The organism is Salinispora pacifica CNR114 (assembly GCF_000514775.1).
Taxonomy (GTDB): Bacteria; Actinomycetota; Actinomycetes; order Mycobacteriales; family Micromonosporaceae; genus Micromonospora; species Micromonospora pacifica.
The window spans coordinates 1-48,650 of record NZ_AZWO01000039.1 but is presented as its reverse complement, the minus strand read 5'-3'; the positions used below and the strand labels follow the sequence as shown (position 1 = coordinate 48,650).

Below are 48,650 nucleotides of genomic sequence, written 5' to 3'. Positions count from 1 at the left end.
CCCTGCCCGACGCGGTGCAGGTCGCGGACAGGTGGCACCTGTGGCACAACCTGTGCGAAGCCGCTCTGAGCGAGGTGAAGGCGCACAGCGCCTGCTGGGCAGGTGTGCTGGACGCACCCATCTACGACGGCCCCCGCGNGCAGACGACCCAGCAACGCTGGCACCAGGTCCATGACCTGCTCGACCAAGGCGTGGGCCTGCTGGAATGCGCCCGCCGCCTGCAGCTATCCCTGAACACCGTCAAACGCTACGCGCGAGCCGACCGGCCCGAGCGGATGCTCCGCGTACCTAAATACCGTGCCAGCCTCGTCGACCCCTACCGTGAGCACCTACGCAAACGTCGGGCCGAGGACCCCGGCGTCGGCGTCAAGCATCTCTTCGAAGAGATCAAGGCCCTCGGCTTCACCGGCTGCCTCAACCTCCTGCACAAGTACATCAACCAAGGCCGCGCGGACGCCGACCGCAGCCACATCTCCCCACGCCGCCTCGCCCGGATGATCCTCACCAGACCCGACAACCTCAAGCCCGAGCATCGAGATCTACTGGCACGGCTCACCGCCGCCTGCCCAGAGATGACGCAACTCGCCGCCGCTGTCGGACGCTTCGCCGAGCTCCTGACGCCTCAGCCCGCAAACACCGACCGGCTCTCGCACTGGATCCTGCAGGTTCGCGCGGTCGATCTACCTCACCTGCACGCCTTGACCAGGGGCCTGGAACGCGACCGCGACGCCGTGAACGCCGCGCTCACGCTCCCCTACAGCAACGGCCCCACCGAAGGCGTCAACACCAAGACCAAACGAATCGCACGTCAAATGCACGGACGAGCAGGCTTCACCCTGCTCCGCCACCGCATCCTCCTCGGATAACAGCACCCACCGTCACCACCGAAAGTGAGACAGGGCCGTTAGATATCCACACTCCCAACCTCGGTAGGTAGAGCAGGGCCACGGTCTGCACGAGCTGCAGGATCACCAGGGTGACCAGGGCCGGCCGGGCTCGGCGCAGGTGATCCGGTAGCAGCGCTCGCAGGGCGCCGGCGAACCGGCCGTCACCGGAGAAGACGACGTCGCCTGCCTGGGCTGCGCGGGCGCCCATCACACCACCGCCCGCGGGCCGGGGACGGTGCTGTGGGCGGTCAGCGACCGCCACCGCCCGGAGTCGAAGAAGCGCTCGGCGAAGCTCCGCTCCCACCGCCGCGCGTCGTTGTCCAGCACGCCGTAAACCTCGATCACCTCCGGGTCGACCCAGGCGAACGTCTCGACCCAGCCAGCCGGCACGTCCGCGGGGTAGAGCAGTCGGGCGTGGTACAGCGCGTAGTACGCGCTCTCCGCGCACCCGTACCGTCGGGTCCGTTCAACCAGGGTGCGCAGGTCCTGTGCGCTCAGCCGCCGCGCCAGCTCGACCAAGTCGAGGAACTTGAGCAGCATGAGGTCCTTTCCCAGCTCGATGTACATGAGCGTGGTGGCCTCGACGTGCAGTTGGACACCGGCGTCGATGATCTGGTCCGCGCGTCGGCGCACCGCGCCGGGTCGTTGCCCTCCAGGATGCGGCCGCCGGCGGCACCGGAGATCCTGCTTGCTGGCCCTGGGCCAGCGGGCTCTCCGGTCCGGCGGAAGGTCGATGAACTGACCATCGGTCAAGGCCCACGCACACACACCCGGCCCGGGCGTCCAGCTCAGGTGGCAGGCAGCCAGGACTGCCAGACGTCAGGGTTCGCGTCCAGCCATTTCTTGGCGGCCTCGTCTCGGGACAGCTTGTCCTGCCGGATGTAGCGAGCGACCGTGTTCTGATCGGCGTTAGTCCACTGGAAGTTCTTGATCAAACCCGCGGCCGGGCTACCGGATTCGGCGAACTCCCGGTTGGCGATCTTGTCGAGATCGTACGGCTGGTAGTCACAGGCCACCGTCGCCGGATCGGCGTCGCACCCGGGGGTGTACTCAGGGAGTCTGATGTGCACCAGATCGACCTCGGAGAGGAACCACTGGGGTGCGTAGAAGTACCCGATGACGGCCCGCCGTTCCTCCTCCGCCGCACGGAACGCCTCGATCAACTTGTCCTCACTACCGGTGAAGGTGACCGTGTAGTTCAGCTTCAGGTTTCGGATCAGGGCCTCGTCGTTGGTGACGTAGCTGGGGTCGCCACCGAGCAACTCTCCTTTGCCGCCGGAGCCGGGGGTCCGGAACAGAAAGGCGTAGTCGTTGAGCTTCCGCCAGTCGGTGATGCCCGGGTACCTCTCGGCCAGCCATGGCGGGACATACCAGCCGATGATGCCCTTGTTACCGGTGAGGCCGTGCTCCACGGCGACCCGCTCGTCATCGATGTACTGCTTTTTCAAGTCGTCGTGACCCCAGTTCTCCAGGATCGCGTCGACCTCGCCGGCGGCGAGCAGCTTCCAGGAGTCTTCCTCACTCAGGTCCTTCTCGACCACGGTGCAGTTGAGCCGGTTCTTGGCCAGGTAGCTGATGACGGCGAGGTTTGCCTCGTACCCGACCCACGGGTTTACCGCCAGGGTCAAGGTGCCGCAGTCGGTCGCCGTGGGTGGGCCGGGGGCCGCGACTTTGGGCTGAATATCGGACGCACACCCAGCCAGAGCCAGTACGGCCGAGCCGACGAGGGACGTTGCCCTGATCCAAGCTGGTATCCGCATCGCGCGTGTTCCCCTTCTCGTTAGGCTCTGCCGGCGACATCACCGACGGTTGACCGAGCTAGGTGTTGGGTCAGGACCACCTCGGTGAGCGCGGTCAACACCTGCTTGACCGACCCCCGGTCGCGGGCGTCGCAATCCACGATCAGCACGTCGTCCGCCACCCCCAGGGCCTCTCGTACCTCGGTGAGCTCGAACCGGTAGGCCACGTCGAAGTTGTTGATCGCCAACAGGAAAGGAACGTTATGATCCTCGAAGTAGTCGATGGCGGGAAAGCAGTCCTCGATGCGACGGGTGTCGACCAGGACAACCGCTCCCAACGCACCGTCCACGAGGTCGTCCCACAGAAAAGCGAAGCGGTCCTGACCCGGCGTGCCAAACAGGTACATCAGCAGGGACTCATCGAGACTGATTCGGCCGAAGTCCAGGGCCACTGTGGTGGTGGTCTTGGCCGCGACCCCGGTGACGTCGTCGACGCCCACCGACACTTCGGTCATTTCGGCCTCAGTGACCAGGGGTTCGATCTCCGAGATGGCCCCGACGAAGGTGGTCTTGCCGACCCCGAATCCGCCACTGACCACGATCTTCACGGACGTGGGCGCGGACCGATAGCTAGAGGGCGCGGACACGGTCTCTGATCCTCTCAAGCATGGCGAGGGAGAACTCGCCCTCTTCCTCGCGACGCAGGTGGCCCTCGGTGAGGAGGTCGGCGACGAGCACCCGGACCACGCCGAGCGGTACCCGCATCGCCACCGCTAGATCTGCGACACTGGTGGGTCGCTGGCACAGCGTCACGATTCGGTTGGCCTCGAAACGCAGCGGTGCGGAGAGCGCTGCGGGCCGGGCGGAGAGCAGGGTCTCCACCCGCAGCCCGTCCTGCACCGGCCGGGTACGCCCGCCGGTGAGCAGGAACGGACGCACCGCCGCCTCGTCCGCCGGTTCCGCGGCGGGCGGCTGCGGTTCCACGGGAGCTGGCGGCCGCGTGGAGGTCCAGTGTGGGATCATCCGCGGGTCGGGCAGCCGGGGTCCGCTGTCGTTCACCGGGGTAGGACCCGTCTCGACTCGGAGATCAGGGCGGGGGTCAGCATGGCGCCGAACCGCTCAGCGAGGAGCGAGATTTCGTAGCCGACCAGTCCCAGGTCGCATCCGCCTTCGGCGAGCACACCCAGGCAGCTACCGTCACCGATCGTCGATATCAGGAGGAACCCTCGCCTCATCTCGATCATGATCAGCTTCAGTCCATCGAAGTCGTACTTCCGAGAGGCTGTTCGTGCCAGGCTCGACATACTGGACACGATCGCCGCCAACTGGTCCGCGGCCCCCCGGTCCAGTCCCGCCGATGCGGCTATCAACAGGCCGTCGGTGGAAACGGCGACAGCATCCCGGGCCCCGTCGGTATGCCGGACGAACTTAGCCAGCAACCAGTTCAACTGGTGCGGATCGGTCTGGGTGTCAACCGTCACGTGTCCTCCAAGGCTCGGTCGGGGCATCAGTGTCGGAGTCAGTCCCGTGCGCCGGCGGCTCGATCTGACCGCGAAACATTCCAGCGCGCAGTGCGGTTAACCGGTCCCGAATGTTCGTTGGTGAGTCGTCAAGAGCTGGCGGACGTTGTCCCGACTCGGGTGCGGTGACCGCAGGCACCGCTGTGGTCGTCCGCCGCTCCCGCGGCAGGCGTTTGCGCAACCCGTTGGCGGTCCGATCCCCGCTCAGGCCCGCCGGGGATACCTGGATGGGGGAGCCGGTCGGCTGGTCGATCACCGGCGGGGCCGCGGCGTCGGGCTGAGAACCACCAGTGTCTGGGGCGGTGCCGGCGGATGCCCCCTCGGCGGCGGGACGACTGGCGACCTGAAGGGGTTGGTAGGACGGGCCCGCGGACACCGCCGCGACCTGTTCGGACGCGATAGCGATCGGCAAGGCCTCCCCGGCCACCGAGCTGTCCTCGCCCCGGTCCGTGCCCGGAGTTGTCAGCACGGCGAGCGGTAGGAGCACCCTGGCGGTTACCCCGGTTACCGGCGAGGGGACCAGTTGGACATCGACCTCAAGGTCCCGGGCGAGTTGGCCCACCACATAATGCCCGAGATACCGGGTGGGGGCCACGAGGAAGTCGCCCTCCCCACGAAGCCGGGCATTCGCCTGAGCTAGCTCCTCGGACGACATCCCAACACCGTGGTCGGTAATGGCGATGAGATACCCCTCGCCGCTGCGGCGACCCTGGATTTCCACGTCGGATTCGGGTGGTGAGAAGGTCAGCCCGTTCTCCACCAACTCGGCGAGTATGTGCGCCACCGCGCTGACATCGGCTCCGACGACCCAGGAATCGTCGATGCGTCGCAACTGCACGCGCCGGTACTCCTCGACCTCGGAGATTGCCGCGCGAATCACATCGGCGACCGGCAGTGGTGCCAGCCCCTGGCGCGGCTTAGGCTTACCCGCACCCACCAGTACCAGCAGGCTTTCCGCGTTGCGGCGCATACGGGTGGCGAGATGATCCAGCTCGAAGAGGTTGGCGAGCCCGGCGGGATCACTCTCCTCCCGTTCCAACGTGGTGATGAACCCGAGCTGGCGCCGCAGCAGATTCTGGTTACGCCGCCCCAGGTTCGCCAGCGATTCGGTGGTACTGCGACGGAGCAGGGCCTGCTCGGCGGCGAGTCGGAAGGCCACAGCCTGCACTTGGTCGAGGGCGCCAGCCACCGATCGGATTTCCGAAGTGGATCCGGCCGGTACCCGGACCGAGTCCGGGGCCACCAGATCACCGTCCTCGTGCCCATCCTGGAGCCGGCTCACCGCGGCTGGCAGCCGGGTTGTCGCCAGGTCGTTGGCCTCGGCGACAAGCGTCGCCAGCGGGCGGGTGATCGACCGCGCGGCCAACACCAGCAAGGCGATCGCGCTGACCAGGAAGAGCAGCACACCGGTGGCGACCACGAGGATGCGCTGGGTCGACTCGTTCTGGCGCTCCGCGGCCCGAGCCTCGATCTCCGCGCCGACGTGCTGCTGAATTCCGCGCATGCCGTCCAGCACGGTGGTGAGGGCCGACCACCATGACTGGGGGTTGACCTGTAACCGACGGCCATCCGCGGAGGTGAGGGCGACCTGCTCGAAGTGGGCAGCCACCCGGGCGGCACCCGTGTCCAGCACCCAATCGCTGGCGGCCTTCTGACTCGGCGTCGCCTGTCCCGTGAAGTCGACGAGGGCGACGTCCCGAGCAGCACGCATCGCGGCGAACTGGAGGAACTCACCCTTTTCGAATCCACCGGCGGAGAACACCCCGTTGAGGAAGGCCCGCTGTTGGGCGGTGCTCTCCTTGATCCTGTTTAGTGCGGTGAAGGTGGCGACGTGCCGCCGCAGCTCCGGATCGGTGACCTGTTCGAGTCCGAGGTCGACGCGATTCAATGTGGCGATGCGTTCGGTGAAGAACTCGAACGTGGCTGCCCGCCCGGCGCTGCCGTTGTCGGCACCGGAGCGGACCACGGAAAGCCCGTCGAGCTCCCGCAGCGCCAGGTCCACGCGGTCGGCAACATCCCCACCGTCGGCGATCGCGGTTTCGACCACCGCCCGCCGCTGGTCCACCCGCTGCCGGGCTGGGCCAATCTCGGAACGAAACCCCACGTTGCCGCCGAGCAGACCGGCGGTGAGACCGCGCTCAGTCTGCAGTTCCTGGGTCAGATCCTGCACGGCGAGGGCGAGCGACACCGAGTCACTGGCCGCCGTGACGGCGCGGTAGCTGGAAGTCTCCACGACCGTTATGTAGCCGAGCAGTAAGACGACTGCCACTACCGGCAGGGCGATGATGCCGACCAACCGGCCACGGATGGTTCCTCCCTGACTCGGGACCACCTGGGCCGAGGAGGATCCGACCGAGGGCTCCGGACTCGGCGAAGCCAACGTGGAGCTCGTCTGCCTGCTGCGCCGATGCCGCACCACCGTCACTACCTGCTCCTTGTCACGCCAGCCGGGCGGCGGCGGGTGAAGACCGTTTCAAACCTATGTGGACATGCGTTTTGGTCGCCGACAACGCCTCCCCGCCCGGTGGTATCGGATCACAGGAAATATGGCGGTACATTCGTCGTCCCGCAACCCTTGGACGGCGGTGACTTGGGCCAGAACCCTACTTCATAGCCCTTTGACCGATCTGGCTCCCGGCTGGATCGCCGATTTCGCGTCCGATCGCACCATCTACCGACGAAGTCTCAAGACCCGCTTCGCCGTCGCCAGACCACACGGAGCGCTGTTCTCAGGTCACGCTGCGCATCCGGGTTGTCGCGGGATGGCCGCCACCATGCTGGGCACCGACAAACACCGAGATGTATCCGCGGTGGCTACGGAAGGGTCCGTCCCACGGCCACGCCCTGGACCGGGATCCCTCGTGGATAGTCATCGCGGTGCGACAGGTACGTCGCCGGAGCATATGTTCGGCCGGTTCTTGGCCACAATGGTGCCGGTGCCGGTGCCGGTGATCAACACGACAGTGCCGCCTCCTTCGATGAAGATGCCCCGCCATCGGTGACAGCGATGTTCTCGATAATCTTCGTCGAAAAGAGAATGAGTGTTTCGTTACTGTCGTTGTAGACGCCAGTGCCCTGATCGGCTTGGATGCCGACGATCTTTATGCTCTGTACCGTCGTTTGCGCCGAGTTGTATATTCCTCCGCCGAGGGACGTTGGGGTGGTGTTGTTCTTGATGAGACTGTCCTCGACGACAACGAAGCTTGGGTCCCTTTTACCTTCGACGAACAGGCCACCTCCCAGGCTCACAGAGGTGTTCTCAATGAGGTTGACATGCCGCACCGTCAACTGTCCTCCAATGCCGACCCGGGCGCCGCCACCGCCACCACTCGCGGTATTACCCGCGAGACGGGTACCGGTGCCGTCCCGCCGGAAATAGACAGCCCCCTGATCCTGACGTTTGGTGCGCGCTGACCTCGACGCCGAGGACGACGGTGGTGAACGGCACCGTCTGTTCGCGGAAGACGTGCGCAAGGCCTTCGACTGGTATCGGGCGCACCGCGACCCACTGGACTGGCGCAGAATCTTGACGCACTGCTGACCGAGCGTGGCGTCACTGCTCGGTGGCGCGTCCGGTTTCTCGCCGACGCCGGACGTGATTACCGCCGGAGTGACCCGACTCCCGACCGACAGAGGGTGGACGACAGCGCTGCCTCTGACCTTCACCGACGGCTACAGCGACGCCGGTAGCACCAGACGCATGGTCGGAGAATGCGTCGGCGCGAAGCCCAACGCCCGGTAGTGCGACTCACCATCTCGGGAAGCCTGCAGATACGCTCTCGTAACTCCCCGCTGCTGATACCAACCGAGGAGCGCCTGCATGCAGGACCGCGAGTAGCCACGCCTACGGCAGTCGCGATCCGTGGCTACATTGAAGACGTGTCCCACATCGCCGCCGGGGTTGTCCGGACCACCCAGACGATGAGGGGACATTCAGTGCGTACCAACGGGAGGTCTGCACGGCGTTCGCTGACGCTGACGCGGAGGTGGCGGAGGCCCGCGAGCGCAACCCGGGTTTGTGCTGCCTGAGTTCCTGACCACCCTGCCCTGGCTGGTCGGTGCGTCCGCCGCCTGCCTGGACGAGGCCCACCGCGATCCGCCGCGGGCGGAGGGCCATCGTCCAGGTAGCGGTGCGTCGTTGCGCTCAGCTTTCGGCGTTGCGCCGGCGCCGGTGCGTGAGACCGATTGTGAGCAGGAGGGCGGTGCCGGTTAGCACGGCCAGGCTGCCGGCGAGGAGCATCGACCCGCTGGACGATCCGGTGATTGGTAGGTCGGTCCCGGTCGGGCTTGGCGTGACGGTCGGGGTCGCCGTCGGATCGGCGGTGGGGCTGGTAGTTGGCGTCGCCGTCGGGCTGGCCGTCGGGGAACCGCTGTCGCAGGCGAGCGTCGTGCTGAAGGGGGAGTCGTGGATTTCCCCGCCGCGATGCTCCAGGGTGCGCGCGATGATGCTGCCTTCGGTGTTGCTCTGGTCAAGATCGGTGTAGTCGGCGCGCGGCGCGTAGATCGTTCCTTCGACCGTGGCGCCGCCGGGCGCGAGGGTGAGGGTGGTGGCGGTGGGGAAGTTGAACAGGATGAAGCGGGCTTCGGGCCCACCGATGCCGGCGAAGTTCGGTGCGGTCCAGGCGAAGGTGTCCCCCACATCGGTGGTGTCGACGTTAACCAACAATGGGCTGCTCGCGGTCGGCTGGTCGGCGAAGGTCAGGATGCCGATGTTGTCCAGATCGGTCGAGTTGATGTTGAGCACGTTGGTGGTGTTCGGGCTCAGGTTGATGACGGCGTTGGTCCCGGGCGGGATGGGGGAGGAGATCGGGTCGCCGTTCGGGTCCCGCAGCACGACGGTGTTCTGGCACGTCGCGAGCTCGGTGGAGTTTGACCGGAAGGTCTGGAACGCCTCCGCGAAGTCGATCACCGAGACCGGGCCGACACTCGGTACCGACTGGTTGGTGACGAGTTCGATCCGGGGTGAGGCGTCGTAGTCGTCGGCCGGCAGGATCCGTGTGTTGGACGGCGCGTTGTTGTTGTCGACATTCCGCACGAAGGTGCCGTTCAGGTTTCCGATCTTGGCGTATCCGCCCTGCAGGACTTGGAGGCGGGTGCCGGGCTGACTGTTCACGAAGTCCACCTGCCCGTCCACCACGAGAGCCGTGGGGATGCTCTCGCCGGGGGCGAAGAAGTTTCCGGCGCTCACCACGGCCAACTGGTACTGCGAGAATGCGAGGTTCCCGCCGACGGCCAGCGTCCCCTCGTTCTCCGTGCCGATCAAGGTCGCGTTTCCCTCCGTCATGACCAGGAATCCTTGGGTGGCCTCGACGGGGTCGATCGGGCCGACGGGTGCGGCGCTGACCACGTTGCCCATCATCACGAATGCGGTGGTGGCGGCTACCGCAGCGGTCGCGGTGGCGCGGGTGGTAGTCACCTTCGCGTTCTTGTTCATGGCTTCCCATCACATAGACGACTTTTTGCCCTCCTTGCTGATGATAGGTACGAAATGGGTGATTCATGGGTCTTGACCTGCCCGGGCCTGTCGAGTCGAGACCGCGTAGCGCCAGATCGGGGCCAGTGCGCCCGACCGCGTCCCCACGGGACTGCCTGCCGGGGTGGAAGTGCGTCGGCTCCGACTAGGTGCTAACCGGGCCTGATGCCGGCGACGGAAAGTGCCGTCGGGCCGAATTGGTCCTCGACATGGCGTGGGCGAGGACCACGTAGGCCACGGTGGGGCTGAGCACAGCGACCATGCTGCTCAGGCACGCCAGCGTTGTGCCGGCAGCTGACGCGTCGGTTGCTACCGCCACGACGACAACATAGATCGTGGCCAGCGCGGCGGCCACGGCGAACGTAGTCACTAGCCTCAGAAAGAGGCGCCCATGTTTCGTGGCCGCCTCGCCGACCAGGCCGGCTGGCAAGAACAGCAGCGGCACCAAGATGGCGCCCAGCACGGCAGCAAGCAGCACCGTCATCGGCCCGGCTAGCGGACTACCTAGCGGTGCATTGGTCAACAGCGCAAGTCCGAACAGCACTGTGTAGGCGGCGGCCGCCTGCGCGACGAACACCCACCAGGCCGCGACCGCACCTAGAAGGTGCCGGACAGTCTGTTTGAGCATGGCGTCTCCCCTTACCACGGCTTCAGCAGTCGCCGAGACCAGCATGTAGACGCTGACCACACTGCCATGACCACAGTGTGGGCTCCGGATCTTCTGGACCTTCCCAGGTCTCCGGCTCCCAGGCCCAGCTGGCGCCGTCGTCGGCCTCTCCGCGGTCGGCGCGGAGCCGGATGCCCGACGACGTTACGACGTGGCGCTCCCACCCGGCCGGTACACCACGTGGTCGGTTCGGACGCGGCCGGCGTCAGGACGGTTCATAGGCCAGATTGGGTCGCAGCCACCGCTCGGCCTCGGCGACGCTGATGGCGCGGCGGGCGGCGTAGTCTTCGATCTGGTCCTTGCCGATCCGGCCCACGGTGAAGTATTTCGCCGCCGGGTTGGCAAAGATCAGCCCACTGACGCTGGCTGCCGGCGTCATCGCGCAGGTCTCCGTCAGACCGATGCCGAGCTCGGCGGTCTCCAGCAGGTCGAACAGGTCCCGCTTCTCGCTGTGATCCGGGCTGGCGGGATAGCCGAGCGCCGGTCGGATGCCCCGGAAGCGTTCGGCGTGCAGGTCGGCGAGGTCCGGCGTGGCGTCTGGCTCGAACCAGTCGCGGCGGGCCTTCAGGTGGATGTACTCGGCGAAGGCTTCGGCAAGGCGGTCGGCCAGCGCCTTGACCATGATCGCGCGGTAGTCGTCGTGCTGGGCCTCGTAGTGCGCGGCCAGGGAGTCGGCGCCGTGGATGGTCACGGCGAAGCCACCGAGGTGGTCACCGTCGGGGGCGACGTAGTCGGCCAGGCAGCGGTTGTTTCGGCCGGCCGGTTTCACCGTCTGCTGGCGTAGCATCGGCAGGCGCACCCCGTTGCCGAGGACGATGTCGTCGCCCTCGGAGTGTGCGGGCCAGAAGCCGTAGACGCCTCGGGCCTGGAAGGAGCCGTCCTTCGTGATCTTGTCCAACAGAGTGTTGGCGTCGTCGTAGAGCTCGCGGGCGACCGGCTGATCCAGGATCGCCGGGAACTTGCCCTTGAGCTCCCAGGCCAAGAACAGGAACTGCCAGTCGATCATCTCGCGCAGCTCGGGCAGGGTGGGCTGGACCGTCCGCCAGCCGGTGAAGTTTGGGGTCGGTAGGTCGCTGAAGTCGACCTGCTCGCGGTTGGCGCGGGCCTCAGCCAGGCCGAGCATCGGCTGGGAGCGCCGGTTGGCGTGCGCCTCGCGCAGTTGCTCCTGCTCGACGCGGTTGGTGCGGTCCAACTCGCGGGCCCGACCGTCGTCGAGCAGGTCGGAGACCACGCCGACGACCCGGGACGCGTCGAGCACGTGCACGGTTGTGCCGTCGTACGAGGGGGCGATGCGCACGGCGGTGTGTTGACGCGATGTCGTGGCCCCGCCGATCAGCAGGGGCACCTTGAGACCGCGGCGCTGCATCTCGGCGCCGACGGCGACCATCTCGTCCAGTGATGGCGTGATCAAGCCGGACAGGCCGATGGCGTCGGCGCCCTCGGCGACGGCGGTGTCCAGAATCCGGCCGGCCGGAACCATCACGCCCAGGTCGATGACCTCGTAGTTGTTGCAACCCAGGACCACGCCGACGATGTTCTTGCCGATGTCGTGCACATCGCCCTTCACGGTCGCCAGTACGACCTTGCCCTGCCCGCGGCCGGGGTCGATCCGGCCCTCCAGGCGAGCCTGCTCCTTCTCGGCTTCCATGAACGGTTCGAGGTAGGCGACCGAGCGCTTCATGACCCGGGCACTCTTGACCACCTGCGGCAGGAACATCTTGCCGGCGCCGAACAGGTCGCCGACGATCTTCATTCCGTCCATCAGCGGACCCTCGATGACATTGAGGGGCCGGTCGAGGCCCTGCCGGGCCTCCTCCGTGTCCTCTTCGATGAAGTCGACGATGCCGTGCACGAGCGCGTACGACAGCCGCTCGTGCACCGGCGCCTCGCGCCAGGAGAGGTCGACCGCACGCTTCGTGCCGGAACCGGTGACGGTCGACGCGAAGGTGACCAGGCGGTCGGTGGCGTCCGGGCGCCGGTCGAAAATCACGTCCTCGACGAGTTCGATGAGGTCGGCGGGGATGTCGGCGTATACGGCGAGCTGGCCGGCGTTGACGATGCCCATGTCCAACCCGGCACGGACAGCGTGCAACAGGAACGCCGAATGCATCGCCTCGCGAACCACGTCGTTACCCCGGAAGGAGAATGACAGGTTGGAGATGCCGCCGCTGGTGCGGGCACCCGGGCAGCGCGCCTTGATCAGCGGGAGGGCGTCGATGAACGCCTTCGCGTACCCGTTGTGCTCGGCGATGCCGGTGGCGACCGCGAGCACGTTCGGGTCGAAGATAATGTCCTCCGGCGCGAACCCGACCTGCTCGACGAGCAGATCGTAGGCCCGGGCGCAGATGGACACCTTTCGTTCGGTGGTGTCGGCCTGGCCGTCCTCGTCGAAGGCCATCACCACCACGCCGGCACCATAGTCGTGGATCCGGCGGGCCTGCGCCAGGAACGACTCCGTGCCTTCCTTGAGGCTGATGGAGTTGACCACGGCCTTGCCCTGCACACACTTGAGGCCGGCTTCGAGCACCGTCCACTTCGAGCTGTCAATCACCACCGGGATCCGGGCAACCTCGGGCTCGGTGGCGATAAGATTGAGGAAGGTCGTCATGGCGCGCTCGCTGTCGAGCAGGTCCGCGTCCATGTTGACGTCGAGCAGGTTGGCGCCGCCGCGGACCTGCTCCAGGGCCACGTCGACCGCGCCCTGATAGTTGTCCGACTCGATGAGCCGACGGAACTTGGCCGAGCCGGTGACGTTGGTGCGCTCACCGATCATCACGAACCCGGTGTCCGGTCCGATCGCGAACGGCTCCAGCCCACTGAACCGGGTGGCTTCAGGCTGGGCGGCAACCGTCCGTGGCGGGATGCCGGCCACGGCGGCGGCGATCCGGGCGATGTGCTCCGGTGAGGTGCCGCAGCAGCCACCGGCGATGTTGAGCAAGCCGGATGCGGCAAACTCGCCGAGCAGGCCGGCGGTTTCCTCCGGCGTTTGGTCGTAGCCGCCGAAAGCGTTCGGCAGACCGGCGTTGGGGTGACACGCCACGTAGCTCTTGGCGATCTTGGAAAGCTCCTCGATATGCGGGCGCATCTCGGCCGCGCCCAGCGAGCAGTTCACGCCGACGACCAGCGGATCGGCCCGCTCTATCGAGCGCCAGAATGCCTCCACGGTCTGCCCCGACAGCGTCCGGCCGCTGAGGTCGACGATGGTCACGGAAATCCACAGCGGCAGCTGCGGCGCGACCTCACGAGCTGCGGCGATCGCCGCTTTCGCGTTCAACGTGTCGAAGATCGTCTCGATCAGCAGGAGGTCGACACCGCCCTCGGCCAGGGCCGAGATCTGCTCCGCGTACGCCGCGCGCACCTCGTCGAAGTCGACGGCGCGATACGCCGGGTCCTCGACCCGCGGCGACAGCGACAGCGTCACGTTCAGCGGCCCGATCGAGCCGGCCACGAATCGGCCACCGAACTCGTCCGCCGCCTGCCGGGCCAGCCGCGCACCCTGAACGTTCATCTCACGAACCAGTGACTGGAGCCCGTAGTCGGCCTGGCCGATGCTCGTCGCCGTGAAGGTATTGGTCGTGGTGATATCGGCGCCGGCGGCCAGATACTGCCGGTGTACGTCCAGAATGACGTCGGGCCGGGTGAGGTTGAGCAGGTCGGGATCGCCATTGACGTCCTGCGGATGGTCGACGATCAGGTCGCCTCGATAGTCCGCGGCGGTGAGCTTCGCGGCCTGCAGCATCGTGCCCCAGGCGCCGTCTAGTACCAGAACCCGCTGCGACATCAGCTGCCGTAGCGACGATGCCGTGCTCTTCTGGCTCAGTAACGCGCTCAAGCAGCCGCCTCCAAAGCTCGGAGGCGCCCTTGTTTTAACAAATCAGGGCCGAGCGTGGCGGGCTCTGCCCGTCGCAGCGCCTCTCGACCCGAGCCAGATAGTACCCGATCCGCGTGCCTGGGCGTCCCCCATGAAGCGTCGGCATCTGACTGCTGCGGTCACGAGCCAAGCCCGATCGGTGACGAGCACCGCCCTTCACGGGCGAGGCGGCGGAGCGAGTCGACGCCGATGGTGAGCACGTAGCTGGACTCCGTCACGGGTAGGGGAGCCAGCGCGGCAGCGCCAGCGCAGCCGACACCCCCGCCGGCTCGCGCCCGCACCTGGGTCCGGGTCGGGAAGCTACGGCTCCCGTGAAGCCCGGGGGGCATCAATGGCCCCATCAAACCCGGTGCGGGACAGGACGGCACCGCCGTCGAAAAGGCGTACCTCGCCGAGCTGACCGGAAGCGCCATAGGCGGATAAAACGGGCAATCGGAATCGGTTAGACCGGGAGTGGATCCGTCTGACTCGAGGCTGAACCCGTCCAGCTCTTGACCGCTGGACAACTTGGGAACTAATGTTCCGGAACATGTCTTCCACAATTCGAGCGGTAGCCACGCTGGAGGGCCTGCGGGCGTTGGCCCATCCGACCCGCCTGGCTCTCCTCGACCTGCTTCGGGTACGGGACACGCTGACGGCGAGTGAAGGTGCCACGCTGCTCGGCCTCACCCCGAAGACCTGCTCCTACCACCTGCGCATCCTCGCCGCGCAGGGCCTGGTCGAGCCGGCCGTGGTGGAGGGGGCCAGCCTTCGGGAGCGCCACTGGCGACGGGCGACCCCGGATACCGACGTGCCCTTGGCGGACGTGCCGACGGATGACCCAGAAACGGGAAAGGCGCAGGAGCAGTTCATGCGCGTCCGGCTGCACCGGGACCAGGCCCTGTTGCAGGAGTTCGTGGCCACGCACGACGAGCGCCACGCCGGGTGGAACACGTCGGTGACGATGCACAGCCGCACCGCGCTGATGTCGCCCGCCGAACTGTCCGCCTGGGGGCGGGAAGTGGAGTCGATCACCCGGGAGCATGTGCGCCGCGCCGAACTGGCGTCCTCGGAGGCACAGGAGCCCGTCCGACTGATCCTCTACGGGTTCCCGCAAACCATGCCCGGGGGAAGGCAGTCGTGAGCACCGCCCCGGACCAGACCTCCGCGCCGCCGGTGGCCGACCCCGTCGGAGTGCGTCGGTACCTCGTGGTGGTCTCGCACCCGACGATTCGGTGGGCGTTCCCCGGCTCGCTGATCGCACGGCTCACCCAGACCATGGTCCCGCTCGCGTTGCTCCTGTTCGCCCAAGAACACCTCGGTGGGTTAGGGGCAGGGGGCGCGGTCGTAGCCGTCTATGCGGTTACCGCGAGCTTCGGCTTCGTCGTCATCGGCCGAATGGTCGACCGCCGGGGACCGTACGTGCTGGTCATCGCGGCGGTGATCAATGCGGCGGGCATCATCGCCCTCGTCGTGGTGCCCGCGCCGTTCATCTGGCCGCTCGCAGCGGTCGCTGGCGTGTCGACCCCGCCGCTGGGTGCGGCTATCCGCTCCGTGTTCATCCGCAGCTTCGGCAAGCCGAGCGAGCGGGCCAGCGCCCTGAGCCTGGACACGATCGGCACGGAGGTCATGTTCATCGGGGGTCCCGCGCTCGTCGCCGCACTGGTGGTAGTGGCTTCGCCCATGACGGCGTTGCTTATCGCTGTCGTCGTGGGTCTGGTGGGCGCCGGGCTGTTCGCCGCCACGGCGGGTTGGTCGAAGGGTGAGCAGATTCGGGCGACCACCCGACACCGCAGGTTGTTGGACCGCGGGTTGTTGTCCCTCGCTCCCCTACTGCTCATCGTGGCGCTGCAGATGGCGGCGGTCGGGTTCATCGAGGTCGGGATCATCGCCCGGGCCATCGAACTCGGGTCGACGTCCGCAGCGGGAGTGTTGTTGGCGGTCTGGGCAGCCGGGAGCGTGGCGGGAGGGCTCGCGTTCGGCACTCGGGACTGGCCCGGAGGTATCCGGCGGCAGTGCGGAGTCCTACTGGGCCTGACCGGCCTCGGATTCTGCACCCTGTTGACGGGTCAGAACCTCGTGGTCCTCTATCCCCTGATGTTCCTGGCCGGACTCGCGATCTCACCGGCGGCGGCGACACTGGCCACGATCTGCGGTCTTCTCGCGCCCGCGCACTGCCGGACCGAGGCGTTCACGTGGCTCGCTTCCGCGACCGGTCTCGGCGGCGCCGGCGGCTACGCTCTCGGCGGCGTGCTGGTCAGCCAGACCAACGCCGGCACGGCCTTTCTCGTCGCTGCGGCGATTCCGGTGCTCGCGGTCGTGCTGGTCCTGACCCTGCCGGCCCGGCGCCTGTCGGGTGTGACCGGCGGTGGTGCCGAAGACGGCGCGCTTCTACATCGATAGTTCGGCCCGGTGCCGGAAACAGCAACGCTCCGTTGAGCCGGCGGTCGAGGCGCGCTGGCGGAGCGGTCGGCAGCGGTTGCTTCACCTCGGTCACCGGGGTCACCTTTGGTTGTGGGGATGGCATCGACGAAAGCTCTCAGCTCCGGGCGGCTACCGGTCGTGGTCGAGACGGGAGTGGAGGTGCATGTCGTGCCAGCCATCGGTGTGGCGAGCCTCGCCCCGTTTCGTGCCTTCCATCGTGAAGCCGGCGTACTGCGCGACCCGGCAGGACGCGGTGTTCACCGTCGAGTGGCAGAGTTCGACGCGGTGGAGCCGGAGGGTGGTGAAGGACCAGGCGGTGACCGCGGACAACGCGCGGGGGGCGACCCGGCGGCCGCGCGCCTCCGGCAGCACCCAGTACGACACCTCCGCCAAGCCCTCGGCCAGGTCCACCCGGCGCAGGCTGATCTGCCCTACGACGTGTCCCGCAGCCAGCACGGCCCAACCGGCGCCGGTCTCCCCGCTCCACCGGCCGGGCCAGGCGGCTATCCAGTCATCAGCTTCATCGTCGGTCATCGAGCGGCAGTGCCAGCGTTGGATGGCCGGGTCGGCGTAGCCAGCCACGACGGTACGCCGATCTGACGGCTGCCAGGGGCGAAGCAGTAGGTCCTGCGTGGTGAGCTCGGGTTGCGTCAGCGCCGCCATCGAGCCGCGCGGCAGTGCGGGTGAGGCAAGGATCGGCACAGATCGACTGTAGAGGCACAGCGCCCGCCCGGGCTTGGCACCACCGGTGCGGCGGTCGGAGAGCCCGGTCAGCTGTCGCTAACTTCTGGCCCAGCCGGGCATCTCATCGCCAGTCAAGCGCTAGACGCCGGGCCGCGGCACCCACCAGTCGCCGAGGGCTTTATGCAGGATCGAGACGACGGCGATGTGCAAGATTGCCAGGATTAGGCCGATCGCGAAGCCGAGAGCGCCGCGGTCTCGCCGTTCGCCGCTGCCGGAGGGGGCGGCATGAGGGGCCGAACGTGCCCACGGATGCTCCCGGACCAACCAGAACAACAAGCCGAGACCCAGCGGTGTTAGGTAGATCAGCCAAAACCAGAACCATCGAGTGCCCCGGCGTGGCGGTGGACCGGCGATCACGACGCCAAGAATGACCACGGCGAGAAGGAAGGTTATCCCGGCCGTGATGGATGCCCCCTGGGGCAGGATGCCGCCTCGCTGCTCGATCCCGGCGGCGCGTAGCTGCCGCGCGATGCCGGCGGCTCCAGGCCCGGAGTAGCCGTCATCGTCGATGGGTACCTCCACCTGCGTGAAAGTGGTGGTGTCGGTCCAGTACCACCGACCATCGGAGGTTTTCCACGCGAAGTATGACCCGCGCTGGCTGGAGCTCTGTCGCAGACCGGGAGTTTCGAACCAACGTCCCGCGTCGGTGCTGTTCCAGTGGTCGCCCCACTGAAAGGCCGTCACGCGGCCGGCAGCGGCATCGGCATACGCCTTTTCGTAGCTCTGCTCTCGGGGAGTCGTCCACCAGGCGGCGACCGCCGCCACCAGCCACAGTAGGACCAGGGCGAGTCGCAGCGCACTCCACCATCGGAGGCTCCGGTCCACCGTACTGATGACAGGTGATTCCATGAGCGCATTGTCGCAGGATGTAGCCAGTTGCTGTTGCCGGTGGATAGTCGTCACCACCTGAACTCGGTGGTCAGTGTGGTGACATCCGGCCTCGTCGGATCGGCACTGGTCGCCAGACAGGTTGAGCCCCAATAATCCGGTGATCTCGACGGTCGTCTTCGCGATACTGGGCTGACGAGGTCGAGACCGTTGTGGCCGAGCACGAGGGCGCACCCCGGTGTTCGGTAGACCTGTGCAACGCAAACCATCAGGAAGTGCAGATCATGACGTACGCCGTGCTGCCCGCCACCCGGGCTCCGGTTCGGGTGTGGACCGACCCGTACAGCATCGAACCGCAGGCCGCTCAGCAGCTCCGCAACATCGGCACCCTGCCCTGGGTGCAGGGCGTCGCCGTGATGCCCGACGTGCATTTCGGTAAGGGCGCCACCGTCGGCTCGGTCATCGCGATGCGGCAGGCCGTCTCGCCGGCCGCGGTTGGCGTCGACATCGGCTGCGGCATGTCGGCGGTTCGGACCTCGCTGACCGCGGCTGACCTGCCGGACGACCTCGCGGGGCTGCGGCACGCCATCGAGGACGCGATTCCGGTCGGCTTCGCCCAGCGCAAGAAGGCGGTGAACCCGCGTCGGATCTGGGGGCTGGCGCAGGCGGGATGGGACGACTTCTGGCGGCGCTTCACCGACCTGCACGCCGGGGTCGCCCGGCTGGAAGGCCGAGCGATGAACCAGATGGGAACCCTCGGCGGCGGAAACCACTTCATCGAGGTCTGCCTGGAGCAGGGTGGTGTCGATGCGGGCCGGGTGTGGTTGATGCTGCACTCCGGCTCCCGGAACATCGGCAAGGAGCTGGCGGAGCGGCACATGGCCATCGCCCGGAGGCTGCCGCACAACGCCGCCCTGCCCGACCGTGATCTGGCGGTCTTCCTCGCCGGGACGGCGGAGATGGACGCCTACCGGCGGGACCTGTGGTGGGCGCAGGAGTACGCGCGGCGTAACCGTGCGGTCATGCTCGCGCTGCTCTGCACCGTGGTCCGGGACCGGTTCCCGCAGGTGAGCTACGACGAGCCGATCAGCTGCCACCACAACTATGTCGCCGAGGAGACCTACGACGGTGTGGAGGTGTTGGTGACCCGCAAGGGCGCCATCCGGGCCGGGGCGGGAGAGCTGGGCATCATCCCCGGATCGATGGGGACCGGTTCCTACATCGTGCGGGGTAAGGGCAACGAGGCGGCGTACTGCTCCGCGTCGCACGGCGCGGGCCGGCGGATGTCCCGGGGGCAGGCCAAGCGGAGCTTCACCACCGATGATCTGGCGGCGCAGACCGCCGGGGTGGAGTGCCGCAAGGACGCTGGGGTCGTGGACGAGATTCCCGGCGCGTACAAGGACATCGAGGCCGTGCTGGAGCAGCAGACCGATCTGGTCGAGGTGGTCGCGCACCTCAAGCAGGTGGTGTGCGTAAAGGGGTAGGCCGCACCAGCGACCAACCGGACAATGGACGGGTGGATGAAAGGGTGTTTTCGGAAGCTAACCTGCACTCTGCCTGTTCGCAGGCTTTGCGCTACGTGGCAACCCGGTCCGCGGGGCCCCCGGTCGACGCGTCTCTGCGGATCACGCTGAACTTTCATCCTGACCGGATGGTCGCTGACAGCCCTATCCTCGGCAGGATGGTGGCGGACGGGGTTTACCTATCTCAGTTTGTCACCGGCACCAGCAACGGTGGGCTCACCGCCCATCCCGGTGGTGACCGGTGGCGCTGGGAACAGCGGATGTTCGGCGGCGCCTACGACGCTATACCCGTCCAGCATCGGCCGGTTTACGGTGGGCTGAACTCCCGCCGTAAACCGGTCGGTGCCGCACCCCGATTCGGCTCAGCTCACCTGCGGCTGACGGCGTCCACGCTCAACCGGGCGACCTTCTGCTACCCGGACAGCCACCTCGAGCCAACCATGTTCGGCGTGGCCGAACGCATGTCGCTGGTCGACCTGGCTCACGCCGACCAGCGGGACGAACTGGACGACTACGTCGAGGCGCAGGTGCACGGTGCGGTCCGGCTGGACCGTGATGTCGAGGCCCTCGTACTGGATTCCTGCTATCGCGGCACCGACGTCGAGAGTGCAGCCCGTCGCCTGCCCTGCCGGCTGGAGTGGCATCCGGGATTCCGGCTCTCCGTAGCCGAGCTCCGTCGGCATCCGGAGTACCGTGGCCCGCGCTACGTGGAACTCGGTGCCGCTCTCGCCGTCCAGGGGTACCTCACCCCACGCATCATCGGGGACGCCGTTCGTACCGGTTGCTACCACCCGCAGGATCTCAAGCGCGTCTGGCACTACCTCGCCCGTTTCGGCAGCCCCGCCACGCCGTCCCGCGTCCCTGACTGAGGTTTGCGCCGGGGCAGCCCGCCTACCGGGGCGGGCGGGCCGTGCCACCGAAACCGCGGGGGAGGCCGGCCCGTTACCGCCCGGGCTGGTGGTAGCGGCGCTCAAGAAGTGCGATGAGGGTGGCTCGTTCGGCCGCGACGCCTTCCGCGAGGCGAGCCGCGGCCTGTACCGCCAGCCAGGATCCCGACTGCGGTGGCGGCCGCACCGAGCCGGCCCGGTAGGCGCGGGTGTAGCGGCGGGCGAACACGGACCGGCTGCTGCTGATCAGCGTACGAGCCACCCGCGATGTCTCCGGTAGCGGAGCGGAGTAGCGCAGAAGCAGCTTCGTCCGGGCATGGTCGGCTGCTGGGGCGCCGCGCGTCGCGTTGGGCCAGTCGATGACCGCGGCTCGACCATCGGTGAGCATCAGGTTGCCGGGGTGGTAGTCCCCGTGGCAGAGACGGTCCCCGTCGGGTAGGTCTTCGAGTAGCCGCAGCGTGTGGTCCCGGAGCCGCGTCGGCATGGTGGCGTCGGTGATGCGGGCGGCCAGGACCGAGCGGAGTTCGGGGAGGTCGGCGGGGGCCGACACCTGGTGTACGGCGAGGTGGGTGGCGGCCAGCGTACGGGCCAAACCGGGCATCCGCCACGGCTGTCGCTGCAACTGGGTGAGCATGTCCACCCCGTCCAGGCGTTCCAGCACCAGGCCGACGCGTCCGTTCCACTCCACCGTGTGGGCAAGTTTCGGAGCGATGCCGGGCCCGGCCAGCGCGGTCAGTGCTCTCGCCTCGGCGCGGTGTCCGAGCAGCCCGGGCCGGTACAGCTTGATGACCGCGTCGTCGCACCACCTGTGTACGTCCGCCTCCCGTCCGGCGCCGATCTTGGCTCCGATCATTTTTGGGCCCTTCGGCGGGGTGCGCGGCTGGCCTCGATCAGGGTCCTGGTGGAGCGCGCGACGAATGCGCCGTGGGCGCGGATGTGGGCGTCGAGCCGTTCGAGTCGGGCGCGGTGCCGCTCCACGGTGAAGTCGGGCACCCACCAGGCGCACTTGCGCAGGGTGTAGACGACCGCGCCGATGTCGAAGAACTCCATCCGGCAGCGGGCGGTGCGCAGCTCCACGATCTCCAGCCCGGCGCGCCGCGCGGCGGCGACCTCCCGGTGTGGGTCACGAGCGAAACGCTCGTGGGGCACGGGGCCGCGAAAGTACTCGATGAGTTCGAACGCGGAGGCGGGCCCGACATGCTGGGCGAGGTAGCTGCCGCCGTCCTGGAGCACCCGGGCGATCTCGGACCAGTCGGGGCGGACGGGGTGGCGGCTGGTCACCAGCGGGAAGCTGGCATCGGCAAAGGGCAACGATCGTCCCGGTCCTACCGCGACGACCGCGACGCCGCGGGGCTGTAGCAGTGCTCGGGCGCGTTCCACGTTCGGTGGCCAGCCCTCGGTGACCACCATTCGGGGCGCCAGCCGGGGCAGCTCGGCGAGGACCTCACCACCGCCGGTGTCGATATCCAGTGCCGCGGGGGAGTGGGGTAGCCGGGACGCGAGCAGACGTGAGTAGCGCCAGGGCGGTCGCTGCTCGGTCGCCCGGCCGTCAAGCCAGTCGAAGCTCCACCCGGACACGTCCGCCGCTGCTGCCTCGTCAACCAGTTCCTGGAAGGCACGCACCTCCGAATTTTGACCGTGCCGTCAACCGGTTTGACCTTTCAGGGTCGACCGAGGCCGATGACCGTGCTCACGAACGGGTGTTCGCGGCCCGCTCACCAGCCGAGCACGGCCGGGTTCGAAGCCGTTATCGGCTGTCTGGAGGTGATACCTGACGTCGAGGACCGGGCATGCTCAAGCCCCCCCAGCGCGCCAGCACCGGGGGGCTCAAGTGCTTGTCAGCGCCGGGCGTGCGTAACGAACGCCTGCCACGCCTCCGGATCGAACACCAGCGCGACCAGGTCTATACGCCTACCGGTGCACATTCTCCATCGTTGATCCCTGCGCGGAACGCGGTCCACTCGGCCGGGGTGAACCGCAGCTCCTGCCCGTCCTTGCAGACCTGGACGCCGCTGGGTAGTTGGATGACCCATGGGTGCTCGTGGCCTGTCCCCACCGCCCGGATGAGGTCTTCCCACTCGGAGTAGGTGGCGGCCAGCTCCGGCCCAGCCGGGTCTTTGCTATCCCGAATGTAGACCGTATGGGCAGTGTGCGCCCATTCGACACAATTGCCACCGGAGCCCCCAGATCGGGTGCTTTTACGGTATTCGCGGAGCTGAGTCATGGCTGATACTCCAGGATCGGAACGGCTTGGCAGCAGACAAGCCTGAATATCGTTTCGTACCGGGCAATCTCGACGCCCTTTTGCAGGTACGCGGCGGAGCTGGGCGAGTCGAGATATACAACTGACGGGTCCTCCGCAGGGTCCGGAAAGTCTAGGATCACGAACGCGGACTCCATCGCGGCGTGCGCGCCACCTGCGAGCGGTAGGACCGAGACGGTGGTGTTGGGCCGGGTTGCCACCTGACGCAGCCTGGTGATTTGCTCAGCCATCACATCCGACCCGCCGACCTCGCGCCGCACCGCCGCCTCGTTGAGTACGACATGCAAGGCTGGTGGTTGAGGGTCGGCCCGCGTGAGGATCGCCTGGCGATTGATCCTTAGCGCGACACGACTTTCGATTTCGTAGTCGCTGTCATCGGGGTTGCGCGCCTGGTAGACGGCGCGCGCGTACTCGGGTGTCTGCAACAGGCCCGGGATCAGTTCGGACTCGTAGGTCCGGATCATGGCCGCAGCGGGCTCGATCTCCAAGTAGAGGCTGAACCACTCCGGGACATCGTCGCCGTAGACGTGCCACCAGCTCTGACCGCCCGTCGCCAATGCGAGCGCGGTCAGCTGCTCGGTTTCGTCCGCCGATGCCTGGTAGTGCGCACACAGCACCGCGACATCTTGGGGTTTGACCGGGTGTCGTCCGGCCTCCATCTTGAACAACTTCGCTCGACTGATGCCGAGTCGCCGATGCGCGACTACCTCGTCAACCGATGCGCGGGTGGTGTCGCGTAGCCGGCGCAGTTGCCGGCCGAGTTGGCGGCGGACCACGGTCGGGCCAGCTGCTGGGGCTGGAGTGGGCATGTTCCTCTCCTCGTAATCCCTGGCCACACCCACAGTGTCTCAGCCTGAGACCGCACCGTCGGCGCTGGGGGCCAGCAGAGCAGCAGCGCGGGGCCAGTGGAACAAAAAGCGGTCGTGATACTTGTGTGGCGAGAGTATCACTGCGATAGTCGAGTGAAGTTCGGTCACCATGCGCAATCGAACCGAACCCCTCGGGAGCTAGTGCGATACCTCGTACTCCCGGTCTTTGCCTGATCTGAGAGGGGAACAGACCATGGTTCGCTGGCTATTTCGCCGCTGCCGCCGCCCCGCACCGTTGGACGCCACCGGTCCCACCACCCCGTACGCGGCGTGCGCTAGTGCCTTCCACCCGAAACGACCAGCCAACCTGCCCGCGTGGATGACTCAGCCCACCGTCGCCAACCCGCAGGTAGGCCGCGTCGGTTGGCTCACCCCGGCGCAGCAGTGGCGAGCCAACGGAGGCCGCTGGTGACCGCGCACCAGCCGCCTGCCCGAAGCGCCGACAGGCGAGACTGAGATGGCATCGATGGTTGTCGCTGCTATTGCCGTCGTCGTTGGGCTCGCCGTTGGCGTGGTCCTGGGCCTGGTGACCAAGAGCCGTTCGGGTAGTTGGTGCCCCCGGTGTGGTGACCTCAAGCGCTGCCTACGTGACCACGACACGCGTGGGAGCCGGTCGTGGTGAGAAAGGCACACGACCCCATGCGCCCGCTCTGGCGGTGCCGGGCCTGCGGCGCCGACTGGCCCTGCCAGCCCGCCCGGCTCGCGTTGTTGGATGAGTATCGCGGCAGGAGGTCCGCCCTGCTGGCCCACCAGGGCAAGCTTTTGGCCGAGGCATCTGATCAGCTATCCCGGCTCAACGGCACCAGGCCGGACCTCAGGGAGAGGTTTGTCGACTGGTGCTGGCGGGCGGAACCCGACCACCCCACATCCAGCGCCTTCGAGTCGGGAGACCTGGACCTGGACCTGGTGTTTCGCGGAATCGAAATGATCATCCGTAGCCACTGGGGAGGGCGGACCTGCCCCCGGTGCGCGAACAAGGGTTGCCCGCATCTCGACTGGGCCGACGGCTGGCTGGCCCGCCTACGACGATCACCGCAAGGCCGCCCAGACGAAAGCCGTGCTCCGTTCCGAAGCGGGTAGCGGGGTCCGAAGCGGGTATCGGAACGCCGTGGCAGGTGGCGTCGTGGCAGGTGGCGTCCGGGTCGGGGGGCCCGAACTTCGGCGTTGGTTGGCGGGGACGGCCGCCGTCGCCGCGGGCGGGGCGGTGGTGCACGCGCTGCCGGTGGTCACCGCCAGCGGAGCGCTGCGGCGCCGGTATTGGCCCCGGCTGGCGGGGGTGGGTGCGGCCAGCCGGATCGCGTTGACCTTCGACGACGGGCCACGCCGTGCCTCCACCACCCGGTTTCTGCGGGCGTTGGAGCATGCCGAGCTGCGGGCGACGTTCTTTCTGCTCGGCACGCTGCTCGACCGTGATCCGGGACTCGGTCGGGAAATGGCGGCGGCCGGGCATGAGCTCGCGGTGCACGGATGGGAGCACCGGAACCTGCTGTGCCGATCACCTGCCGCGACCTACGCTGATATTGCCCGCGCTCGGGATACCGTCGCGGCGGTCACCGGAGCCGAGCCGTTGTGGTACCGGCCGCCATACGGGGTACTGACGCTGCCGGCGCTGCTGGCTTGCCGGCGGCTGGGCCTGACCCCCCGCCTCTGGACCGCCTGGGGACGCGACTGGGACGTGACACGGTCTCCGGCGTCGATCTGGGCAACCATCGTGAAGGATCTCGACGGTGGCGGCACGCTGTTGCTACATGATTCGGATCATGCGTCCAGCCCGGGTGCCTGGCGAGGTGCCCTGGCTGTCCTGCCTCGCCTCGTGAGCTGGGCCCAGGAGCGGGAGCTGACCATCGGGACGCTCGGCGCACACGAGGAGACCGAGGCGGCCCGGGAGCCCGGGGCGTGGCGCACACCGGTCCGGGCACGACCGGGGCATGGCGACGTACCGGGTGGGTAACCGCAGCCGGTGAAGCCACGGCCGGGCGGGAGAGGTCCGCGCGGCGGTACGTCCCCGATTGGTGCCGGTCGCGACGACCTCGACGGCCGCCAGGGCCAGCTGCGGATCCTGGTCGTCTCCGCCGACATCGGCGCGGGCCACGACGCCGCCGCGGCCGAACTCGCCGCCCGGCTCGCCGGCGATGGAGTCGTCGTGGAGCAGCTCAACTTCTTCGCGGCCCTGCCCCGGCCGCTGCACCGGCTCGTCCGGGAGGGCTACCGCACCATGCTCCAGCGGTTTCCCTGGAGCTACGACGCGCTCTTCCGGTTCACCGACCGGTCGTCGTCGATGGTCCGGGCGTTCCGGGCCGCGCTGCGGGCGGCCGTACCGCGGATGCTGTCGCGGATATCGGCGGACACCTGCCTGGTGGTGACGACACACCCATTCGCCAACCAGCTACTCGGCCCGATGCGCGGCACGGGGCAGCTCACCGTGCCGGTGCTCAGCTACGTCACGGATTTCGTCGTCCACCCGATCTGGATCTCGCCGGGGGTCGACACCTACTGCGTCGTTCACGACGGGACACAGCGGCAGGCGGCGGCGCGTGGGGCCGCTGACGTCCGGGTGGTCGATCCGCTGATCTCCGCCGAGTTCGCCGCGTCGGCGACGGCCTGCCAGCGTACGGCTCGGGCCCGTTTCGGCCTGCCCGAGCAGGAGCGGCTGGCCTTGATCGTCGCCGGCTCCTGGGGGGTGGGCGACGTGGCCCGTACCGCTCGGGATGTGCTCGCCGCCGGCTGCGTCACCCCCGTCGTAGCGTGTGGGCGCAACGTCCGGCTGCGCCAGCGCCTGAGTGCCTTTCCCGGACACGTCCTGGGCTGGGTCGAGGACATGCCCACCCTGATGCGGGCGGTTGATGTGGTGGTGGAGAACGCCGGCGGGCTCACCTTTCAGCAGTCGCTGGCCGGTGGGCTACCCACCGTCACCTATCGGCCGATTTCTGGGCATGGTCGGGCCAACGCGGAGCTGCTCGCCGAGGCGGGGCTCACCACCTATGTCACGACCGCTGCCGAGCTGGCGCCGGTGCTGACGGAGCTGACCGGCGCGGCGGCCAGCCCGGCTCTTCCCGTTGGCAGCGCCACCGACATGGCCAGTTTGATTTCGGAGGTGGTCCGGAGCGGCGACCGGCTTGACCGGAAGCGGGCAGCATGAGCGCGCATTCCTCCTAGGCTGAGGGCGAGTCCGCCTTGGGAGTGACCTAGGAGTCCTGGCTATGCCGCAGTCACACGATTTGGATCATCGGTACGTGGTGCCGCCCTACCTGCGGATCGTCAACGAGCAGACGGTGCCCGGCACGAGCCAGCCGGTCGCGCTCTGGGACTTCCGGGTGGCGCAGCCGAACGCGTCCCAGGTGCCGGGCCCGGTCATGCACACACTTGAACACTTTCTCGGCACCTACGTACGGCAACATCACCCTACGATCATGAACGTCGCGCCGATGGGCTGCATGACCGGCTTGTACGTCTGGACGGTGGGCCCGTGGAGCTTCGACGACCTGGCTGAGGTCATCGCCGCCGGCCTGCGCTCCATCGAGGACGCCACCGAGGTGCCGCTCGCGAACGCTATCCAATGTGGCTCGGCGGAGTACCACGCCTTGGTGGGCGCGCAGGAACTCGCCGCACAACTGCTCGCGAAGCGGGATCAGTGGGGGGATCCGGGTCCGGACGCCCATGAGGTGAGCGCGGCAGACCTGCGGGAACTCGCAGCGGGCCAGTGAGCCGACACCTTGGTGGTAACGGGGGAGGAACGGCCCGCAAGAAGGCGAGAATGATTCTACTTTTGTCCCTGGCGGGTCCGGCGGTCGTGCCCGCCGCTTGAGGGGGACGAATGATTCGCCGTCGGTTCATCGCCTGCGGGCTGCTGCCGGTCGCCACCGGACTGAGCCTGCTCGCGCCCGCCACACCGAGTCTGGCGCAGCGCCAACCCGGGGCGGACAGCCCACCGGCCCGGGAGGCGGTTGACGCTTCCTCGACCGAGCGGCTCGAGATCCGGGCACCCCGCGAGTTCAGCGGCATCGCCTGGCTCACCACCGAGGAGAGCGACGGGGTGGTGCAGGAGGTCTTCCTGGTCTGCCACGACACCCGGGACAACGATGCGGAGCGCGACCTGCCGCGACTCTCGATCGTGCGGACGCCCGTCGACCCGAACGGCATCATCGTTGACGAACTCGATGTCGACTTCCCCGGTCGTGGGGTGCCGAATGATCTCGAAAGCATCGCCCGCCTGCCCGGCCGGAACGCGGCCCTGCTGGCGGAGAGCAACGCCGACGGTGTCGACCCCAACCCCACGATCTATCTCGCCCGGTGGGACCGGGACCTCAACGTCGAGATCGTGAGCGCGGTGCCGTGGCCCGAGACGCCCGAGCCGCTGGTGAACGTCGAGGCGACGGCCGTGGCGACGATCCGCGGAGAGGACTACTTCGTCTACGCCGAGCGGGCGGAGGGTCGGGACACCACCTTCATCCACATGACTCGCCTGAAGGTGTCCGAGGACGGCGAGATCCAGTTCGGTCGGCGGTGGACCTCGGTTCCCTTCACGGCACCCGAACCACCGGATGGACGACCCGCCTCGGGCATGGACATCGACCGGTGGGGCAACGTCTACGTCTCGTCCGCGTACGACCCGGGTGACCTCGGCCCCTTTGACAGCGCGGTGTATCGCGCGGCGACGGTCCGGGAGGAGGGACGCAGCGGCGTGCGGCTGCGTCCGGTCGAGCCACCCCAGCAACTGGCGCGCAGCTCGGGCCTCAAAATCGAAGGCGTGGGACTGGTCGCCGGCTCACTTCCGATCTTCATCGGAGACGACGACGAGGACTACGGTGGCCTGCTGCGTCAACTGCGGGTGACCTTCGAGTAGGCCGGCTTCGCACACCGTGCGTCGGTGGTCGATCTCCCGCCTGGTTGGGGGCAGCGAGCCAGGTGGCCGTTCTGAGAACATCCCCGGGTGACGATTGGCGATCCTCCCCGTACGGATGACCGGAGAACGCCGGGCCCAGCGGGCCACCTGGCTGCTCGGCGTCGGGATGCCGAGAAGCTGGGCACCCCGTTCTGGCAGCTGTGGTCCGCGTCCGCGGCGTCGAACCTCGCCGACGGGATCGTCAAACTTGCGCTGCCGCTGGTCGCGGTCAGCTTGACGGATTCACCGATGCGGGTGGCCGGGGTGGCGATGGCGTTCAGCCTGCCGTGGCTGTTCTTCGCGCTGCCGGCCGGCGCGTTGGCCGACCGGTGGGACCGCCGCCGGGTGATGGCGGCCGCCAACGCGGTGCGTGCGGTGTTGTTCGGGGTGATGGCGCTGGCCGCGGCCCTGGATGCGGCGTCGATCTGGCTGCTCTACGCGGTGGCGTTCGGCGCCGGCGTCGCCGAGACGCTCTATGACACCTCGGCCCAGTCGATCCTGCCGCAGGTGGTGTCGCGGGACGCGCTGCCGCGCGCCAACGGGCGACTGCACGCGGTCGAGCTGACGGCCAACCAGTTCGTTGGCCCACCCCTGGCGGGGTTCCTGGTCTCCGCGAGCGTGGCGGTGGCGGTGGCGGGGCCGGCGGGGCTGTGGGCGGTCGCGGTCGCGGCGTTACTCCTCATCCGCGGCCGGTTCCGGGTCGAACGGGACGCGCCGAGCAGCCTGCGTCGGGACATCGCGGAGGGCCTCCGGTTCCTCTGGCGACACCAACTGCTGCGCACCATGGCGGTGATGGTGGGGGTCAGCAACTTCACGATGAGCGCGGTTGTCGCGGTGCTGCCGCTCTACGCGGTCGGTCCCGAATCGGCGATGGGGCTCACCGAGTCGGGGTACGGGCTGCTGCTCGCGACCCTGGCCGTCGGCATTGTGCTCGGCTCGTTGGTCGCGGGGGCGATTGAGCGACGGCTGGGTCGCTCCGCCACCCTCGGCGTGGCAGTCGTCGTCGCCGCGGTAGTTGTCGGTGTGCCGGCGTTGAGCGCCAACCCGTTCGTGGTGGGCGCGGTCTATCTGGGGGGCGGGGTTCTGGTCGCCACCTGGAATGTGATCACGATTTCGCTCCGCCAACGGATCACCCCCGACCGGTTGCTGGGCCGGGTCAACAGCGGTTACCGGATGCTGGCCTGGGGCGGCATGCCCCTCGGTGCGCTCACCGGCGGTCTGCTGGCGGAGTTGCTCGGCCTGCGCGTGGTCTTCGCGGTCATGGGTGTGTTGGCGCTCAGCCTGGTCATTGGCTTGTTCTGGGTCACCGACAGTGCGATTGACGCTGCCGAGCGGGAGGCGGAGCAGCAGGTGTGAACGCCGTTCAATCCGGGTCAACGCTGATCGGCCGTTCGAAGAACGATTCCAGGACGACGATGGTTTGGGTGCTGGTGACGCCGTCGATGGCGAAGAGGCGTCTCAGCAGGGCTTGCAGGTCTTGGGTGGTGGCGGTGCGAACCTTCACCAGCACGCTCGCCGTGCCGGCGATGATGTGTGCCTCCTGGATCTCGGGAATGGCCGTGAGCGCGTCCCGGGTGGCCGCGTCGCCCATCCACTCGTCGGCACCGAGCATCACGTAGGCGAGCACGTCCCGGCTGACAGCGGCCGGATCGACGTCAACGGTGGTACGCCGGATCACGCCCCGTTCGCGCAGCTTGCGTACGCGTTCGTGCGCCGAACCCGCGGACAGGTCAACGGCCGCGCCGAGGGCCGCGTAGGACTGGGTCGCGTCCTGCTGCAGGCGGGCTACCAGGACGCGGTCAATATCGTCAAGCATCGAACACCCATCGGGATCGGAACGGCGACGACTTGACCATATCAGATTCGGAAGGCAGGCTTTGCTGTAGAACAACATCTGGCGAGGAGGCCAATATGCCTGACACAGTCCCTGCTGAGTTCCGACTGCTGGATGAGCGCTTCCGGGACCTCGACGGTGACTTCGTCCTGACCGTCCTGCACGGTGACGCGCGGAAGTCGGAAGGCCCGGCCTACTTCGCGGCGGGGCGCTACCTGGTGTGGAGCGACATCCCCAACGATCGGCTGCTGCGCTGGGACGAGACCACCGGCGCGGTTGGGGTGTTTCGCCAGCCCTCCGGCTACGCCAACGGCAACACGATCGATCGGCAGGGCCGGTTGATCACCTGCGAACAGGGAAACCGGCGGGTGACCCGCACCGAGCACGACGGGACGATCACCGTGCTGGCAGATCGCTACACCGGCAAGCGGCTCAACAGCCCCAACGACGTGGTGGTCCGGGCCGACGGCACGATCTGGTTCACCGACCCGAGCTACGGCATCAACAGCGACTACGAGGGCAACAAAGCCGAGCCCGAGTTCGGTGGCTCGTGCTACGTGTTTCGGCTGGACCCCCGCACCGGGGAGCTGCGGGTGGTCGCGGACGACTTCTTCCGCCCCAACGGTCTGGCGTTCTCACCGGACGAACAACAGCTGTTCATCGTCGATACCCGACAGGAACCCAGCCACATCCGGGTCTTCGACGTCACCGCCGACGGGACCCTCAGCGGGGGCAAGATCTTCGCCGAGTGTGACTACGGACGCTTCGACGGGCTGCGCGTCGATGACGCCGGTCGGGTCTGGGCTGCGGCCTGGGACGGCGTGCACTGCTTCGCTCCCGATGGCAGCCTCATCGGGAAGTTGCTCCTGCCCGAGCCGGCCGCCAATCTCACCTTCGGTGGGCCGAAACGCAACCAGCTCTACCTCACCGCGGGCCGGTCGGTGTACGCGCTGCGGGTCACCTTCAACGGCGCCCGCTACCCGGAACCAAGCGCCCGATGACCGGATCGTCGCGCCCACTGTGACCGGGCACGTCCTCTGAGAAATAGCATCGACGCGGTGACGAGCGCCGCGAGCACAATCGTGGCGATGCCGGAATACAGCAATGTGTCAGCGGCGCCCCAAAGCGTGACCAGTGGGCCGCCGAGCGCCGCACCCAAAGGTGTTGCCGTGGTGGTGACGGCGGACCGGGCTGCCAGGATGGAGGTAAGTTCAGAAGCCTCTGCGGCCTGCTGAAAAAGAGAAATAGTGAACGCTGGAAATGGGCCGTAGATCAATCCGCCGAGGGCGAACGAGGTCATGGTTGCTGAGGTGTTGTCGGTGATGCCGAAGGGGAGGAGGGCTAGACCCCAGCCGAAGATGATGGCGATCACAGCCGGCCATCTGGGCGCGCGGGCCAAGGCGCCGCCGGCGAAACCGCCGATCACCGCGCCGATACCGAATGCGGTCCAAAATGCTCCGAGTAGTTGGCCGCTGCCAGCCAGGTTGCCGGCGACATAGAGCGGAAGCCCAACCTCGACCGGGCCGTACAGGAAGAAGAAGGCGGCCGTGACCAGCAACAGGGAAACCAGTTGGGGTCGCCGCGCGAGTATCCGGAAGCCGGCCACGACGCCAGCCCGTCGAGCTACCGCCGGTTGTTGCGGAAGCTTCAGGCGGGCGACCGTGGTGAGAAGAAGCAGGTATGAGATCGCATTGACTGCGAGGATTGCCGAGCCGTCCAGCTTCAGCAGGATCATGCCAGCAATTGCCGGGCCGATGATGATGCTGACCTGCTGGGATACGCTGAGTAGAGCATTCGCGGGAAGTTGACGACCATCGGCGAACAACTGGCTGACAATAGTGTACAGACCCGCGTTCCCCCACGCTGAAAAGAGAGACGAAACGGCTAGGAGGGCAATGTAGGAGAAGGCGTTGAGTTGGTCGGCAGCGGCCAGCGCGACAATTGTTGCCAGCCCAAGAGTTCGCAGGCCGGTGCTTGCGCCGACCAACTTCTGTGCGCTCATGCCGCCGAACCACCGGCCAAGCACGAGAGCTCCAAGGGCGCCGGGCAGCGTATACGCCGCCAGCGACAGTCCAGCGACAACTCCCCCTTGATCCGGCTGTGCCAGTTGTATCGCCAACCACGGTATTCCTACGAGTGCCATGCCGTCGCCAAGGAAGGAAACAGCGGAAGCGAAGATCAGTCTGGAGTACCGGCCGTCGGTGAGAACAGGGCGATAGGCGGAAAGAAGAGGGATTCGGATCCTACCCAGCATTCAGGTTCCAGGAAGTCCTTGCGTTGGGTCAACCAGTGGAGAATTGCGGTGATGCGGTCAGTGGTGCGAACCAACCACCCACCCACATCGGACTCCCGGACGGCTCAGGCGAAGTCGGCGGCGTGGTCGGCGGCCCACTGGGCGAAGGTCCGCGCGGGTCGCCCCAGTACCGTCTCGACATCGTCGGTCACCTGCTCTGGCTTCTCCACCATCGCCGCCCAGCCGGCCAACGCCATCTCCGCGAATCCGGCGTCCCCGAACGCCTCGACCAGCATCGGGCGGACAGCCTCCGCCGGGATGTCCTGCCACCGCACCTCACGGCCGATCGCGGCGCCGATGAGGCGTACCTGCTCGACCTGGGTGACCGTCTCTGGGCCGGTGAGCACGTAGGTCCGCCGGTCGTGCCGGTCCCCGGTCATCGCCTCGACCGCCACCGCGGCGATGTCGTCCTCGTGGATCAGGGACCGGGCCGCGGCGCCGTACGGCCAGCGCACCACCCCCTCGGCGCGAATAGCGTCGGCCCAGCCCAGCGTGTTCGTGGCGAAGCCGGTGGGACGCAGCACCGTCCCGGGGAGGTCGCGTTCGAGGAGGGCGCGCTCCACCACCGCCCAGAACGAGTTCGGGTCGACTTCGGCGGAGGCGGCCGACAGGTACACCACCCGGGGTGACCCGGCGCTGGCCAGCACGTCCGCGAGGGCCGGCGCGAGCGCAACGGCGACGGCGGGGTCAGTGTACGGCCAGATCAGGAACACGGCCCGGACCCCGCCCAGGTGCGGGCGGAGGGTCGCCGGATCAGCCAGATCAGCGGTGACCGCCGGTACCCCGGCCGGAAGGTTCGCCCGGCTGGGGTCGCGGACGACGGCGCGGACGTCGTGGCCTGCGGCGGTCAGCCGTGCCACCACCCGCCGTCCGACGTTGCCGGTCGCGCCAGTAACCAAGAACATGGGTCTCCTCCAGGAACGCTCCGATCGCGACAGGGAGACGGTAAAACCTCAACCAAGGTTGAGGTCAACCGTTCGCCACGCGTCGGAGCGCGCCCTACGCGCCCTGCCCCTGGTTCTGCATGAGGCCACCGTCCATGAAGTAGGTCGACCCGGTGACGTAGTTCGCGTCGTCGCTGGCCAGGAAGACGGCGAGCTTCGCGATCTCCTCCGGCTGGGCGGCCCGCTTCCACGGGATCGACTGCACCTGCTCCTCCAGGTACTGCGGGTCGTCGATCGCACGTTGGTTGAACGGCGTGAGCACCATGCCCGGCCCGATGTTGTTGACGTTCATGTGTAGCGGGGCGACCTCCAGCGCGATGCTCTTGGCCAGCTCCAGCATGCCGCCCTTGCTGGCGTCGTAGTCGGCGCCGCCGGCCCGGGCCACCTCCTGGTGGATGGAGGTGATGTTGATGATCTTTCCGTGTCCACCATGGTCGCGGCGGTGCCGGACGAACCGCCGACAGCAGAAGAACATCCCGTACAGGTTCGTACGGATGGCGCGGTCCCAGGTCTCGGTGTCCAGATCGGCGACCGGGGTGCCGGACGCGTCCACCCCGGCGTCGTTCATCAGGATGTCCAGCTCTCCGAACGTCGCCAGGGCCTCGTCGAACATCGCCTCGACCTGGTGCTCGACGCTGATGTCGCCCTGCACCACCACGGCGCGCCGACCGGCCCGCTCGATCTCGGCCTTGGTGTGGCTCGCCCCCGCATGGTCATGCAGGTAGTGCACCACCACGTCGGCGCCCTCCCGGCCAAACTCGATCGCGGTGGCCTGCCCGATACCGGAGTCCGAGCCGGTGATCAGGGCGGTTCTACCCATCAGTCGTCCGCTCATCAACGTGCTCCTTTCCTCGACTGCCACTACCTACTGGTTCCCGCGGCCTCGACCTGGCCGATGGTCCAGGCGGCGTTGATCAGACCGATGTGGGACAAGGCCTGGGGAAAGTTGCCGATCAGGCGCCCGTCGCGTCGGTCGATCTCCTCGGCGAGTAGGCCGAGATCGTTCGCCCGGCCGGTGACGGTCTCGAAGACCTGTCGGGCCCGGTCAACCCGCCCGGCCAGAGCCAGGGCCTGGGCCAGCCAGTACGAGCAGATGATGAAGGCGCCCTCGTCCCCGGCCCGGGTCCAGCGCTGCACCAGGCCGTCCTGGACCAGGTCCCGTTCGATGGCATCCACCGTGCCCAGGATCTTGTCGTCGTCGGCGGGGAGGAACCCGAGAATGGGCATGACCAGGACTCCGGCATCCAGGTGGTCGGAGCCGAACGCGCCGGTGAACGCCCTGCTCGAGCTGTTCCACCCCTCCTCCAGGATCGCCGCGCGGACCTCCGCCATCGCCTCCGACCACTGCGGGACCTTCGCCTCAGCATCCAGAAGCCCGGCGAGCTTGACGGCCCGGTCGAGGGCCAACCAGCACATCACCTTCGAGGTCAGGTAGTGCCGCTGCCCCTCGCGCCCCTCCCAGATTCCGGCATCCCGCTCCCGCCAGGTGTCCGCGGCCCGGTCGGCCAGGGAGCGGAGCAGGCTGGCGGCGGCGGGCGACAACTCGGTGAGCTGGTCCCGCAGGACCCAGGCGCACTCGATGACCTCGCCGATAACGTCGAGTTGCTTCTGCAGCCAGGCGTCGTTACCAACCCGTACCGGGCGGCTGTCCCGGTAGCCCTCAAGGTGCCCGAGGGTGTGCTCGGTGAGATCACGCTCACCGCCCGGGCCAAACATGATCGGGACGTGGTCCTCCGCCTCCACCGAGCCCATCGACTCGGCCATCCAGTCGAAGAACCGGTGTGCCTCGTCCGGGCAGGCGGCGACCCAGAGCGCCTTCAGGGTGAAGGCGCCGTCGCGGAGCCAGCCGAACCGGTAGTCCCAGTTCGCCTCGCCACCGATCTCCTCGGGCAGGGAGGTGGTGGGGGCGGCGATCACGGCCCCGGTCGGCTGGTAGGTCAGCGCCTGCAGGACGAGGGCACTGCGTCGGACCTGCTCCCGGTAGGGCCCCTGGTACCCCTGGTGGATGCGGTCCCAGGACCGCCAGGCGGCGATGGTGTCCCGCAGCGCCACCCGACCGTCGAGGGGAACCGTCGGCGGGTCGGTGGACCGTCGGTGGTGCAGCGCGAAGACCGCGCTCTCGCCTTCGGCGAGACTGAACTCTCCGGTCACCACGGAACCGTCGATGGTCAGGTCGCGGTCGCTGGTAAGGGTCAGCCGGTCGGCGCCGCCGGAGATCTCGATCCCCGTCGTGGCGTCGGAGACAGTGGGGCTGACCAGGCCGTACTCGGGCCGGGCCGCCACCTCGACCGTCACCTGCGCCGGGCCGGCGATTGCGTCGACCCGGCGCAGGAGGACGTGCGGCGAGCTGAGGCCGATCTGGTGACCGCGTTCCCCGACCCCGAGGCTGAGCGCATCGGTCAGCCGCAGCACCCCGTCCTGGGTGTGAAAGTCGGTCTGGACGACCATCGTGCCGTCGAGGTAGCAGCGGCTCGTCGTGTACCGCCCGTGCGGTCGGATCCACCAGTGGCCGCCAGCGGAGCCGAGTAGCTGCGCGAAGACGCTTGGCCCGTCGAACCGGGGTGGACACCACCAGTCCACCGAACCGTCCGCCGACACCAACGCCGCGCCCTGGCAGTCGCCCAGAAACGCATAGTCACTGATCTCCGCCACACCCGCGTTCTACCCGCGATGGCACCGGTTACGCCTCAGAGGGTGATCACTACTTTCGCCCGCGCGTGTTCACCTTCGAGGTACCGAAGTGCTTGCGGTACCTCGTGCAGCGGGTAGCTCCGATCGATGACCGGGGTTAGGTCCCCGGCCTCGGCGTGGTCGCGGAGCACGTCGAGGTGCTTTCGGCTGGGCACGGTGGTGAGAACGGCGATGCGCTGTCGGACGAAGGGCGCCAGGAGTCGCCCGCGGGTGATGAGCCAGACCGGTCCGACGAGGCTACCGCCGCGGTAGACCCCGCCGCCGGAGAGGATCAGCCTCCCGGCGGGGGCCAGCACTCGCCGGAGTGCGGTGAGCGAGCGGTTGCCGACCAGGTCGAACACGACATCGTGTGGTTGGGCGTCGTGGGTGAAGTCGCTCCGGGTGTAGTCAATGACGTGGTCAGCGCCGAGGGAACGAACCAGCTCGGTGTTCCGGGTGCTGCACACTCCGGTCACGGTCGCGCCGAGCGCCTTGGCCAGCTGCACGGCGAGGGTGCCGACGCCGCCGGAGGCACCGTTGATCAGGACGCGGTGGCCGGGCTCGACCTGCCCGAGATCCGCCAGCCCCATGAGTGCGGTGACGCCGGCGAGGGGCAGGGCGGCGGCCTGCCGCGGCGTCAGGTTGGTCGGCTTCGGCGCGACCAGGGCTTCGGGTACGCAGACGTACTCGGCGAAGGCGCCGTTAGCATCGCCGAGGTCGCCGAAGACCGCATCGCCGGAATGAAACTGGTGAACGTTCTCGCCGACGGATTCCACCACGCCGGCGAAGTCGCGGCCACGGATGCGGGCCCGGGGCTTCGACCGGCCCAGCGCCAACCGCGCCATCCGCGGATCGCCGCGTAGCACATGCCAGTCGTAGGCGTTGAGGGCTGCGGCTTCGACCCGCACCAGCACCTCGTCGGCGGCGGGCACCGGCGGGTCAACCTCCGCGAGGGTGAGGGACTCCGGCGGCCCGTAGCGGTCCTGCACGATGGCCTTCATTCTCCACTCCAAGGTGTACGGCGTCCGCCTCATTCTTTGGTGTACGGCGTACGCTGTCTCTGAACAGTAGGTGTACGCCGTACACTCGTCAAGGCGGTTATGGTTTCCAGCACCGCTGGAGACGAGGAAACGAGATGGCTGAGCAGACCGAGGTGCCTCGCCGAACGCCGCTGAGCAGGGAGCGAGTCCTGCGGGCCGCTGTCGCGCTTGCCGACGAGGCCGGGATCGACTCCCTCAGCATGCGCAACCTTGCCCAGGACCTGGGCGTCGTGCCGATGGCCCTCTACAAGCACGTGGCCAACAAGGACGAACTGGTCGCCGGCATGATCGATGTGGTCATCGACGAGATCGCCCCGCCGCTGGCCGACACCGACTGGAAGCACGCGGTCCGGGAGCGGATTCTCTCCGCGCGGCGGGTGCTGCAGCGGCACCCCTGGGTGTCCCTCGCCATTGAGTCGCAGCAGACGCCGACGCCGGCCATCCTCGCCTACCTCGACTCGATGGTCGGGACCTTCCGGACTGGCGGCTTCTCCGTGGACCTCGCCCACCACGTGATGCACGCGATGGGCAGCCGCACCCTGGGTTTCAGTCAGGAACTCTTCGACACCGCACGGAACGCCGGCCGGACCGGCGTGACCAGTCCGGAGCCACCGGCGGCCCTACCAGCGCAGTTCGCCGACCGATTCCCCAACCTTGCGAAGATCGCCGTGGTGGCGTCCCACGACGACACGTCGGTGGTGGGGCGGGGCTGCGACGACCAGTTCGAGTTCGAGTTCGCCCTGGACCTGTTGCTCGAGGGCATCGAACGGCTGCATCAGCAGGGCTGGACATCCGCTCGTTGAGGCGCTGATGCGGCCAGCGGGCCGTATCGCGCGCCTCAATTTGGGTAGGGCTGCCCCCAGCAAAGACTGGCTGGTACGCCGCATTTCCTGGCCCACCCCGCGTTCCTAGGCTCGGGACGACGGGAGTGGTTCGCCGGGCGGTGCGCTGAGATCGTGCTGCTCTCCGACCGGCTCGGGGTTGGGATTGGGGATTGCCGTGAGCGGTAGGTCGAGGAAGTTCTCTGTTCGTCTCCTCGTGGCGTCGGGGGTGCTGGCCCTCGCCGCCCTGGCAGTCGCCGCCGGCGGCGTTCCGCAGCGGGACAGCAGGGCTACCCCAGAATGGGAGCGCCCGTTTCCAGTGGCGGAGAGCGTCTATCCGTTCCAGTCAAAAGTCTACGAGTGGAACGGGTTCGCATATCACTATGTGGACGTGCCCCCAGCCGTCGGCCATACCCCCAAGGGCACCGTTCTGGCGGTCCACGGCAACGGAACCTGGAGCATGATCTATCGGAAAATTGTCGACCCGTTGAGCGCGGCTGGATTTCGGGTGATCCTCACCGACCACCTTGGTTTCGGTTTCTCCGACAAACCGAGGGTCAGCGAATTCGACTACCTGCCGAGTTCGCACGCGACGGTGCTGCGGGACTTCATCGCCGACCTGGCCCTGGAAGATCTCTACCTGGTGCTCCAGGACTGGGGTGGGCCGATCGGACTGGCCGCCGGAGTCGCGACCCCGGAGAAGGTGCGGGGTCTTGTGCTGATGAACACCTGGGCCTGGCAACTCGACCGTATCGAACAGGGGCAGACCGGATTCATGCACGCGGTGCACGATCGTGGGCGCCATGCGCAGCTGGAACCAGAGTTCTACACGGAGGGCGAGCTCATCCGCCGCGGTGCGATCGGGGTCGCCGAACGCAACGCGGTGGAGGGGTCGGCGGAGTACGCGGCGCTGCGGGACGCGATGTGGGGGCCCTACCTCACCCTGGAGCCCCCGCATGAGCTGCGCTATCCGGAGGTGACCCAGCCCGTGCACATCTCCGCCATGGCGACCGTCGCGGACGGCGCGTTCCTGGATCAACTCGACCGGGACCTGGCCGCGCTGCGGTCGAAGCCGGTCTTCCTCGCCTTCGGTGACGACACGGCCTTCGGGCCCTACAAGGTCGACCTGGCGATTCTCGGCGGCGACCGGGAGCTCTGCCGGCCCGGCTATCACCCGGCGAGTGAGGAGGTCACCACCCGGACCAATTGTGTCGATGACGAGACCGGTGCGGCCTACTGGTATCCGCTGGAGCGGTTTCTGTCGGAGTGGCACCCCACCGCGGTCGTCGGTCAGTGGCGGGACAGTACCCACGGCCACTGGGTGCAGGACGAGGTTCCCTCGGTGGTGGTCGAGGCGGTGCGATCCGTCCACGCGGCCGGTACCCGACCGTGAGGACGGGTACCCCAACCCGGGCCCTGGAACCACCTGATCAGCTCCGAGCCACATCTGGCGACTCACCGGCCCTGGCGCGGGCTCTTCCGCTAGCGTGAAGAAGTTCCACAAACGAACGACGAGGCGACCAGGGGGTACCGCATGTCACGCCTGACTATTGTTGCCAACATTCACGCCAAGCCGGACCAGGTCGACCTGGTAAAGGCGGAGTTGGAGAAGCTTATCCCGACCACTCGGGCAGAGAAGGGGTGTATCAACTACGATCTACACCAGGATAATAGTGACCCGGCTCATTTCGTTTTCTACGAGAACTGGGAGTCCCGTGACCTGTGGCAGGCGCACATGAACGCCGCTCACATGGAGGCTTACGGAGCGGCGACCGCCGGCAAGGTGGATGAATTCGTAGTCAACGAGATGACCCACATTGGCTGACGACTCGTGAACCGCGCTGTTGGGCTGAGGGCGTTTCACAACGGAACGATCAGGCGAGGAGGGGTGCAGAATGTCGCGTTTGTCTATTGTTGCCAACGTTCACGCTCGGCCGGGCCAGGCGGACCTGGTGAAAGCGGAGTTGAAGAAGCTTGTCCCGTTGACTCGGGCGGAGAAGGGGTGTATCAACTACGACCTGCACCAGGATAATAGCGACCCGGCCCACTTCGTCCTCTACGAGAACTGGGAGTCCCGCGAGATCTGGGAGGCGCACAAGGGTGGCGCGCACTTGCGGGAGTATATGGAGGCGACTTCCGGCAAGATCGATAAGTACGATTTCATTGACATGACGTATCTTGATTGATGTAGCGTTTGGGGCCAGCTCGGGTGCGCCGTACCGGAGGTGGCGGGGCAACGAGGTCATCCCGCCTGCGCCCAGTGGACCCAGAGCGGCAGCAGCAGTAGCGCCGCGACCGAGCTCTTCACCACCAGCGCGGCCGACAGCTCGACGTCAACGCCGTAGCGCTGCGCGACGATGAACAGGTTCTGTGGCGCCGGCATCGCCGCGATGAGGACGAGATAGGTCAACCAGGGGCCGTCAATATCGAGGACGTGCGCGACGGCCAGCCAGACCGCAAACGGGAACAGCAGACACTTGACGGCGATCAGCCAGATCTCCTCGCCGGTGGTGTGGCGGAAGCTGACCCCGCTGCCGCCCAGGTGCAGGCCCAGGGCGAAGAGCGCGATCGGCGCGGCGGCGGCACCGACGAAGTCGAATCCGCCGAGCAGCGGCTCCGGTATCCGGACGGCTAGCAGGTTGAACAGGAGGCCGGCGTTGCACGCCAAGACGACCGGGGTGTTCAGGGCACCCCACACCGCCCGGCCCACTCGGCCGCGTCGGCTCCGACGTTGCGGCGGCGCCGGTGGCCCGCCGGTCTGCGTCGGTCCCAGCCCGCCGGTCGGCTGCGCCTGCCGCCCGCCGGCCCCAGCCGAGGTGGGTACGGCCTGACCAGCCGGTACAGCCTGACCAGCCGGTACAGCCTGCACCGGCGCCCCGCTCAGCTCCATGATGGCCAGGACGACCAGGGTGAGGACGCATACCTGGAGCAGCAGCACCGGAAAGACCGGCGCTGCGTCGCCAAAGAGCATGATGAATACGGGTACCGCGAAATAGGCCGTATTTACCTGGATCGCCGCCATGATCCGTAACGCGAGCTGTCGCGGCTCGCGGGTGGTGGTCAGCCCCGCCAGCACCCCGACCACCGCCATGGTGATTCCCGCCGTGCCGGCGTAGCCGGCGAGAGCGGGCCAGGCGAACAGGACGCTCAGATCGCTGCGGTAGACGTTGGCGAACAGGTAGCACGGCACGGCGAAGAGGAAGGCGAAATCGGCGAACGCCTTCGAGCTCGCCGCGCTGACGACGCTCCGCCGGGCGAACAACACACCGCCGCCGAGAGCCAACGCCACCGGCACGAGCTTTCCGAAGACGGCAAGCGCTTCCAACGGCACGGGCCTCCAGCGGTCCTGGTTGGCCGGCCCGATCCGGTCGGCAGAGGGCGTCCCGTGGTCCGGCGGAGGCTCCGTTGCTATCAAAGGGACAAGGGTCGACGCCAATCGGGGAGCGGGTGAACAACATCCGCCGCCGCAGTAGGTAGGTTCGGCCGACCCATGCGGCTTCGGCCCGACCGTTGCTCAGCGCGTGAGCTCCGCCGCCTGCGTGATGACGTGGTCGATGAGGCCGTACTCGCGGGCTTGCTCCGGGGTGAACCAGCGATCCCGGTCCCAGTCTCGCTGGATGTCCGCCAGCGTCCGACCACTGTGCTGGGCGATCAGTCCCTGCATGGTCTTCTTCACGTGCAGGAGGTTCTCCGCCTGGATCCGGACGTCGGCAGCGGTGCCCCCCATCCCGCCGGCCGGCTGGTGCATGAGGATCCACGAGTGGGGCAGCGCGTATCGTTTGCCCGCCGTCCCGGCGCAGAGGAGGAACTGCCCCATCGAGCCGGCCATGCCCAACGCCAGCGTCGCCACGTCGTTGCGGACAAACCGCATCGTGTCGTAGACGGCCATCCCCGCGCTCACCGAGCCGCCGGGCGAGTTGATGTAGAGCTTGATGTCGCGGTCCGAGTCCTCGGCGGCCAGCAGCAGGATCTGGGCACAGACCCGGTTGGCCGACTCGTCGGTCACCTCGGTGCCGAGGAAGACGATGCGTTCCCTCAGCAGCCGCTCGAAGACCTGGTCGCCGAAGCCCTGCTGCCCATCGGCCAACATTCTGATCATTAGGTGCTACCTCCAGCGCGTCGGCGGGCGGGGACCGCCCGGGAGTCGGCCCGTCCAGCGTGCGCGTGCCGGGGTAGGAGGAGGTAGCCGATCTGCCGGCAGCAGATCGGCTCAGAGCAGATCGGTCGAGGGCGGATCGGCCGAGCAGATCGATCGGCTCGGGGCGGTCTGGTTGGGCTACCGCCGGGTCCGCTACCGCCGAGCCAGCTGCCGGCGTGCCCGGACGAGCCGCCGGACCCGCCACGAGCGTCGTGCGGTTCGGTCAGCCGGCGCCGCCGCGATCAACCGGACTCGTAGGCCGGCCCCTCCCGCCGGGCCGCCGGTCAGCGCCGGCCCGGTCAGCGCCGGCCCGGTCAGCGCCGGCCCGATCGGCGCGGGCCCGATCGGCGCGAGCCCCGCCCCACCGATGGGTAGCCCAGGAGAACCCAGTCGAAGGGGCACCTGGCCGGCGCCGCAGGAGGTGGGGCCGCCGCCGCGTAGCCCGGCCCGGACCGAGTGCTGCCGGGCCGGCTCGACGCGGGAACTCGGCGTGCGGTTGACCTCGCCGATGGTGAACCCCATCGGCTCGGGCCGCTCCAGGCGGCGTAGCTCGTCCCGGGCCTCCCCGAGCAGGTCGGATAGGCGGATCCCGAGTGCCCGGCAGACCGCCGCGAGCACCTCGGACGAGGCCTCCTTACGCCCCCGCTCCACCTCGGATAGGTACGGCATGGAGACCCCGGCGGCCGTAGCTACCTCCCGCAGCGTGCGGCCCTGCCGCATCCGGACCCGGCGCAACACCCCGCCGATGACTCGTCTGAGCAACGACATCCTTCGCCTCGCTTTCGTTGGCTGTGGTCGCGGGGCACAGCTCCCATCATGCCCGTCGGGGGCTGTCGTGCCGTCGTCCCTGCCGCCTCGCCATCTGCGTTACCCCCGACCCGTTATGTTGTGGGCGTGCAGGTATCAGCGGAGTTTGGGCGGGGCGAGCGGTGATCCATTTCCCGGCGCAACGGCGCGATCCGCTGAGCGCGTTGAGTCTACGGTTGGCCGCGGCCCTCGGGCTCGTCCTTGCCAGCGTCGCCGTGGTGTGGCTCGGCAGGGACGGTTATCGGGACGCCAACCGCGACTCGGACGGGCTGAGCCTCCTCGACTGCTTCTACTACGTTGTGGTTTCCCTCTCCACCACCGGGTACGGCGACATCGCCCCGGTCTCGGAGTCGGCCCGTCTGCTCAACGTCCTCTACATCACCCCGGCCCGGGTCATCTTTCTGATCATTCTGGTCGGCACCACCCTGGAAGTCCTGACCGAGCAGTACCGGACCGGCCGTCGCCTGTCGCGGTGGAGGAGAGCTGTGAAGGACCACGTCATCATCTGCGGCTACGGCACCAAGGGCCGCAGTGCGATCTCCGCCCTGCTCGAGAACGGTTTCGACAAGTCCAGGATCGTGGTGGTCGAACGTAGCGGCGCCGCCCTGCGGCAGGCGACCTCGGCCGGTCTGGTGGCGATCGAGGGGTCGGCGACCCGCTCGGCAACCCTCAACGAGGCGCACATCCGGACCGCCAAGGCGGTGATCATTGCTACCGACAGTGACGATGCTTCGGTGCTGGTGGCGCTGACCGTTCGGCAGCTCACCGCAGGACAGGTGCGGATCATCGCTGCGGCCCGGGAGGCGGAGAACGCCCCGCTGCTCAAACAGAGTGGTGCCCATCATGTGATCGTCTCGTCGGCGACCGCCGGTCGGCTGCTGGGCCTCTCCACCTCCGCGCCGCCGCTGATCGATGTCGTGGAGGATCTGCTCACGCCCGGTCAGGGGATGGCGCTCGCGATGCGGTCGGCCGAGCGGCACGAGGTCGGCCGCTCCCCCCGCGAGTTGGAGGCTCTGGTCATCGCGTTGGTGCGGCGGGGCAAGGTGGTCACCCTCGCCGATCGGGCCGGCGGGGTCATCGAAACCGGCGACATGCTCGTGCACGTCCGCGACGACCGTCGAACCTCCACCCCGATGTCCTGAACCCCGCGCCGCTGCGCCTCGGGCCGCTGTCCTGAACCCCGCGCCGTAAGTGCCCCGGGCCGGAGCGCCCGCGCCGCTGCACTCCGGGCCGCTGTCCGGAGCCCGGCTACCCGGCGGACACGGGGACCAGCCTCCGGCTCAGTTGATCGTCCAGGTATCGCCGCTGTGCAACAGGCCGGCGAACTGCTGCTCCCGAGTCTCGGTCACCGTCGCCCGGGCGGCGTCGAGCTGCTCCTGCACCACGCTGTCGTACGACGGTCGTCGGACCGAACGCAACACCCCGATCGGGGTGTTGCGCAGGTCCAGGCCCGGCAGCCGAGACAGGGCGAACGCGTACGCCGGGTCGGTGATGGTGGCATCGTGGACGACGATCTCCTCCGCCGTGGTGGCCGCGGTCTCGCGGACCTCCAGGCCGAAACCGCCGGGCGGGTGTACGACGCAGAACTGCCCGTCCCGGCCGAACGTGATCGGCTGGTTGTGCTCCAGCCGGATCAGCGAGTCGTCCCGGGTGGCGGGACCCTTGAGCTGTTCGAAGGCCCCGTCGTTGAAGATGTTGCAGTTCTGGTAGATCTCCACGAAGGCCGAGCCCTCGTGCTCGGCGGCGGCCCGGAGCACCGACTGCAGGTGTTTGCGGTCCGAGTCGATGGTGCGGGCCACGAATGTGGCCTCCGCGCCCAGCGCCAGCGAGAGCGGGTTGAAAGGTGCGTCCGCCGACCCGACCGGGGTCGACTTGGTGATCTTGCCGACCTCGGACGTGGGGGAGTACTGCCCCTTGGTCAGGCCGTAGATCTGGTTGTTGAACAGCAGGATCTTCAGGTTGACGTTACGCCGTAGCGCGTGGATCAGGTGGTTGCCGCCGATCGACAGCGCGTCGCCGTCCCCGGTGACCACCCAGACGGAGAGGTCGGGGCGGGTGGTGGAGAGGCCGGTGGCGATCGCCGGGGCGCGCCCGTGGATCGAGTGCATCCCGTACGTGTTCATGTAGTACGGGAAGCGCGACGAGCAGCCGATGCCGGAGACGAAGACGATCCGCTCCCGGGGGATGTTCAGCTCCGGCATGAAGCCCTGGACGGCGGCGAGGATCGCGTAGTCACCACAGCCGGGGCACCACCGCACCTCCTGGTTGGACTTGAAGTCCTTCGCGGTGAGCTTGAGGGCGACGGGCTCAGACATTCTTCAGGACCTCTTCCAGCATCGTCTCCAGCTCGTTGGCGGTGAACGGCAGACCGTGTACCTGGTTGTAGCCGATCGCGTCGACCAGGTACCGGGCGCGGATCACGTGGGCGAGCTGACCGAGGTTCATCTCGGGGATGACCACCCGCTCGTAGGAGCGCAGTATCTCGCCGAGGTTGGCCGGCATCGGGGCGAGGTGCCGCAGGTGCGCCTGGGCGACGGAGAGCCCGCGTTGGCGGAGGCCCCGGCAGGCCGCGCCGATCGGCCCGTAGGTGGACCCCCAGCCGAGCACCAGCACCTGAGCGTCACCGTCCGGGTCCTCGACCTCAAGGTCGGGCACCGGGATGGCCTCGATCCGGGTGGCACGGGTCCGCACCATGAAGTCGTGGTTGGCCGGGTCGTACGAGATGTCGCCGGTCTTGTCGGCCTTCTCCAGCCCACCGATGCGGTGCTCCAGCCCCGGTGTGCCGGGGACGGCCCAGGGCCGGGCCAGGGTCTCCGGATCCCGCAGGTACGGCAGGAAGGTGGCACCGTCCTCGCCGTTGGGCCGGGTGGCGAAGTCGACCCGCAGGTCGGGCAGGGACTCGACGTCGGGGAGCAGCCATGGCTCGGATCCGTTGGCCACGTAGTTGTCGGAGAGCAGGAGCACCGGCGTGCGGTAGGTCAGCGCGATCCGGGCCGCCTCCAACGCCGCGTAGAAGCAGTCGGCCGGGGACCTCGGCGCGAGCACCGCCACCGGCGCCTCGCCGTGTCGGCCGAAGAGGGCCATGTTCAGGTCGGCCTGCTCGGTCTTGGTCGGCATCCCGGTCGACGGCCCGGCCCGCTGCACGTCCACGATGACCAGCGGCAGCTCCAGCGCCACCGCGAGCGAGATGGTCTCGCTCTTGAGTGCCACGCCGGGGCCGCTGGTGGTGGTGACGCCGAGCGCCCCGCCGTACGAGGCGCCCAGCGCCGCACCGATGGCCGCGATCTCGTCCTCGGCCTGCATGGTGAGCACGCCGAAACGCTTGTGCTTGCTCAGTTCGTGCAGGATGTCCGATGCCGGGGTGATCGGGTAGGCGCCGAGGAAGACCAGCAGCTCGGAGCGGACCCCGGCGGCCACCAGGCCGAGCGACAGGGCCGCGTTGCCGGTGATGTTCCGGTAGGTCCCGGGCGGCATCTTCGCCGGCTTGACCTCGTACCGGACCGCGAAGTCCTCGGTCGTCTCACCGAAGTTCCAGCCGGCCTTGAACGCCGCGACGTTGGCTCCGACCAGCTCCGGCCGGGTCGCGAACTTGCGCTCCAGGAACCGTAGGGTCGACTCGTACGGCCGGGAGTACATCCAGCTCAGCAGACCCAGCGCGAACATGTTCTTGGCCCGTTCGGCGTCTTTCTTGGACACCTCGTGGTCGGCGAGCGCCCCGACGGTCATCGAGGTCAGCGCCACCGGGTGCACCGTGTAGCCGGCGAGCGAGTCGTCCTCGAGCGGGTTGGCCTGGTAGCCGACCTTGGCCAGGTTACGGCGGGTGAACTCGTCGGTGTTGACGATGATGTCGGCTCCGCGCGGCAGGTCGGCGAGGTTGGCCTTGAGCGCGGCCGGGTTCATCGCGACCAGGACGTTCGGCGAGTCGCCGGGGGTGAGGATGTCGTAGTCGGCGAAGTGCACCTGGAAGCTCGACACCCCGGGTAGCGTCCCGGCGGGCGCGCGGATCTCCGCGGGGAAGTTGGGCAGCGTGGAGATGTCGTTACCGAGTTGGGCGGTTTCGGAGGTGAATCGGTCGCCGGTCAGCTGCATCCCGTCGCCGGAGTCCCCGGCGAAGCGGATGACCACGCGGTCCAGTTGGCGGATCTTCTTGGTCATGACCGCACCCCGCTCTGGTCGGCACGGTCGCCCGGATCGCCGCACTCGCTCCTGACCTCGCCCTGCCCGGTCACATGGCCTCCTCGGCGCGCCGCCGTGACCCACCTCGTGTGGTTGTCCGGCCTGCTGTCGGTTCTCACCTGAGAGCCTACGTCGGATCACCTCCACGCCAGCTCGAGAGGTCCGTCGACTGAGACTTGATTTGGCGAGTAGATGACCGTTTCATTGCTATTTTTGGCCGGCTGTCGTAATCCAGATCACCCGATTGCTTCGTCGGTCTCGATGCCGGTGAACTCCGGTGCCCGTTGGCTGCCCCAAAGGCTGTCGGCCGAGCGGGGGGTGGTGGCCGGAAGGCTCTTTGTGGCCGCCGTTGCTATCGCCAATGCGATGCGATTACCGATAAAATAGGCGTTTTGGTCGAATTGGTAGTTCATCGAATGTGAGGTATCTGACGTTTTGTCGGGTGGCCCGGGTCACCGTCGCCGGGGAATCGGTGGTGGGGGCCCGTGGTTATACCTGGCGTAACCATGCGGGGCAGCCGCGAGCGCCCCGCCGGACCGCCGGACGCCGGTGGTTCGACCGCCCCGGAATGCCACCGGGCCGGCGTTGGTTACCTCCCCGGGCCGCCCGAGTAGCACCCCGCCGGGCGCAACCCCCTCTTTCGAATCTCTTCTCGAACCACCTCGCCCGACCCGTAGGCGCCCCCCGCGTCCGCGGCACCCCCGAGCGAAAGGCTTCGATCATCATGCGTACCGACATCCTTCGCAAGACCGCCCTGACCGCCGCTGGCCTGATCGCCACCGGTGGCGCCATCGCCGCCCCCGCGACCGCCGCCTTCGCCGCCCCCACCGCGCAGCCCACCGCGCAAAGCCAGCGCGACGGCACCCGCGTACTCCCGGTCGACTACGAGGCCCAGCCGAACTTCTACTACTGCGGCCCCGCCGCCGCCCGCAACGCCCTGTCCGTGCAGGACAAGGACATCGACGTCTACTCGATGGCCGAGCGGATGGGCACCACCGAGTCCGGCACCGACTCCATCAACGACATCACCCCGGTGCTGAACACCGAAACCGGCAGCGACGTGTACCGCAGCGTCGAGATCTCCACCCCCGAGGCCGACACCACACAGACCGACACCCTGCGCGAAGACATCATCCGCACCGTCGACGACGGCCGCGCCGTCGTGGCCAACATCGCCGGCACCGCCACCGACACCAACGGCGAGAGCCACTCCTTCGCCGGCGGCCACTACATCNCCGTCAACGGCTACCGCGACGCCGGCGACCAGGTGAAGATCGCCGACTCGGCGAACCCGAACACCGCCGAGTACTGGATCACCACCGAAGCCCTCGCCGACTGGATCGCCACCCGCGGCTACTCCACCAGCTGACC

The 48,650-nt window shown here is 68.0% G+C and carries 49 protein-coding genes and 1 riboswitch; of the genes, 19 read left to right on the top strand and 30 right to left on the bottom strand.

Going from position 1 to position 48,650, the window contains the following annotated elements; translation table 11 throughout:
- On the top strand, positions 1-866 hold an 866-nt coding region (locus B118_RS0120725), incomplete at its 5' end, for a transposase (RefSeq protein WP_028193349.1).
- Here B118_RS0120725 and B118_RS31925 read toward each other — a convergent pair.
- The 8 genes from B118_RS31925 to B118_RS30860 form a co-directional block, all read right to left on the bottom strand.
- Positions 832-1,095: a hypothetical protein gene (locus B118_RS31925; RefSeq protein WP_155256584.1), complete on the bottom strand. Its 264-nt coding sequence runs from the start codon at positions 1,093-1,095 to the stop codon at positions 832-834. The two genes, B118_RS0120725 and B118_RS31925, sit on opposite strands and share 35 nt — an antisense overlap.
- A complete protein-coding gene (locus tag B118_RS0120720; protein WP_028193348.1) occupies positions 1,095-1,520 on the bottom strand; it encodes a hypothetical protein in 426 nt (141 codons plus the stop codon). The genes B118_RS31925 and B118_RS0120720 overlap by 1 nt, the downstream gene beginning before the upstream one ends.
- Positions 1,521-1,675: 155 nt before the next feature.
- On the bottom strand, positions 1,676-2,647 hold the full coding sequence (locus B118_RS0120715; RefSeq protein ID WP_028193347.1) for an ABC transporter substrate-binding protein: 972 nt from the start codon (positions 2,645-2,647) through the stop codon (positions 1,676-1,678).
- A 20-nt stretch (positions 2,648-2,667) separates the two neighbouring features.
- A complete protein-coding gene (locus tag B118_RS0120710; protein WP_018221333.1) occupies positions 2,668-3,273 on the bottom strand; it encodes a GTP-binding protein in 606 nt (201 codons plus the stop codon).
- Positions 3,257-3,685 (bottom strand): DUF742 domain-containing protein, encoded by a 429-nt coding sequence (locus B118_RS0120705; RefSeq protein WP_018221332.1) that lies wholly within the window; start codon positions 3,683-3,685, stop codon positions 3,257-3,259. Before B118_RS0120705 ends, B118_RS0120710 begins: the two co-directional genes overlap by 17 nt.
- Positions 3,682-4,107, bottom strand: coding sequence for a roadblock/LC7 domain-containing protein (locus tag B118_RS0120700; protein ID WP_018221331.1), 426 nt, complete (start codon positions 4,105-4,107; stop codon positions 3,682-3,684). Before B118_RS0120700 ends, B118_RS0120705 begins: the two co-directional genes overlap by 4 nt.
- Positions 4,097-6,571 (bottom strand): sensor histidine kinase, encoded by a 2,475-nt coding sequence (locus B118_RS0120695; protein WP_028193346.1) that lies wholly within the window; start codon positions 6,569-6,571, stop codon positions 4,097-4,099. Before B118_RS0120695 ends, B118_RS0120700 begins: the two co-directional genes overlap by 11 nt.
- Before the next feature lie 527 nt (positions 6,572-7,098).
- Positions 7,099-7,428: a hypothetical protein gene (locus B118_RS30860; RefSeq protein ID WP_238324062.1), complete on the bottom strand. Its 330-nt coding sequence runs from the start codon at positions 7,426-7,428 to the stop codon at positions 7,099-7,101.
- Positions 7,429-7,549: 121 nt separating this feature from the next.
- Here B118_RS30860 and B118_RS32500 point away from each other — a divergent pair, with 121 nt between their 5' ends.
- Complete coding sequence (locus B118_RS32500; protein ID WP_196233703.1) at positions 7,550-7,687, top strand: hypothetical protein; 138 nt, start codon at positions 7,550-7,552, stop codon at positions 7,685-7,687.
- Between the two features lie 131 nt (positions 7,688-7,818).
- Here the strand turns inward: B118_RS32500 and B118_RS30855 are convergent, their stop codons facing one another.
- The 4 genes from B118_RS30855 to metH all read right to left on the bottom strand — a co-directional run bounded on the left by B118_RS30855 (position 7,819) and on the right by metH (position 14,106).
- On the bottom strand, positions 7,819-8,079 hold the full coding sequence (locus B118_RS30855) for a GNAT family N-acetyltransferase (RefSeq protein ID WP_080678116.1): 261 nt from the start codon (positions 8,077-8,079) through the stop codon (positions 7,819-7,821).
- 211 nt (positions 8,080-8,290) lie between these two features.
- Positions 8,291-9,580 (bottom strand): choice-of-anchor A family protein, encoded by a 1,290-nt coding sequence (locus tag B118_RS0120675; RefSeq protein WP_028193345.1) that lies wholly within the window; start codon positions 9,578-9,580, stop codon positions 8,291-8,293.
- A 184-nt stretch (positions 9,581-9,764) separates the two neighbouring features.
- Positions 9,765-10,247: a hypothetical protein gene (locus B118_RS0120670; protein ID WP_028193344.1), complete on the bottom strand. Its 483-nt coding sequence runs from the start codon at positions 10,245-10,247 to the stop codon at positions 9,765-9,767.
- A gap of 244 nt (positions 10,248-10,491) precedes the next feature.
- Positions 10,492-14,106 carry a methionine synthase gene (gene metH / locus B118_RS0120665; RefSeq protein WP_080678117.1) on the bottom strand — a complete coding sequence of 1,205 codons (3,615 nt, stop codon included), beginning with the start codon at positions 14,104-14,106 and terminating at the stop codon, positions 10,492-10,494.
- A 26-nt stretch (positions 14,107-14,132) separates the two neighbouring features.
- Positions 14,133-14,209, bottom strand: a riboswitch (S-adenosyl-L-homocysteine riboswitch).
- Between the two features lie 465 nt (positions 14,210-14,674).
- On the opposite strand from metH, the gene B118_RS0120660 reads away from it, so the two are divergent.
- Together B118_RS0120660 and B118_RS0120655 are read left to right on the top strand one after the other, a co-directional pair.
- Entirely contained in the window at positions 14,675-15,280 is a 606-nt protein-coding gene (locus B118_RS0120660) for a helix-turn-helix domain-containing protein (RefSeq protein ID WP_028193342.1), read from the top strand.
- A complete protein-coding gene (locus B118_RS0120655) occupies positions 15,277-16,539 on the top strand; it encodes an MFS transporter (protein WP_028193341.1) in 1,263 nt (420 codons plus the stop codon). The genes B118_RS0120660 and B118_RS0120655 overlap by 4 nt, the downstream gene beginning before the upstream one ends.
- 150 nt (positions 16,540-16,689) lie before the next feature.
- Here B118_RS0120655 and B118_RS0120650 read toward each other — a convergent pair whose 3' ends face one another.
- Together B118_RS0120650 and B118_RS0120645 are read right to left on the bottom strand one after the other, a co-directional pair.
- On the bottom strand, positions 16,690-17,262 hold the full coding sequence (locus tag B118_RS0120650) for a GNAT family N-acetyltransferase (protein WP_028193340.1): 573 nt from the start codon (positions 17,260-17,262) through the stop codon (positions 16,690-16,692).
- Positions 17,263-17,382: 120 nt separating this feature from the next.
- Positions 17,383-18,153, bottom strand: a complete 771-nt coding sequence (locus B118_RS0120645; RefSeq protein WP_028193339.1) for a hypothetical protein — start codon at positions 18,151-18,153, stop codon at positions 17,383-17,385.
- A 263-nt stretch (positions 18,154-18,416) separates the two neighbouring features.
- Here B118_RS0120645 and B118_RS0120640 point away from each other — a divergent pair, with 263 nt between their 5' ends.
- Both B118_RS0120640 and B118_RS0120635 read left to right on the top strand, forming a co-directional pair.
- Positions 18,417-19,616: an RtcB family protein gene (locus tag B118_RS0120640; protein ID WP_026185454.1), complete on the top strand. Its 1,200-nt coding sequence runs from the start codon at positions 18,417-18,419 to the stop codon at positions 19,614-19,616.
- Between the two features lie 197 nt (positions 19,617-19,813).
- Positions 19,814-20,524, top strand: coding sequence for a DUF3626 domain-containing protein (locus B118_RS0120635; protein ID WP_238324063.1), 711 nt, complete (start codon positions 19,814-19,816; stop codon positions 20,522-20,524).
- Positions 20,525-20,597: 73 nt separating this feature from the next.
- On the opposite strand, the gene B118_RS0120630 is transcribed toward B118_RS0120635, so the two are convergent.
- The 4 genes from B118_RS0120630 to B118_RS0120620 form a co-directional block, all read right to left on the bottom strand.
- The gene (locus tag B118_RS0120630; RefSeq protein ID WP_028188793.1) at positions 20,598-21,395 is read right to left on the bottom strand and encodes a phosphotransferase family protein; all 798 of its coding nucleotides are present in this window, start codon (positions 21,393-21,395) and stop codon (positions 20,598-20,600) included.
- On the bottom strand, positions 21,392-22,165 hold the full coding sequence (locus B118_RS0120625) for a class I SAM-dependent methyltransferase (RefSeq protein WP_028193337.1): 774 nt from the start codon (positions 22,163-22,165) through the stop codon (positions 21,392-21,394). The genes B118_RS0120630 and B118_RS0120625 overlap by 4 nt, the downstream gene beginning before the upstream one ends.
- A 280-nt stretch (positions 22,166-22,445) precedes the next feature.
- Positions 22,446-22,766, bottom strand: a complete 321-nt coding sequence (locus B118_RS30850; protein WP_080678114.1) for a DUF397 domain-containing protein — start codon at positions 22,764-22,766, stop codon at positions 22,446-22,448.
- A complete protein-coding gene (locus tag B118_RS0120620; RefSeq protein WP_238324060.1) occupies positions 22,763-23,647 on the bottom strand; it encodes a helix-turn-helix domain-containing protein in 885 nt (294 codons plus the stop codon). The genes B118_RS30850 and B118_RS0120620 overlap by 4 nt, the downstream gene beginning before the upstream one ends.
- Positions 23,648-24,313: 666 nt before the next feature.
- On the opposite strand from B118_RS0120620, the gene B118_RS30840 reads away from it, so the two are divergent.
- The 6 genes from B118_RS30840 to B118_RS0120580 all read left to right on the top strand — a co-directional run bounded on the left by B118_RS30840 (position 24,314) and on the right by B118_RS0120580 (position 29,912).
- The gene (locus tag B118_RS30840; protein ID WP_080678112.1) at positions 24,314-24,754 is read left to right on the top strand and encodes a flavin reductase; all 441 of its coding nucleotides are present in this window, start codon (positions 24,314-24,316) and stop codon (positions 24,752-24,754) included.
- Between the two features lie 43 nt (positions 24,755-24,797).
- Complete coding sequence (locus B118_RS0120600) at positions 24,798-25,625, top strand: polysaccharide deacetylase family protein (protein ID WP_028185536.1); 828 nt, start codon at positions 24,798-24,800, stop codon at positions 25,623-25,625.
- A gap of 9 nt (positions 25,626-25,634) precedes the next feature.
- Positions 25,635-26,813 carry a UDP-N-acetylglucosamine--LPS N-acetylglucosamine transferase gene (locus B118_RS0120595; protein WP_018221311.1) on the top strand — a complete coding sequence of 393 codons (1,179 nt, stop codon included), beginning with the start codon at positions 25,635-25,637 and terminating at the stop codon, positions 26,811-26,813.
- A 61-nt stretch (positions 26,814-26,874) separates the two neighbouring features.
- Positions 26,875-27,378 (top strand): S-ribosylhomocysteine lyase, encoded by a 504-nt coding sequence (locus tag B118_RS0120590; protein ID WP_018221310.1) that lies wholly within the window; start codon positions 26,875-26,877, stop codon positions 27,376-27,378.
- Between the two features lie 110 nt (positions 27,379-27,488).
- Positions 27,489-28,517 (top strand): hypothetical protein, encoded by a 1,029-nt coding sequence (locus B118_RS0120585; RefSeq protein WP_018813084.1) that lies wholly within the window; start codon positions 27,489-27,491, stop codon positions 28,515-28,517.
- A gap of 87 nt (positions 28,518-28,604) precedes the next feature.
- Entirely contained in the window at positions 28,605-29,912 is a 1,308-nt protein-coding gene (locus B118_RS0120580) for an MFS transporter (RefSeq protein ID WP_018813085.1), read from the top strand.
- 7 nt (positions 29,913-29,919) lie between these two features.
- Here the strand turns inward: B118_RS0120580 and B118_RS0120575 are convergent, their stop codons facing one another.
- Positions 29,920-30,372 (bottom strand): Lrp/AsnC family transcriptional regulator, encoded by a 453-nt coding sequence (locus B118_RS0120575; RefSeq protein WP_028193335.1) that lies wholly within the window; start codon positions 30,370-30,372, stop codon positions 29,920-29,922.
- Positions 30,373-30,467: 95 nt separating this feature from the next.
- Here B118_RS0120575 and B118_RS0120570 point away from each other — a divergent pair, with 95 nt between their 5' ends.
- The gene (locus B118_RS0120570; protein WP_027647630.1) at positions 30,468-31,391 is read left to right on the top strand and encodes an SMP-30/gluconolactonase/LRE family protein; all 924 of its coding nucleotides are present in this window, start codon (positions 30,468-30,470) and stop codon (positions 31,389-31,391) included.
- Here the strand turns inward: B118_RS0120570 and B118_RS28775 are convergent.
- The 5 genes from B118_RS28775 to B118_RS0120545 all read right to left on the bottom strand — a co-directional run bounded on the left by B118_RS28775 (position 31,367) and on the right by B118_RS0120545 (position 37,298).
- Complete coding sequence (locus B118_RS28775) at positions 31,367-32,644, bottom strand: MFS transporter (protein WP_080678111.1); 1,278 nt, start codon at positions 32,642-32,644, stop codon at positions 31,367-31,369. The genes B118_RS0120570 and B118_RS28775 overlap by 25 nt on opposite strands.
- Before the next feature lie 104 nt (positions 32,645-32,748).
- Positions 32,749-33,588 (bottom strand): SDR family oxidoreductase, encoded by an 840-nt coding sequence (locus tag B118_RS0120560; RefSeq protein ID WP_028193334.1) that lies wholly within the window; start codon positions 33,586-33,588, stop codon positions 32,749-32,751.
- Between the two features lie 94 nt (positions 33,589-33,682).
- Positions 33,683-34,462: a glucose 1-dehydrogenase gene (locus tag B118_RS0120555; RefSeq protein WP_026185452.1), complete on the bottom strand. Its 780-nt coding sequence runs from the start codon at positions 34,460-34,462 to the stop codon at positions 33,683-33,685.
- Positions 34,463-34,488: 26 nt separating this feature from the next.
- Positions 34,489-36,279: a glycoside hydrolase family 15 protein gene (locus B118_RS0120550; protein ID WP_018221302.1), complete on the bottom strand. Its 1,791-nt coding sequence runs from the start codon at positions 36,277-36,279 to the stop codon at positions 34,489-34,491.
- A gap of 35 nt (positions 36,280-36,314) precedes the next feature.
- Entirely contained in the window at positions 36,315-37,298 is a 984-nt protein-coding gene (locus tag B118_RS0120545; RefSeq protein ID WP_018221301.1) for an NAD(P)-dependent alcohol dehydrogenase, read from the bottom strand.
- A gap of 134 nt (positions 37,299-37,432) precedes the next feature.
- Here B118_RS0120545 and B118_RS0120540 point away from each other — a divergent pair, with 134 nt between their 5' ends.
- The 4 genes from B118_RS0120540 to B118_RS0120525 all read left to right on the top strand — a co-directional run bounded on the left by B118_RS0120540 (position 37,433) and on the right by B118_RS0120525 (position 40,344).
- On the top strand, positions 37,433-38,140 hold the full coding sequence (locus B118_RS0120540) for a TetR/AcrR family transcriptional regulator (protein ID WP_018221300.1): 708 nt from the start codon (positions 37,433-37,435) through the stop codon (positions 38,138-38,140).
- A 235-nt stretch (positions 38,141-38,375) separates the two neighbouring features.
- Positions 38,376-39,551, top strand: a complete 1,176-nt coding sequence (locus B118_RS0120535) for an alpha/beta fold hydrolase (RefSeq protein WP_018221299.1) — start codon at positions 38,376-38,378, stop codon at positions 39,549-39,551.
- Positions 39,552-39,692: 141 nt separating this feature from the next.
- Positions 39,693-39,983: a putative quinol monooxygenase gene (locus B118_RS0120530; protein WP_018221298.1), complete on the top strand. Its 291-nt coding sequence runs from the start codon at positions 39,693-39,695 to the stop codon at positions 39,981-39,983.
- A 70-nt stretch (positions 39,984-40,053) separates the two neighbouring features.
- Entirely contained in the window at positions 40,054-40,344 is a 291-nt protein-coding gene (locus tag B118_RS0120525) for a putative quinol monooxygenase (RefSeq protein WP_026273566.1), read from the top strand.
- A 56-nt stretch (positions 40,345-40,400) separates the two neighbouring features.
- Here the strand turns inward: B118_RS0120525 and B118_RS0120520 are convergent, their stop codons facing one another.
- The 3 genes from B118_RS0120520 to B118_RS0120510 all read right to left on the bottom strand — a co-directional run bounded on the left by B118_RS0120520 (position 40,401) and on the right by B118_RS0120510 (position 43,064).
- Positions 40,401-41,483, bottom strand: coding sequence for an AEC family transporter (locus B118_RS0120520; protein ID WP_028193333.1), 1,083 nt, complete (start codon positions 41,481-41,483; stop codon positions 40,401-40,403).
- A 189-nt stretch (positions 41,484-41,672) separates the two neighbouring features.
- Positions 41,673-42,257 carry a ClpP family protease gene (locus B118_RS0120515; protein ID WP_018221295.1) on the bottom strand — a complete coding sequence of 195 codons (585 nt, stop codon included), beginning with the start codon at positions 42,255-42,257 and terminating at the stop codon, positions 41,673-41,675.
- A 192-nt stretch (positions 42,258-42,449) separates the two neighbouring features.
- Positions 42,450-43,064, bottom strand: a complete 615-nt coding sequence (locus B118_RS0120510; RefSeq protein ID WP_028193332.1) for a helix-turn-helix domain-containing protein — start codon at positions 43,062-43,064, stop codon at positions 42,450-42,452.
- 161 nt (positions 43,065-43,225) lie between these two features.
- On the opposite strand from B118_RS0120510, the gene B118_RS0120505 reads away from it, so the two are divergent.
- Positions 43,226-44,245 (top strand): potassium channel family protein, encoded by a 1,020-nt coding sequence (locus B118_RS0120505; RefSeq protein ID WP_018221293.1) that lies wholly within the window; start codon positions 43,226-43,228, stop codon positions 44,243-44,245.
- A gap of 138 nt (positions 44,246-44,383) precedes the next feature.
- Here the strand turns inward: B118_RS0120505 and B118_RS0120500 are convergent, their stop codons facing one another.
- The 3 genes from B118_RS0120500 to B118_RS31920 form a co-directional block, all read right to left on the bottom strand.
- Positions 44,384-45,418, bottom strand: coding sequence for a 2-oxoacid:ferredoxin oxidoreductase subunit beta (locus tag B118_RS0120500; RefSeq protein ID WP_018221292.1), 1,035 nt, complete (start codon positions 45,416-45,418; stop codon positions 44,384-44,386).
- Positions 45,411-47,258 (bottom strand): 2-oxoacid:acceptor oxidoreductase subunit alpha, encoded by a 1,848-nt coding sequence (locus tag B118_RS0120495; protein WP_018221291.1) that lies wholly within the window; start codon positions 47,256-47,258, stop codon positions 45,411-45,413. Before B118_RS0120495 ends, B118_RS0120500 begins: the two co-directional genes overlap by 8 nt.
- Before the next feature lie 257 nt (positions 47,259-47,515).
- The gene (locus B118_RS31920) at positions 47,516-47,692 is read right to left on the bottom strand and encodes a hypothetical protein (RefSeq protein WP_155256583.1); all 177 of its coding nucleotides are present in this window, start codon (positions 47,690-47,692) and stop codon (positions 47,516-47,518) included.
- A 311-nt stretch (positions 47,693-48,003) separates the two neighbouring features.
- Between B118_RS31920 and B118_RS0120490 the strand changes: the two genes are divergently transcribed.
- Positions 48,004-48,648 (top strand): C39 family peptidase, encoded by a 645-nt coding sequence (locus tag B118_RS0120490; RefSeq protein ID WP_028192997.1) that lies wholly within the window; start codon positions 48,004-48,006, stop codon positions 48,646-48,648.
- The last annotated feature ends 2 nt before the right edge of the window (positions 48,649-48,650 follow it).

What these genes read in the sequence shown, in the direction of transcription:
- B118_RS0120675 (WP_028193345.1), bottom strand. Translation starts at nt 9,580, where the DNA reads ATGAACAAGAACGCGAAGGTGACTACCACCCGCGCCACCGCGACCGCT.
- B118_RS30855 (WP_080678116.1), bottom strand. Translation starts at nt 8,079, where the DNA reads ATGTCCCCTCATCGTCTGGGTGGTCCGGACAACCCCGGCGGCGATGTG.
- B118_RS0120545 (WP_018221301.1), bottom strand. Translation starts at nt 37,298, where the DNA reads ATGAAGGCCATCGTGCAGGACCGCTACGGGCCGCCGGAGTCCCTCACC.
- B118_RS0120575 (WP_028193335.1), bottom strand. Translation starts at nt 30,372, where the DNA reads ATGCTTGACGATATTGACCGCGTCCTGGTAGCCCGCCTGCAGCAGGAC.
- B118_RS0120670 (WP_028193344.1), bottom strand. Translation starts at nt 10,247, where the DNA reads ATGCTCAAACAGACTGTCCGGCACCTTCTAGGTGCGGTCGCGGCCTGG.
- B118_RS0120585 (WP_018813084.1), top strand. Translation starts at nt 27,489, where the DNA reads ATGATTCGCCGTCGGTTCATCGCCTGCGGGCTGCTGCCGGTCGCCACC.
- B118_RS0120515 (WP_018221295.1), bottom strand. Translation starts at nt 42,257, where the DNA reads ATGATCAGAATGTTGGCCGATGGGCAGCAGGGCTTCGGCGACCAGGTC.
- B118_RS0120530 (WP_018221298.1), top strand. Translation starts at nt 39,693, where the DNA reads ATGTCACGCCTGACTATTGTTGCCAACATTCACGCCAAGCCGGACCAG.
- B118_RS0120645 (WP_028193339.1), bottom strand. Translation starts at nt 18,153, where the DNA reads ATGGAATCACCTGTCATCAGTACGGTGGACCGGAGCCTCCGATGGTGG.
- B118_RS28775 (WP_080678111.1), bottom strand. Translation starts at nt 32,644, where the DNA reads ATGCTGGGTAGGATCCGAATCCCTCTTCTTTCCGCCTATCGCCCTGTT.
- B118_RS31920 (WP_155256583.1), bottom strand. Translation starts at nt 47,692, where the DNA reads ATGAACTACCAATTCGACCAAAACGCCTATTTTATCGGTAATCGCATC.
- B118_RS0120510 (WP_028193332.1), bottom strand. Translation starts at nt 43,064, where the DNA reads ATGTCGTTGCTCAGACGAGTCATCGGCGGGGTGTTGCGCCGGGTCCGG.
- B118_RS0120635 (WP_238324063.1), top strand. Translation starts at nt 19,814, where the DNA reads ATGGTGGCGGACGGGGTTTACCTATCTCAGTTTGTCACCGGCACCAGC.
- B118_RS0120660 (WP_028193342.1), top strand. Translation starts at nt 14,675, where the DNA reads ATGTTCCGGAACATGTCTTCCACAATTCGAGCGGTAGCCACGCTGGAG.
- B118_RS0120560 (WP_028193334.1), bottom strand. Translation starts at nt 33,588, where the DNA reads ATGTTCTTGGTTACTGGCGCGACCGGCAACGTCGGACGGCGGGTGGTG.
- B118_RS30840 (WP_080678112.1), top strand. Translation starts at nt 24,314, where the DNA reads ATGCGCCCGCTCTGGCGGTGCCGGGCCTGCGGCGCCGACTGGCCCTGC.
- B118_RS31925 (WP_155256584.1), bottom strand. Translation starts at nt 1,095, where the DNA reads ATGGGCGCCCGCGCAGCCCAGGCAGGCGACGTCGTCTTCTCCGGTGAC.
- B118_RS0120500 (WP_018221292.1), bottom strand. Translation starts at nt 45,418, where the DNA reads ATGTCTGAGCCCGTCGCCCTCAAGCTCACCGCGAAGGACTTCAAGTCC.
- B118_RS0120570 (WP_027647630.1), top strand. Translation starts at nt 30,468, where the DNA reads ATGCCTGACACAGTCCCTGCTGAGTTCCGACTGCTGGATGAGCGCTTC.
- B118_RS0120640 (WP_026185454.1), top strand. Translation starts at nt 18,417, where the DNA reads ATGACGTACGCCGTGCTGCCCGCCACCCGGGCTCCGGTTCGGGTGTGG.
- B118_RS0120715 (WP_028193347.1), bottom strand. Translation starts at nt 2,647, where the DNA reads ATGCGGATACCAGCTTGGATCAGGGCAACGTCCCTCGTCGGCTCGGCC.
- B118_RS0120630 (WP_028188793.1), bottom strand. Translation starts at nt 21,395, where the DNA reads ATGATCGGAGCCAAGATCGGCGCCGGACGGGAGGCGGACGTACACAGG.
- B118_RS0120495 (WP_018221291.1), bottom strand. Translation starts at nt 47,258, where the DNA reads ATGACCAAGAAGATCCGCCAACTGGACCGCGTGGTCATCCGCTTCGCC.
- B118_RS30850 (WP_080678114.1), bottom strand. Translation starts at nt 22,766, where the DNA reads ATGACTCAGCTCCGCGAATACCGTAAAAGCACCCGATCTGGGGGCTCC.
- B118_RS0120590 (WP_018221310.1), top strand. Translation starts at nt 26,875, where the DNA reads ATGCCGCAGTCACACGATTTGGATCATCGGTACGTGGTGCCGCCCTAC.
- B118_RS0120555 (WP_026185452.1), bottom strand. Translation starts at nt 34,462, where the DNA reads ATGAGCGGACGACTGATGGGTAGAACCGCCCTGATCACCGGCTCGGAC.
- B118_RS0120525 (WP_026273566.1), top strand. Translation starts at nt 40,054, where the DNA reads ATGTCGCGTTTGTCTATTGTTGCCAACGTTCACGCTCGGCCGGGCCAG.
- B118_RS0120540 (WP_018221300.1), top strand. Translation starts at nt 37,433, where the DNA reads ATGGCTGAGCAGACCGAGGTGCCTCGCCGAACGCCGCTGAGCAGGGAG.